A 56473-nucleotide genomic window follows, 5' to 3' on the forward strand; every position below is an offset into this window, starting at 1 on the left:
TGCACGGGCAGGTTGACGAAGATCATCTGCGGTTGTGGTGCGCTCATCGTTGCGGTGTCCTCTGCGGGTGATGGAAAGGAATCAGGGCTGCTTCATGCAGTTGACCATCCACGGCTTGCCGTAGCGATCGATCAGCATGCCCCAGCGATGGGCCCAGAACGTTTCGGCAATCGGCATCTGCACCTGGCCGCCTTCGGCCAGCGCGGCGAACACGCGCTCGGCTTCCTCGATGCTGTCGACGTCGACATTGATGGTGGTCGAACCGCCCTCGCCGCCGCCGGGGCCGTCGGCGGCCATCAGGATGGCGCCACCCATCTCCAGCTGGCTGTGCGCCACGTGGTCGAGGGTCTCCGCTGGCATCTCATTGCAGCCTGGCGAGCCATCGGACGGCGGCATGTCGCGGTACTTCATTTCCGAGGTGACCTGGCCACCGAGTGCCTTGGCATAGAACGCCATCGCATCGTGGGCCTGGCCGCTGAAGCCGAGGAAGGGAATCAGTTTCATGGCAATGCTCCGTAGGTTGGTAGCGCCGGGTCACACCCGGCGAGGGGTCACCGCAATCCAATCACTCTTCCAGCTTTTCCCGCAGACGCTGTTCCTGCTGCTGTAATTCGGGGGTGAAGGCTTCGCCGAAATCCTCGGCGGTGATCAGCGGGCGCAGTTCAAGGGTGCCGCCAGCGCCGAACGGGGCGCGGCTGGCCCACTCGGTGGCCTCGTCCAGCGAGCGCACGTTCCACAGCCAGAAGCCGGCGATCTGCTCGCTGGGCGGCCCGAAGGGTCCGGCCTGGACCTGCGGGGCGGCGGCGCCAAAATGAATGCGGCGGCCACGGGCGGTGGCGTGCAGGCCTTCACCGGCGAGCATGATGCCGGCGGCGACGAGCTGTTCGTTGTAGGCGCCCATGTCGGCCAGTTCCTGCTCGCTGGGCATGCGGCCGGCTTCGGAATCGGCGTTGGCTTTGACGATCACCATCACTTTCATGTCGGTCTCCCGTGGGCGGCGTTCTGCGTGCCCTTCATCGGGTACGACGAACCGGGGGGACGGGAATCGACAGGTCAGTTGAAAATTTTTTTCCTGCGCGGAGAGCGCGCCTGCGGCGGGCGATCGGCGAACGGCGGAGCCCCTCCGTGGTGGGTGTTGGGTTGCTCGATTACCGGGGTTGGCCGGGTGGGTAGACGGGTCGGGGGACGCCGTGAACCCATCCCTGGGGGCTTGGCCGCGGCATCCATGCCGCGGACACCCCCGCCCCGCCTACCCACCCGGCCTCTGACAGTTTCCCGCGTCCCCCCACCACGGAAGATCAAGAGAAAAGGCAAGAGCAGAAGCAACGGCCAAAGCAGCGCGCTGGCGGCCCCGGCTTTGCGAGCGAAGCGACCCGCTTGTTGCCTTTGCTGTTGATTTCCCGTGGTGGGCGCGCGGGAACGTGTCCGTGGCCGGGAGGGTGGGTTGGCTGGGGGCGTGAGCCGCATGGATGCGGCGACCGAGCCTCCATGGACGGATTCACGGCGTCCCCCAGCCAACCCACCCTCCCGGCCAAACCACATTGCCAAGGCTTTCGCCCCCCCACCACGGAGGGGCCCCGCCGTTCGCCGATCCCCCGCCGCAGGCGGCCTTTCGCGCTGCAACATGCCACCACGCAGACCTGCGCCATCATGGAACCCCCGCCTCCGCCCCACCAGGACCGTGCCATGCAGCAGTACCTGCTCATCATCTACATCGAACCTGCCCTGCTGCAGGCCCTGCCCAGCGAGGAATTCAACAGGCTGATGCGCGACTGCCTCGCCCATGCCGATCAACTGCAGGCCGAAGGCACCCTGCTCATCGCGCAGAAACTGCAGCCGGTCGACACCGCCCAGACCCTGCGCGTGCGCGATGGCCAGAGCCGCGTGCTCGATGGCCCCTTCGCCGAAACCCGCGAACTGCTGGCCGGCTTCAACCTCATCCGCGCGCGCGACCGCGACGACGCCATGCGCATCGCCCGCCAATTCCCCTGGGCCCGCTTCGGCAGCATCGAAGTGCGGCCGCTGGAAGACATGGACGCCGAGCGCGAACGCTGCGGCGCACCGGCGGCGGCTATGGCAGCAGCCGCACCCTGACATCGCGCTTGCCGATGCCTTCGTTGCCGCTGTAATCGCGCGCACTGCCACGAATGATGTACTCGCCCGGCGGCAGCGCCGCCGGCTGCCAGCGACCGGTTTCCATCAGGCCATCGCGCACGGTGTTGGTGGCCAGGTAGCGGAAGCGGGTCACCGCGCTGCCGTGCACGGTAATGCCGCTGTCCGGCGCATAGGCCACCTTCACCGCCTGTTTCTGTGGCGGCATGCGGTTGAACACGATGTTCCAGCGCGGCTGCTCGTAACCCTGCAGCGGTTGCCCGGCCGCGTCGAGGATCTGGTAGCCCACCTGGTACGGCCCCAACCGGCGGCGCGGCAGGTTGTTGTCCACCTGGTCCCAGGCCTCCACCACGATCTGCACGCCACGTCCCTGCCGGGCCAGCATCACCACGCCGTCGCTGCCGGCGGCCAGCGGCTGGTCGTTGTCATCCAGCAGGCCCACGTCGGTGATGCGCGGTGCGAAGTGGTCGGCATAGCCGGTGAAGCCCAGCGCCACCGCATTCGTCTCGAAGCCGCTGGTGCCCACCTGCAGGTGCACGTGCGCCTGGCTGTTGATGCTGCCCAGCCGGTCGCCAACATGGATGCGCGTGCCACGCCGCACACGGATGCGCTCCAGCGTGCCGTCCTCGCCGTACAGCGGCTGCCAGCGCGCGTCGAACGGCTCACCGGCAGGAGTACGGCCCACCCGCATGTGGATATAGTTCAACCGCCCCACCGCCAGCCCTTCGGCCTGGCCGCCCAGGCTCCACGCCGCAATCGGGCTGCTGATCTTGCCCTCGGCAATGGCCAGCACGCTCTGGCCCACGTCGCCACGCACGTCGAAGCCGCCGTGCAGGTGGTGGCGGCTCTCGCCGGTGAAGGTGCCACGCACTTCGCCCAGCGTGCCCACCACCTCGTGCCAACCCTGCTGCGGGGCCAATGGCCAGCGTCCGCCGGTATCAGGCAAGGCGGCATCCGCGGCGGGCCCCACCAGCGCCGGTGCCGGCAGCGCGCCCACCGCCAGCGGGCGCACGCGGTGCACGCGGTAGCCGGCGGCGTCGGCCACCAGCAGGCTGCCGTCGTCCTCCACGGCCAAGCCGCTGGGCCGGGCAAGGCGTGGCAGACGATCGTTGCCGAGCAGTGCGATCTGGTGGCCCTGCGGGGTCACCTGCACGATGCGCCCGCCGAAGTCGCCCACGTACAGCACGCCGTCGTGGGTCGTGGCCAGCGACAGTGGACCGTTGATGACGCCACCATTGCCGACCACGGTGCTCACCGTGCCATCGGCACCGACGCGACGCACCGCGTTGTTGAAGAAGTCGGCCACCAGCAGCGCACCGTGCGCGTCGAAGGCCAGCGCCACCGGTGTATCGAAGCGGGCCTCGCCGCCCACCGCATCGGCGAAGCCGGGACGGTCACCGCCGGCCAGCGTACGGACGTTGCCATCGGTGCCGATCACCCGGATGCGGTCGTTCCAGGTATCGGCCACCCATACCTGGCCCTGCGCATCCACCGCGATACCCATCGGCCCATCGAAGCGCGCCTGCGCCGCCGGGCCATCGGCAAAGCCCTGCGTGCCACCGGCCACGGTGGTCACCTGGCCATTGGTGCCGATGCGGCGGATCGCGTGGTTGCCGGTGTCGGCCACGTACAGGTTGCCCTGCGCGTCGGCGGCAATGCCCGAGGGCGTATTGAAGCGTGCCTGCAGGCCAGCCCCATCGGCCAGGCCCTCGCCCTGCCCCGCTACGGTTTCCACCCGGCCATCGGGCAGGCGGCGGCGGATGCGGTTGTTGTCACCGGCGTCGGTGAAATACACGCTGCCATCGGGCGCGCGCAACAACGCGTAGGGCTCGGCGAAGCGTGCCTGGGCCGAGGCACCGTCACGGTCGCCGGGGTGGCCATCACCGGCCAGCGGCTCGATCTGTGCCGTCCAGGCCAGCGGCGTAGGGAGCGGGCCAGCGGGCGCGGCCGGTGCCTGCGCGGGGTGTTGCCACCATGTCGCAGCGAGCGCGGCTGCCGTTGCCGCCACCACTGCACCCACTGCCACCCATTGCCGCCGTGCCATCGCTCGCATTCGCCCCAACCCGAAAGTGGCCACGACGATAGACGCTGGCCGCAGCGGCGTCGAGGGCGACACTTGTAACGGCCTCGCGATCAGGCTTCAATCAGCGCATTCCCAGCGCATTCCAAGGATGGTTGCCCGCATGGCTCTGCGTACCTCCGCTTCCCTGCTGCTGGCCGCAGCACTGTCTGCTCCCGCATGTGCCTTGCCGGCCGTCCACCGCACATCACCGCAGGACGGCGTCCCGGCCATCAACGCCGAACAACGCGATGCCGGGCTCGAAGAGAAAGTCGACCGCGCCGTCCAGCTGGCGCAGCAAGGCAACCTGCCGGAGGCTGCGCTGGCCTTCGATGCGGCCCTGGACGATCCACGCATGGCCTCGGCGCCGGCCGAGCTGCGGGCCCGCGTCCTGAGCACCGCCGCCTGGGCCGATGCCTCCCTGCGCCGGTTTCCGCGTGCCACCGAACGCGCCCAGCAGGCCATCGCGCTGGCACCTGACCAGGTACTGCCGCTGTTCACCCTGAGCGCGATCGAGGCAGCGCAGGGGCACGTCAAACCCGCTGCTGCGTTGATGGTGCGGGCCATCGGCAATGCCGTGGGGCCGATGCCGATCAATATCGAGCGGGTCAGCAAGATGCAGCGCAACCTCATCAAAGCGCCCACCGAGCGCCGTGAGTTCCTGCAGGCGTTGTTCGACAACCACTGGTTGGACGAAGGCGACGAACCGGTGGAGCTGTGGCTGACCCTGGCCGGTCTGCAGCACGACGCGGGTGACGGCGATGCAGTGCGCGCCACCATTGCGCGCATCAATGGGCCGATGGAACTGATCCAGCTGCGCAGCGACAAGCGCTTTGATGCCTACGTCGACCGCAGCAGCCCGCGCTTCGACCCGCGCCTCGCAGCGCAACGCCAGATGGATGACCTGCGCGTGCGTGCCTCGCTCAGCGACGGGAACGATTCAAGCCTCACCCTGCTCAGCGCCACCGCCCTCACGCTGGGCGACACCGCACAGGTGATGGCCATGACCGATGGCATTGCAGACGCCGCAGCAAAGGGCGGTCAACTCGAAGAGCCGGAGGGGAAGTGGGCAGGCTGGCTGCTGGCCAGCCGCGCCGTCGCCCAGCGGCGCATGGGCCAGTCCGACGCCGCCTTGCAGACCGCGCGCATGGCCGCACGGCTGGCCAAAGGCAGGCCGTACGCGGCGGTTCATCAGCTGAACGTGGGGCTGATGCTGTGCGCTCGCGGCCAGTACGAAGAGGCACGCGCCAGCATCGCATCCATGCCGGATCTGGTCGGCTACGGCGCCGCCCAGCAGCAGTACATCCGTTTCGTGGCTGCGCACCATGGCGGCGATGCGCCAGCGGCAGCGGACGCCCGGCAGCGGGTGGCCGCGCTGGGTGAAGACGCACACGAGATGCAGTACGAACTGCCGCTGGTCACAGGGCAGATGGACGACGCGGCCAGGGCGCTGATCGCGCAGCTGCGTTCGCCCGAACTTCGCGGCAGTACGCTGCTGGCCCTGCAGGAGATGCGCACGGTGCCGTCACTGCCCGCCACCGCCGCCGTGGATGCGCGCTGGCGCCAGTTGAAGGCGCGGCCGGATGTGCAGGCGGCCGTGGCCGAGCTGGGCCGCATCGAACGCTACGACCTGTTTGGCAGTGACAGCTCACGCTGACACATTCCTGGAGCCTCTTTACATGCCTGTCGCTTTCGCTCGTACGCTTGTCGTCGCCCTGTCGCTGTCGGTGATATCCGTGGCAGCTGCAGCCACCCTGCCTGCACAGAAGCTTTCCAGCGCCATGTCCGAGGCCACGCCCTCCCAGCAGCTGCGCATGGGCTGGACCGCTGCCGAACAGGGCGACTACCCGCGTGCGCGCGCACTGCTGGAGCGCCTGCGGGCCGACCCGCGCCTGGCCCGCAGCGGCAATGAGATGCAGGCCGGCACCTACGAACTCGAGGCCTGGCTGACGCTCGAAGAGAAGCGCACCGAAGATGCGTTGGGCCTGCTGTTGAAGGCACAGGCGCTCACCCCGGAACGGACCTACCCGCGCGACATGCGCGCGTTGTTCTACACACGCGCCGGTCGGCCGGCCGACGCAGCACGCGCCCTGTGCGAAGCGCTTGCGTGGGATGCCGGCAATGCCAGCGAACGCTTCCGGCCGGCACTGGTCAACCATCTGACGCAGGTACTGCGCGATGATGATGCAAGCCTCCAGCCCCTGCTGCAGGCCCTGTTCGATGCGCAGTGGACCGACGAAGGCCAGGACCCGCAGTACCGCTGGGCAAAGCTGGCCCAGCTGCAGGCAGACGCCGGCCAGAGCGATGCCCTGCAGCGTACCGTTGACCACATCGATCAGCCCATGCCGCTGCTGTTCCTGAGCTTCGACCGGCGCTTCAACGCCGCCATGGCTCGCCGCGCCACACCGATCACGGTGGATGATGCGCTCGCCCCGTACGTGGTGCTCCTGCGCGGCGACGTGCAGGCCCATCCCAACCAGCTGGCACGTATCAATGCGCTGCTGGGCGGCCTGCTGCAGGCCGGTGACAACACAGGGTTGCTGGACGCCAGCGCTGCATTTGCCGATGCCACCCCCGCCTTCTACGCGCACGACGATGAGGCGCTGATGCAGATGGCCTGGCTGCTCAACCTGCGCGCGGAGGCACAGCGCCGGCTCGGCCAGACCGATGCGGCGGTGGCCACCCTGCGCCACGCCATGACCTTCGGTACCGACGGGCACCCCGCCGTCAGCCAGCAGCTGAACCTGGCCCTGTGGCTGGCCGATGACCGGCAGCCCGCACAGGCCCTGGCCCTGATGGATGAACTGCATGACATCAGCGACTACGGCAGAAGCGTAGCCGACCTGGTACGGGTGGTGGCCTACCAGCAGCTGGGCGATACGGCAGGCGTCTCGCGCGCCACCGCCGCCATTGCCGGGCGAGGCAACAGTGATCGCGAGCCCTACATCCACGCGCTGCTGGCACAGGAGCGTCTGGATGAGGCCGCCACCGAGATCATCGCGCGCCTGCACGATCCGCAGACGCGCCAGCTCACCCTGCAGTTCGTGCAGGATTACGGCGATATCCCCAAGTGGCCGCTGGACGCCCAGCGCATGGCACGCAAGCAGCAGGTACTGCAGCGCGACGACGTGCGCGAGGCGATTGCCGCCGTCGGTACCCGCGGACGTTATGCACTCTATCCCTTTGAATGATCGCTATTTCGCCGGCACTTCGATGCCGGTGCCCATCGCCTCGCGATAGCGCGCGTACAGCGCCATCACCTTGTCCACGTAAGCCAGGGTTTCGGCATACGGCGGCACACCGCGGTAGCGGCTGACCGCACCGATACCGGCGTTGTAGGCGGCCGCCGCCAGCGGGCGGTCACCGTTGTAGCGGCGCAGCAGCGCGCGCATGTAGCGCGCGCCACCGTCGATGGACTGCTGTGGCGAGAACGGATCACGCACGCCGTACTCCAGCGCGGTGTCGGGCATCAGCTGCATCACCCCCTGCGCGCCCTTGCTTGATACCGCCAGCGCATCGAAATTGCTCTCGGCATGGGCGATCGCGCGCAGCCAGGCGTCATCCACGCCGGTGGCCTTGGCCGCCGCCTTGAACTGCCTGGCATGCTGGGCCAGCTGCGGCGTGCCGACCTTGCCCAGCCCTTCATGGGCGGGCTCCCCGGGCGGGGTGGCGACGGTGAACTTCAGGAACACCCGCGAGCCGGGCAGATTGCGGGTGGAATAGACCAGCACGCCGTCCTGCTCGCGTTCGTACAGCACACCGCTGAACACGCCCATGTTGCCCCACAGGTTGGGCGTCTGGATGGCGTTGTCGTCGATCTCCTTCGGCGTACAGCGGGAGCCCGGCTCCGGCGCGGTGGCCAGGCTGACCGTATTGCCCTGCACACAGCGGTAGACCGTACGGGCGCTGGCCAGGCCCGGCAGCAGCAACAGCGCAGCGATGACGGGGCGGAGGATCATGGCGGCCGGATGATCCGGCCGCGCCCGCTAAAACCGGGTGAATGGGCTGGTAGGCGACCCGGTAGAGTCGACCGTTGGTCGACTCTACCGGCGCCGGCTGCGCACCCAGTACCCCATGCCCAGCAGCACGAACCAGACCGGGCTGGCCACCAGCGCCTGGCGGGTGTCGGCCTGCAGGCTCAGCAGCACCAGCACCCCAGCGAAGAACACCAGGCAGGCCCAGCACATGGCCACGCCACCGGGCATCTTGAAGATCGACGCAGCGTGGCGCTCGGGGTAGCGGCGGCGGTAGACCATGTAGGCCACCAGGATCAGCGACCAGACGAAGATGAACAGCACCGTCGCCAGCGTCGTCACCAGGGTGAAGGCGGTCACCAGGTTGGGGATCAGGTAGATCAGCAGGGTGCCGCCCAGCAGGCACAGGCAGGAGAACAGCAGGCCGCGCGCCGGCACCGCCGCCCGCGACAGGCGCGACAGCCCGCGCGGCGCGTGGCCCTCTTCGGCCAGGCCGTACAGCATGCGGCTGGTGGAGAAGATGCCGCTGTTGGCCGAGGATGTGGCCGAGGTCAGCACCACGAAGTTGATCAGGCTGGCCGCGGCCGGGATGCCCGCCAGCACGAACAGCTGCACGAACGGGCTCTTGTCCGGCACCACCTGGCGCCACGGCGTCACCGCCATGATCGCCACCAGGGCCAGCACGTAGAAGATGATGATGCGCACCGGGATCGAATTGATCGCCTTGGGCAGGTTGCGCTCCGGGTCGGCGGTTTCAGCGGCGGTGGTGCCCACCAGCTCGATGCCGACGAAAGCGAACACCGCAATCTGGAAACCGGCGAAGAAGCCCACCAGGCCCATCGGGAACAGGCCGCCGTCATTCCACAGGTTGGACAGCGAAGCGGTATGGCCGCTGGGCGAGGTGAAGCCCCAGGCCACCAGGCCGGCACCGGTGATGATCAGCGCGCAGATGGCCACGATCTTGATCAGCGCGAACCAGAATTCCATTTCACCAAACAGCTTCACCGTCACCAGGTTCAGGCCCAGCAGCAGCATCACGCACAGCAGCGCCGGTATCCACGCCTGCAGCTCGGGGAACCAGAACTGCGCGTAGGCGGCGATGGCGATGACATCGGCGATGGCGGTGACGATCCAGCAGAACCAGTAGGTCCATCCGCAGAAGAACCCGGCCCAGGGCCCGAGCAGGTCGGTGGAAAAATCGATGAAGGATTTGTACTGCAGGTTGGACAGCAGCAGCTCGCCCATCGCGCGCATCACGAAGAACAGCATCGCGCCGATGATGAGGTAGACGAACAGGATGGACGGACCGGCCAGGCTGATGGTCTTGCCCGAGCCCATGAACAGGCCGGTACCGATGGCACCGCCGATGGCGATCAGTTGCAGGTGCCGGTTGGACAGGCTGCGGCGCAGGTGTTCGGGGGGCGTGGCGGGGTCGGTCATGGGCGCGGGAAGGGGCGGGTGAAGCCTCCGACGGTAGTCCTCTGCGACGCCAAGCGCCAGCGGCACAGCGGGTGGAGACGTCATTCCGTACCGCTTTCACCCCGATACGGCACCTCATGTGGCCCCACCCATTTCCCCCGGGGCCCGCAACATGCTCAGATAGCGCATCCGACCAAGGACCGGCCCGTCATGCGCAGCGCCCCGCCCCGCCCCCAGGAAGCCCGTCGATGAGCCGGCTGGGCGTCGTCATCGCCGCAACCCTGCTGGCCATCCTCGCCGCCGTCGTGCCGATCGCGGTGATGGTCTACGCCACCTGGGACCGCGCCGTCAGCCTGGAACAGAGCCGCCTGCGCGAAATCGCCGAACGCACCCTGCGCCGCGCCGACGTGTCCTACGACCAGTCACTGGCGGTGCTCAAGACCGCCGAGGCATCACGTCTGGCGCCCTGCAGCGCAGCGCACATCCGGCGCATGCAGAGCCTGGTGATGACCACGCCCTCGGTCGACCAGATGGGGTATTTCGAAGGCGGCAAGCTGCGCTGTACCTCCTGGGGAATGTTCGAGGGCGATGCCGACCAGCCTGCCCCGGACCATGTCACCAGCGATGGCGCCGGCATCAGCATCAATGTGCGCCCCAAGACGACCGATGGCAGCAAGGTCATCGCCGTCACCTATGGCGCGTACGACACGCTGGTGGACCCACGCCGCTTCGTCGATGTCATCGCCGACCCGAAGACCCGCCTGGCCCTGGCCAGCCCTGACGGCCGCCTGCTGTCCCAGCAGAGCGGTATCGAACCGGCCCTGCTGGCGCGGCTGCTGCGCCAGCCGGGCGAGGGCCTGGACAACAACACCCTGTACGCCACCGCCCGCAACAACGAATGGCTGGCGATCGCCACCGGGCCGCGCACCGCCCTGGCCGCGACCTTCCGCCAGCAGGCCTGGCTGTTCGTGCCCATCGGCCTGCTGCTGGCCGCCGCAGGTGCAGGCCTGGTGATCTGGCTGTCGCGGCGCCGGCTGTCGCTGCGTGGCGAGCTGGCCATCGCCATCCGCCGCCGCGAGCTGTACCTGCACTACCAGCCCATCATCGAACTGGAGACCGGCATCTGCGTCGGCGCCGAAGCCCTGGTGCGCTGGCAGCGCCCCGATGGCACCCAGGTGCGGCCGGACATCTTCGTGCCGCTGGCGGAAGAACATGGCCTGATCGCCGACCTGACCGATCTGGTCATCGAGAACGTCGTGGCCGACATGCGTGATCTGCTGGTGCAGGACCGCAGCGCGCATATCGCCATCAACCTCGATGCCGGGGACATCATCAGTGGCCGTGCGTTGAAGTCGATCACCCAGCGCATGGCCGGCAGCGGCATCCTGCCGCAGCAGATCTGGCTGGAAGCCACCGAACGTGGCTTCCTCGACGCCGACCGCGCACGCACCATGCTGGCCGCAGCGCGGCGCGCCGGCCACAGCATTGCCATCGATGATTTCGGCGTGGGGTATTCCAGCCTGCAGTACCTGGAGCAGCTGCCGCTGGATGCGCTGAAGATCGACAAGTCGTTCGTCGATGCCATCGGTACCGAAAGCGCGACCAGCCCGGTGACGCCACACATCATCGACATGGCCAAGGAACTGGGCCTGTGGGTGGTGGCCGAAGGCGTGGAGACCGAACCGCAGCTGGCCTACCTGCACAGCCAGCAGGTGCAGTTCGGCCAGGGCTGGCTGTTCTCACGCCCGCTGCCGCGCGATGAGTTCATCGCCTTCCACCGGCAGCGCCAGCAGCGCTACGGCGCCGCGCGGGAGGACATGCAGAACCCGCGCAGCGTGCCGGTCGAGCAGGCCCCGGCAGAAGAATGACCGCCAACGGCTGCGCCCCTCGGGGTGGGCCGTCCGCAATCCGCGGGTTGGCCGGCGGGTAGATCCACGCCATGCGTGGATGGCACGGCCAAGGTAGTGCCGGCCGCTGGCCGGCATCCACGCCCAACGCCGGCTACGCCCAGGCCTTCGGCCTGGCCCACAACCACGCCGCGCACACCGCCAGCAGCAGCAACGGCAACCACGCCAGCTGCCCCGCGCCTGCCGACTGCAGCACCAGGCCACCGGCCACGCCACCGGCGGCAATGGCCAGGTTCCAGCCCGTCACCAGCATCGACTGCGCCAGATCGGCCGCAGCACCTGCGCGCCGGGCCACCGCCGTCTGGAACAACGTCGGCACTGCGCCAAACGCCACGCCCCACAGCACGCTGGCCAGCAGCAGCACCTGCGGCACGCCCGGCCACAGCAGCAGGGCCACCACCGCCAGCACGAAGCCCACCACCGCAGCCCACACCAGCGTGCGCAGGTGACGATCCACGCCCCAGCCAGCAATGCCGATGCCCGCAATGGCGGCCACGCCAAACACCAGCAGCACACGGTCCAGCCAATGCTGTGCGCTTGCCACCATCGCCAGCGGCTCGATGTAGGTGTAGAGCACGTTGTGCGCCAGCACGTACAGCGCCATCACCAGCAGCGCGCTGCGCACCCCGGGCAGGCGCCAGACGCTTCGCAGCGGCGTGCGCTGGCCACCACCTGCTGCCGGCAGCGCAGGCACTGCCAGGCGTATCCATGCCAGCAGCAGCACCGCCAGCAGCGCCATCAGGCCGAACGCCCAGCGCCAGCCGATCTGCTGGCCCAGCAACGTGCCGGCGGGCACACCCAGCGACAACGCCAACGGCGAGCCCACCATCGCCAGCGCAATCGCCCGCCCCTGCAGTTCCGGTACCACCAGGCGCGCGGCATAACCGGCCACCAGCGACCACAGCAGGCCCGCACCTACGCCCGCCAGGAAGCGCACCACCAGCAGCAGCGTGTAGTTGCTGGTCAGCGCGGTCAGCGCATTGACCACCACGAATCCGGCAATCGCCGCCAGCAGCAGCGGTCTTCGCGGCAGCCGCTGGGTCAACGCGGTCATCGGCAACGCAGCCAGCACCGAACCCAGCGCGTACACGCTCACCAGCTGGCCCACCGCCGCATCGCCAACGCCCAGGCTCTGCCCCATCGGGCGCAGCACGCCGGCCGGCAGGGTTTCGGTCAGCAGGGTGATGAAGCTGCCGCCGGCCAGCGCCAGCAGGGCATTCCACGGCAGCCGCGTGGCCTCGCCCGCAGGCGAGGACGCATCGATGGCATGGCCGCTCACCGCGCCGCACCCAGATCGCGGTACACCGCATCGCGCAGGTCATCAACGAAGGCACCGTGCATGCCTTCGTACAGGGTGTTGGTCAAGGCGACCACGCTCAGTCCGCGCGCCGGGTCGACAAACCAGCTGTGCCCATAGGCACCGCCCCAGCGCCAGGTGCCCACCGCCTGCGGCGTACCCGACGCCGCCGCATCACGCAGCACCGCAAAGCCCAGGCCAAAACCCCAGCCCGGCGGATCGGGCGGCCCCTGCTCGCCCGCCTGCAGCAGTCCCATCTCTGCGGCCAGTGCAGGCGGCAGCAGCGCGGACGCCTGCACGTCGCGCAGCGCTTCGAGCACGGTCATCACCTCATCCGCCGTGCCGACCAGGCCAGCACCGGCCGACGCATAGCGGCGCGCATCGGTTGCGCGCGCCAGGCTGTATTCGATGCCCACGGTGCCATCGAAGGGCGCGACGATTCCACCTTCCTGCAGGCGGTGCGGCTGCGGCACATCGCTCACATAGGGCGTGGCCAGGCGCGCGCCCTGTGTTGTACTGAAGCCGGTATCACGCAGGCCCAGCGGCTGCGCCAGCAGCGCATCGAACAACTGCTGCAGCGTCTGACCGCTGGCCGCTTCGGCCACCGCGCCGGCCACATCCACGCCCAGCGAGTACAGCCACTGGCTGCCCGGCGCAAACAGCAGCGGTACCTGGCCGATGCGCTGCACGTTGTCCTGCAGGCTCACCGGGTTTGCATCCATGCCATCGCTCACACCGGCACGCGCATACGGCCCCTGCGCATCCGCTTCCAGGAAACGGTAGCCCAGGCCGCTGGTATGGCTCAGCAGCTGCCGCAGGCTGATCGGCGGCACGCTGCCATCGGCCAGTGCCGGGCGGAACGTCGGCAGCCAGCGCTGCACCGGCGTATCCAGATCCAGCACGCCGTCGGCCACCAGGCGCAGGATGACCGTGGTCAGCAGCGGCTTGCTCACCGAGGCCAGGCGGAACAGCTGGTCGCGCTGCATCGGCGTGCCTGCCTCGCGGTCGGCCAGGCCAGTGGCGCTGGCATGGCGCAGCACACCGTGTTCGCGCACCAGCACCACCGCGCCTACCAGGCGCTGCGGGTGCGCCTGCTGCAGCACATGGGCCACACCGGGCAGGGTGGGTGTGGATGCATCGAGGGAAAGAGCATTCATTGGGCAATCCTCGGGGGGAGGGCCGCCACCTTAGGCAGCCGGCGCCGGGGTAAAAAGCGGGGCCGCGCTCCGTGCTTCGTGGACACAGCGGTCCGCAATGGCCGCTCGCCACGGACTGCAGGGGCCGGCTGGCCGCAGCACCGGGGTGCACCGCAGTGTTGCAGCGGCCGTCTAGCCGGCCACGGCATCTGGCCCTACCCTGCGTTTTTCCCGTCGCCCTGCCCCATGTCCGTCCTCGACAACCTCGCCAACCTGCAGACCTTCGTGCATGCAGCCGATACCCGCAGCTTCGTCGAGACCGGCCGACTGCAGGGCATCTCCGCCTCGGCCGCCGGCAAGTGCGTGGCGCGGCTGGAACACGCGCTGGGCGTACGCCTGTTCCACCGCAGCACGCGCAGCATCACCCTTACCGCCGAGGGCCAGCTGTTGCTGGCGCGCTGCCGCCGCATCCTCGCCGAGCGCGATGCCGCCCACACCGAACTGGCCCAGCCGCATGCCGCCCCCAGCGGTACCCTGCGCATCAGCCTGCCGCTGGTGGGTGACCTGACCCTGCCACTGCTGGCCGATTTCATGGCCGCCTACCCGGACATCCGCCTCGATCTGGATTTCAGCGACCGCCTGGTCGATGTCATCGAAGAAGGTTTCGATGCCGTGCTGCGCGTGGGTGAACCCAGCGATTCGCGCATGAATGCCCGGCGCCTGGGCGTGTTCCCGCGGCGCATCGTCGCCTCACCGGCCTACCTGCAGCGGCGCGGCGTGCCCAAGGCACCGGCCGATCTGCTGCAGCACACCCTGCTGCACTACCGGTTCCCCAGCAGCGGCAAGCTGGAACCGTGGCCGATCCAGTGGCCGGACGAACAGGCCGCGCAGGAACTGCCGGTGCACATGGTCGCCAACACCATCGAAGCGCGGGTGGCACTGGCCCTGCGCGATATCGGCCTGGCCTTCGTGCCGGTGCATTCGGTACGCGATGCCATCGCCGATGGCCGCCTGGTCACCGTATTGGATGAGCACGTGCATTCCTGCGGCACCTTCCACCTGCTGTGGCCGTCCGGCCGCCACGTGCTGCCGAAGCTGCGGGTGTTCATCGACTTCATCGGCGCACGGCTGGATACCGTCCCGTAACCCAGTAGATCCACGCCATGCGTGGATGATGGGGCATCACCACCGCGTCCATTCATACACCAACGCTATAATCCCCCCCTCATTCCCCAAGAGGCCCGCGTCCAATGCGCCAGTGATGCCGCCGTCTTTCCACCAGACGGCCCGACTCTTCCCGCCCCTGTGCGCAGGGGAGAACCAGGCATCCCATGGAGGTCGCATGACCACGCATTCCCTCGCGCTCGATCGCGTGTCCTATCGGTTGGCCGATGGCCGATCGCTGTTTTCCGAACTGTCGTTTTCCTTTGAACCCGTGGCCACCGGCCTGGTCGGTGCCAACGGCGCCGGCAAGAGCGTGCTTGCGCGCCTGCTGGCCGGGCAGCTGACACCCGACAGCGGCCAGGTGCGCGGCAGCGGCCGGGTCTTCCTGCTGCCCACACCCGGCTACCCGCCACGCGGTACGGCAGGTGAGCTGGCCAGCGTCGGCGCTGAACTGGCCGCGCTCGCGCGCATCGAAGCCGGCAGCATCGACGAAGCGGATTTCGCCTGCCTTGGCGACCGCTGGGACCTGCGCGAGCGCCTGCAGCAGCAATGGCGTGCCCTGGGCCTGCTCGATGATCTGCAGCCCACGCAGCCGGCCGCGCACCTCAGCGGTGGCCAGGCCATGCGCGTTGCATTGTCCGGCGCATGGGCCAGCGGCGCCGATTGGCTCATCCTCGACGAACCCAGCAACCATCTGGATGCACGCAACCGCCAGCAGCTCTATCAGCAGCTGCAGCAATGGCCGGGTGGACTGCTGGTCATCAGCCACGACCGCGACTTGCTGGCCAACATGCAGCAGATCGTGGAACTGGATGCGCGCGGGCTGCATCGCTACGGCGGCCCGTGGCAGCACTACGCCGACGCACGCGCCGCCGAACGCGAGGCCGCAGCCCACCAGCTCGACCACGCCCGCGCGCAGCACCGGCAGCAGCAGCGCAGCGCGCGCGAACAGCACGAACGCCAGCAGCAGCGGCAGGCGCGCGGCAACCGCGATGCCAAGCAGGCCAACCAGGCGCCAATCCTGCTGGGCGGGCAGAAGCAGCGCGCGCAGGCCACCCAGGGCCGTGCGCAGCAGATCCAGGCCGAGCGCCTGCAGGCCAGCGCGCAGCAGCTGCGCAGTGCCGCTGCCGCCGTGCAGGCGGCACCCGAGCTTGCGCTGTTCGCCAGCGAAGGCGAGCGTGGCAGCGCGCGCCTGCTGCAGGCGCACGATCTGGTGCTGCCACACGGTTGCGACGCACCGCTGCAGCTGGATATCCGTCGCGGCCAGCGCATCGCGGTGGTGGGTGACAATGGCAGCGGCAAGTCCACCCTGCTGCGCGTACTGGCGTGCCAGCTGCAGGCGCGGGCGGGCGAGGTGCAACGACATGTGCCGCTGGCCCTGCTGGACCAGCAGCTGCTGGCGCTGGCCGGCGAGCGCAGCATCCTCGACACGGTGCAGGCGGCCAACCCCACAGCCGACCCGGCCGAGCTGCGCACGCGGCTGGCGCTGCTGGGCTTGGACGCACAGCGCATCCAGCGGCCCGCCAGCAGCCTGAGCGACGGCGAACGGGTGAAGGGCGCGCTGGCCAGCGTGCTCTATGCAAAGCCTGCACCGCAGCTGTTGCTGCTGGACGAGCCCGGCAACGCGCTGGACCTGAGTGCGCTGCAGGCACTGGAATCATTGCTGGGCGCGTGGGATGGCGGGCTGGTGATGGTGAGCCATGACACCCACGTGCTGCGCGCATTGCGGCCAACGCAGGTGCTGCAGGTGGGTGCCGACGGTTGGCAGTGGCGCGATTCACCCCCGGGGTGACCCCCCCATCCGCGCATGGCGTGGATCTACTGGTTGGGCCGCGTCATCGACGGGCGTGCAGTAGAGCCACGCCACGCGTGGATGCTTCTGCCCTCAGCGCTTCCACACCGGGAACGCCTGCGGCAACTGTTGCCACAACAACGGCCCCGCGCGCAGTTCACTGTCATTGAGCAGGCACGCATCCAACGTCGCACGTACCGCACGCTCATCCATGTGCACACCGATCACCACCAGCTCCTGCCGGCGGTCGCCCCACAGCGGGTGCCAGATCCGCGCCATCGCCGCATGCGCGTCCCCATCGGGAAATGCCTCCACCCCCGGCAGCGGCGCACTCCAGCACTCGGCCTGCTGCCGCGCCCAGCCCAGGTCGCTGTAGGGCAGCGGCGTCGGCGGCAGCAGCGGCGTCGTGTCCTCGTCGCCGGCACGCACGCGCTCGCGCGCCGCATACCAGAAGCCAGCCGCCTGGGTCCGCGTCGCGGCACCCACGCTGCTCAGTTCGCCCACCCAGTCCATGCGGTTGGCCAGCCAGAACCAGCCTTTGCTGCGTATCACCCCCGGCATGCCCTCCTGCAGCGCACGGGCGAAGCGCCCCGGGTGGAACGGCCGGCGCGAGCGGTAGACGAAACTGCCGATGCCGTATTCCTCGGTCTCCGGCGTGTGCTCGCCGCGCAGTTCCTTCACCCAGCCCGGTGCCTGCTGCGCACGGTCGAAATCGAAGCGGCCGGTATCCAGCAGCTCGCGCAGAGGTACATCGCCAAACGACGACAGCAGCAGCTTCGCATCGCGGTTCAGCCCACGCAGCACCGCCAGCGTGTCCTGCAGCACGTCCTCATCAGCCTGGTCGACCTTGCTCACCACAATCACGTCGGCAAATTCCACCTGCTCGCACAGCAGGTCGACCACACCACGGTCATCGTCCGGGCCGGCCTGCTGGCCACGATCGGCCAGGCGCAGGGTCGATCCGAAATCGGCCAGGAAGGCGCTGCCGTCAACCACGGTCACCATCGTGTCCAACCGCGCGATGTCACTCAGGCTGAAGCCCTGCTCATCGCGCACCGCGAAGGTCGCTGCCACCGGCATGGGTTCACCGATACCGGTCGATTCGATCAGCAGGTAGTCATAGCGCCCGGCGTCGGCCAGCCGGCGCACCTCCTGCAGCAGGTCCTCGCGCAGGGTGCAGCAGATGCAGCCGTTGCTGAACTCGACCAGCGTTTCCTCGGTGCGGCGCAACTCGGCACCACCGTCGCGCAGCAGCTGCGCATCGATGTTGACCTCGCTCATGTCATTGACGATGACCGCCACGCGCAGGCCGTCGCGGTTGCGCAGGATCTGGTTGAGCAGGGTGGTCTTACCGGCCCCGAGGAAGCCGGACAGCACAGTGACCGGCAGGCGGCGGTCGGCACGGGAAACAGGGTTCATGCGGGGCGAGAGGCTGCGGATGGAAATGTTACTATATAACATTGTTTGGACGCGCCGCAGCGTCGGAGTTGCCGACTGCAGAGCCGAGCCCATGCTCGGCTGCCCGCGCTATTTGCCGTAACGGCGCAGCAGCTCCACCAGCACTTCGGCCTCGGCGGCCCGCTGCTGCGGGTCCTCGGCCGCCACCACGTGTTCCTGCAGGTGCTCGTGCAGCAGCTCCATCAGCAGGCTGTGGGCGGCGCCGCGCACGGCCGCCACCTGCACCAGCACGTCCGCGCAATCGCCCGCCGCGCCCTCGGGGCGGTCCAGTGCCTGTTCCAATGCCGCCACCTGGCCGCCGATGCGGCGTACCCGGGTCAGCAGCTGTTTCCGGTTCTTGTGCACGTGTGCCATGGCCATATCGTATACCCTATGGGGGTATCATTCCACTCATGAATGCCCCCATGCACCTGGACGCCCTCGCCGCCTCCCGCCGCCACGACCACCGTTTCGACGATGGCAATCCGCTGGCCGAACGCAATACCCGCCGCGCCATGTGGCTCACCGTCAGCATGATGTTCATCGAGATCTTCGGTGGCTGGTGGTTCAACTCCATGGCGGTGCTGGCCGATGGCTGGCACATGAGCTCGCACGCCCTGGCGCTCGGCCTTTCGGTATTCGCCTATCGCTGCGCCCGGCGCTATGCGCACGATCCTCGCTTTGCCTTCGGCACCTGGAAAATCGAGATCCTGGCCGGCTACACCAGTGCCATCGCCCTGCTTGGCGTGGCCGCGCTGATGGCCGTGCAGTCGCTGCAGCGGCTGTGGGTGCCTGCGCCCATCCACTACGACGAAGCCATCCTCATCGCCGTGGTCGGCCTGGGCGTGAACCTGCTGTGCGCCTGGTGGCTGCACGACAGCCCGGGCCACGCCCACCACTCTCATGGTCATGCACACGCGCATGGCCATGACCATGACCACCACGACCACGATCATTCCCATGGCCACGACCTCAACCTGCGCTCGGCCTACATGCACGTGCTGGCCGACGCTGCCACCTCGGTGCTGGCCATCGTCGCCCTGCTGGGCGGCAAGCTGTGGGGCGCCGCCTGGCTGGACCCGGTGATGGGCCTGGTCGGTGCCGTGCTGGTGACGGTATGGGCGGTTGGCCTGCTGCGCGACAGCGGCCGCGTGCTGCTGGATGCGCAGATGGATGCGCCGGTAGTGGCCGAGGTTCGCGAAGTGATCGAACAGGGCCCATGGCCGGCGCGCCTGGCCGATCTGCACGTATGGCAGGTCGGCCGCGGCAAGTACGCGGTAGCCGCCAGCGTGGTCACCAGCGATGCTGCGCTGGATGCCGACCAGCTGCGCCAGGCCCTGGCCGTGCACGAGGAACTGGTGCACGTCACGCTGGAGATCCATCGCACGGCGTGAGGCGGCTGCTCCGGCTTTTGTAGCGTCGAGCCATGCTCGACTGCTCCTGATTTTCCGTAGAGCCAAAGCAGTCGAGCATGGCTCGACTCTACAGAAGCAGAGGCAGCCGGGCATGGGCTCGGCTCTACAGAAGCGGGCGCCTACAGCTTCAGCAGCATCCGCAGCAGGTACAGCTTCAGCGGCAGCGCACTCAGCACCGCGCCACAGATGCCCAGCCACGCGTAGCGCTCATCGCGCGCCCGCGCCGCCACCGCCAGGCCCAGCCCCACCACCGCCGAGGCCAGCACGCCCACGCTCATCCCGGCCGCCGGAGCGCCGCCACCGAACGCCAGCGCCGCCAACCAGCCCGTGCCCCACCCGGCCAGCAGCCCCAGCCAGCTTGCCAGCCCGCACCACGGTGCTTTGCCCTGCGCCATCCCGACTCCCCGGTCTTTGCCGAATTTCTGCACGGGCCACGCCCGCCTGCGCCCTACACTAGCCGCACCTGCCCCATCGGGACATCCCATGCACGCGCTGCGCCTGCTGTTGCCCGGTGTCCTCCTGCTGCTGGGCGGCTGTTCCGGCGGCCCCCAGCTGCCGTTCTCCTCCGATCCCCTGCAGGGCTGCTTCGCCACCGGCGCGCGCAAGCCCGCCGAGTTCCGCATCGACAAGGAAGGCGGCCAGTACTTCGTCGCTTTCGAACGCGACGGCCGTTGGCAGCGCGAGCCCACTGCACTTACCCAGGCCAGCCGCAGCGACATCACCCGCTACTTCCGCGACGATGCCGAGCAGATCGACAGCGCCCTCATCCGCAGCGCCGGTGGCTTCGGCCTGTTTCACACCAAGGCGGGCGCTTCGCTGAAGGCCAAGGCCGGCGACAGCGACTACATGGCCCTGCTGCTGATCGGCGCGGGGCCGGTGTATGCGGTGAAGTGCGAGTGATCTGCAACTTTTCTCATGGCATTTCGCGCTCAAGCGGTTGACGTTGTTCGTTTTGAGGACAACGCCATGCTGCTTTCCCTGCTGCTCACCGTAGCCTCTGGCGCCACCACCGGTGCCAGCGATGAGATCCGCCAGACCGAAGAGGGTCGCACGCTGGTGCTGCGCACCATCGACTGGGAAACCGGGGATGGCCAACGCACCCGGGTAACCGTGCACTGGCAGCTGCGGGACGACGGCAGCCTGCTCTATGACTACGCGGAACAGCCACCGGCCACGCAGGCTGTGCATCGCCGGGCCTGCGCCGTGGACGGCATGGTGCCCTCCCCGGGCATCGGCATTCTCAGCGGCGAAGGCGCCACCCATGGCTTCCACTGCAGCAGCTCGCCCTGAAACAGCCCCCTGCAGCCCTCACCACCGGTCGGGTACCATGCCCTCCCCCGCCCAGCCCCGGTACCCGCCGTGCCCCATTACACCGGCCCCCTGCTCACCCGCGACAGCGCCGACGCCCTGCGCCGCGCGCACGACAAGGGCGCTGCCGACTGGCAGGGCTCGCTCGACCTGGGCCGCAGCGAGGAAGCGGTCACTCTGGACGCCGAGGGCTTCCGCTTCCGCAGCCAGCACTACCCCTGGCCGGGCAAGCTGAAGGACCGCACGCTGTACTACTGGGACGGCGAGGACTTCGCTCCGATCTCCCGCTTCAGCGGCTCGCTCATCAAGCTGGTGCCCACCGAATGGGGCGCGCCCACCTTCGAGATCGATGGCATCAAGATGCTGCCAACCTCCAAGCTGTCGCCCTTCGAGGACGCGCGCCGCAAGGTCGAACTGGTCGCACCGGCCGGCAGGTCCATCCTCGATACCTGCGGCGGCCTCGGCTACTTCGCCGCCTGCGCGCTGGAAGCCGGTGTCGGCCAGATCCGTTCGTTCGAAAAGAATCCCGATGTGATGTGGCTGCGCACGCTCAACCCGTGGTCGCCCGATCCGGACTCGGCCGCCGCCGGTGGCCGCCTGCACTTCGGCCAGGGCGATGTCTCGCAGCAGATCGAACAGGTGGCCAGCAACAGCGTCGATGCCATCCTGCACGACCCGCCGCGCTTCGGTATTGCCGGCGAACTGTATTCGCAGGCGTTCTACGATCATCTGGCCCGCGTCATCCGCAAGGGCGGCCGCCTGTTCCACTACACCGGTGCACCGAACAAGCTGACCAGCGGCCGCCACGTGCCGCGCGAAGTGGCCAAGCGCCTGGAAAAGGCCGGCTTCAAGGCCGAGCTGGCGCTGGATGGCGTGCTGGCCATCAAGCGCTGACGCCCACGCGCTGGCCTCTATTCGCTGGCCCCTATTCGTAATCCACCTTGGCCAGCGTCTTCACCCACTGCGGCACCACCGGCTCGTTGCCGTAGTAGTCCTTCGGCTTCTTCTCGGCCATCGCCCAGCGGTGCAGCCAGCTGGGGCCGTAGCGTCCGTCATAGCCCTCGGTACCGCGCGCATACGCCGGGTCACGCACCGCTTCTTCCAGCGAAACGAAGCGATAGCCACGTCGCCTGGTGGCGGCTACCAGCTCGGCGAAGGTCGCTGCGTTCAGCTCGTTGGCATGCATCAGCCACACCTGCGGCAATGCGTAGCCCAGCAGCGCCTGCGATTGCTGCTCGTAGTAATCCAGCTTGTTCAGCATGTACGGCACATAGCCTTTCCGCAGCCGCGCCAGCGTCGCCTCACGCTCGGGTGAATCGGCCTGCTCGTTCATCACGTTGGCATAGGCGAACGCCCACACCCACTCGCCGTTGTCGACGGTCACCGGCGCGATGCGATACCCGTGCTCGGCGAAGAACGCGTCCATCACCGCGCGGTCCTGCGGCGTGCGGCCGGCGCGCAGGTACGGGTGGCGCATCCACTGCGGCACCTGGCCGCGCTCGGCCAGCAGCGGCTTCAGCACCTCCTCGCCGCGCAGGAAATCCTGCTGGAAGGCGGCCACGCCCTTGGCATTCAGATCCATATGCGACCAGGTGTGATTGCCCAGCTCATAGCCGGCATCGCGCCAGTCGCGCAGCATCTGCACGCGCGCCGGCTGCACCACGCCCGCCACTTCCAGCTTGTTGCCGTTGACGAAACCCACCACCGGCACGCCGGCCTGCTGCAGCTGCGCCATCAGCGCCTCATGGCGCGCCTGCAGGTCAGCAGGCACGATCTCATCCAGCCGTGCCCAGGGCAGGTCATCGATGGTCACCGCAATACGGCGGTCCACTTCACCGGCCTGCGCCACCAGCGAAAGCAGCAACAGCGGCACGGCACGCAGCAACGAACGCATCGGCAGATCCTTGTTCCGGCAGGAGCGAGCACTCTACCTGCGCCGCCAGGGCGCATCTACTCTGGCGCGTGCAACGGCAGCGAGCGCCACAGCCACACGCCGACCACCGTAGCGGCCAACAGCACACCACACAGCACGATGGCCAGCGCGTCAGCCGCCTGCGGTATCGGCAGGCCCGCGTCCACCAGAATCTGCGGCAGGCTGCGCTGCGCCGGCAGTGCCGCCGCTACGTCGCCCGGCATCGGTTCGGCCATGCATACCATCGGCAAGCCGTCCACCAGGCCAGCCCAGACCTGCTCATACAGGCGCAGCAGCTTTACCGCCAACGCCGTGGCCAGCAGCTGCAGACCCAGCAGCCCCCCTACGCTGCGCGATTGCCGGCCACGCCCCTGGTACAGCCAGTGCACGCTGACGGCCAGCGTCCCCAGCAACGATGACATCAACGCCATCACCACCACCCAGCACACCGGTTGCCAGTCATCCAGCGCACCGGCCCGGGCCAGCAGGTGCTCGGCCACCTGCATGCGTGCCACCGGATCGCCCCCGCCACACGCAAGCAACAAGGGCAGCTCGATCGGTTCAAGCAGCAGATGGACGCGATGGTGAAAGTAGCCCACCGCCAGCGCCACCGATGCCAGGGCCAGGCCGTGCAGCAACAGCAGCATCAAACCAGCGCCAAAAAAGCGCCTGAGGCGGGCGGTCCTGAGCGTCATGCATTCCTTCCCGGCAGAGGCCTTGCATGCTAGCCGCGCGGCCGCAGGCTGTCGGCAGGCAGATGCGACATCGGCACCGAAGTCGGCCATCATGTGCGTCCTGCACAGGAGGGATGCCGATGCTGGGGCTGTATCTGTTCGTTCGGTTGGCACTGCCGTTGCTGCTGGCTGCGCTGGTAGCGTGGCTCGCCGCGCGCTGGATCAATGCGCGCCTGGCTGCGCAGCCCGCGCTGAAGATTCCACTGCCCGCACACAGCCTGCTGGACAGGGCCGCCGCGCAGCACCGCTACCGCCGGCTGCGCCGGCGCAGGCCGAACCTGACCCACCTGCAGGTATCACCGCACGCGCCACGCAGCTGGCTGTGGGCAACAACGGCCGCCATCGTGGCCACCCTGGTGGCAAGCGTCGTGCTGATGCCCGAAGGCGCCCGGTTCCAGCAGATGGTGGAAAGCGTGATCGGCTACCCGGCAACCGTCATCGAGGTCACCCTGCCCGCAGGCCGTCACGATGCGCTGCTGCAGCAGTGGAGCCCGGTGCTGGTACAGACCGCGCGGCCCATCAGCCTGCGCTATCGGGTGGGCCGCACCGCGACGCCGCGGGAAACACACGCGGTCATGCCAGTCCATGTGCGCCGGTACGGCAACCACCTGCAGATCGCCACCGCGCAGCCGGTCGATGGCGCACGCCTGCGTGCGGCCCTGCAGGGCCTCGATGCCCGCGCAACCGAAGCCACTGTCATTACCCAGACCCGCATCGCGCCCTGGCGCGAAGCGGGCTGGCGGGCATGGGCACCGCACGCGGCCGAGTAGCGCCTCAGCCGCGCGGCAGCTTCGCCGCCCACATGTTGTCCACCAGGTTCGGGTAACGGCGCCCGTTTTCTTCGGCGCGCTGCCGTGCAGCCGCCTTCTGCGCATCCGACAGCGGCTGCGTCTTCTGCCCCTTCGGGTTGGGCTTCTTCCACGGGGGCGTGCGTACGGTAGCCATGGCGGCAGTATGCCTGTGCGGGGGGTTACTGCTTCAGGAAATTCAGCAGCGCCAGATTGAAGTCATCAGCGTGGCTGGTGTTGCAGCCGTGCGGCGCACCTTTCAGCATCACCACCTCGCTGCCGGCCACCGCGCGATGGGTGCGCTCGCCCGAGCCCTCGAACGGCACGATGGCATCACCATCGCCGTGCAGCACCAGGGTCGGCACGCTGATCTTCTTCAGGTCATTGCGGAAATCGGTGGTGGCAAAGGCCTTCATGCAGCCCAGCGCGGCGGTCTGGTCAGACTGGTGGCAAAGCGCAATGGCCGCCTGCCGCTGGTCCTCGGTCACCATCAGCTTGCCGTTGGCACTGAAGAAATCGCGGGTGAAGCCATCGAAGAACGCCTCGCGGTCCCTCTCCAGGCCAGCGCGCATCTCATCGGCCTTGTCCTGGGTGAGCGGGCCTTCGGGGTTATCCAGGCTTTGCAGCAGGTAGGGTGGCACGGCGGCGGCGAACACCACGCTGTGCAGGCGCCCCTCACCATGGTTGGCCACGTAGCGCGCCACCTCGCCGCCACCCATCGAGAAACCGACCAGGGTGACGTCTTTCAGATCGCGCGCTTCGATCACTGCGGCCAGATCGGCGGCCAGCGTGTCGTAGTCATAGCCGGAAGCAGGCTTTTCCGAACGCCCGAACCCGCGTCGGTCGTAGCTGATGACGCGGTAGCCGGCATCGCGCAGGATCGGTACCTGCGCTTTCCACGCCTCGGCCGATAGCGGCCAGCCGTGGATGAGGATGACCGGACGACCGGTACCGCCGGTGTCTTCAACGTGCAGACGGATGGAAGGGGCAGTCATGGCAGCTCCCGTTGGGAAGGAACCACCTATCCTGCGCAGGCCCACCGATAGCCGCCGTGAGGGAATCAGCGGCGGCCGTGACACCGCGTACACGCGACCGGCCGCAGCCCGCCTGATCAACGGCAATGCCCACGCTATGTTCTGCCCGGCGCTATAGGGCTATCCGATGCCCATCCCCTGCACCCGTCCGTCCTGCGCCTGCTGTTCCACCTGGCGGGCGGCAGTCTGCTGCTGTGCCTCCTGGTTCATCTGCTGGTAGCGCTGCATCGACACCTCCACCGGCGTCGCCACGGCGCGGTCAGTCGTCATGGTGGCCAAGGCGAACGGTGGACTGCTCAAATCGCCCTTCACCAGAAACACCGTATGCCCGGCCGGCTGATGGCCGGTGGCGGCGCTCAACACCACCTGGTCCACCCGGGACGGGTCGTTCTCCTTCGCCAGCACCAGCAGGCTGGCGGTCATTCTGTCGCTCACCGCATCCGGCGCCCGCCCATGCTGCGCGTCCAGCGCAGCAACGCCCGCGCGTATCTGTTGATGGAGTGCGTAGTCGGCACCCCCAGGCTGCAGAGGATCAGCCCGTAGAGCACCGGGCTGCTGCGCCGTCCCCGCAGCGAGCGCACGCACCTCCTGCCACGCCGCCCCCAGCTCCTCGGTGGTAGCGCCATCGAAGTTACGGAAACGTTCCGCATTGAGTTGCGCCACGCCGTGGTTGATCTGCGAGAGAAGTGGGTCGTTGCTGTGGCTGGCCCGATATTCACCGTTGCGCTCGTACATGCCTTCTGCGTCACTCAGAATGCGTTGCTGAAGACTTTGCTCGGGCATCGGGTTGGTTTTCTTGCGATTGAGCTCGCTGCCCGGGAATGGCGGTTCGATGCTGTCCACGCCATGGATGTTGCGCAGCGGTCGGTAGCCATCTTTGCCCTGGCCCTTTCCCCCCAAGGGAATGCGGGCATCGGGAAGCAGTTGACCAATGCCCCCTCCCAGCATGTTCAGGTCGATGCTCTTTTTCCGCTCGATGCCCGCGTGGTTCAGGGCTTCCCAGGTGAAGTCCACGCAGTTGTTGCGGACGTCCTTGTATTGCAGATCAAAGCCGAATTTTTCCGGGTGTGAGCCGAACGCCTCAAGCTTCCTGTACTGCTCCTCACTGATCTCGAGCGTGCGGCTATAGCGAGGGTCCTTGTATTCGCTCGCATCGGTCTTCATGACCTCCCCCGGTCCATTCATGCTGCCATGCTCGGAAGGCGCGAATCCAAAACTCCGCGTAGTGTTGCCTGGCCCATGGAGCACGTAGAACATGTGCCCGGGCGCGGAGGTCTGCGGGACCCATTTGCAACTTTCTGCACACCTTTTTCGTCCACCAACGGCGTACCAGGTGCAGCAATGACAATTGCTACGGTGTAGCGCGGCTTATCCATAAGAACTCTCCTTCAATTCCTTCCAGCTGTGGGAAAACTACTTCCCAGAGAGAGGATCAGCGTGTATCCGCAGCTGCGTGGGGTAATGCTGCAGCACCGGCTCCGGTTGTACCGTACCCACATCCAGACGGTAGCGAGCGTCCGTTTCCAACGGAAGCGTGACTATGCCGAATCTGTATCGCGTGGCATTCATCGATATCTGCGACGCGTAGCGCCAGTCGGCCGATGAATGCCATTCGGGAAGCGTCGCCCCATTGCTCCGTGCCATGGCCTGGTATCGGTCAGAAGTCGCCACGTCCTGCCAAGCACCTGCCACCCAGCGCTGGAGGGACACTTCGAAGGGAATATGAACACCGTCCATGTCCGGCTCACTTGCAGATTGCGATCCATGTCGCTGCACCTCAAGCTCCAGCGCATAGGTTCGCCCCGGATGGAAGTTGCGGACACTCGTCTCGAATTCGAACCGTACCGTTTGGGCGGATGCGGCAATGTCGATGGGTTTGACCATATCCAGCGGCTCCGGCGCATCCGGAAGACGCTCGCTGCAGGCCCCCAGGCCACCGAGCAGCATGATGAACAGGCCGGTGCGCAGCCAGCGGTGATTACCCCACATTGTGATGACCCTTGGGCTCCCAACGGGCTTCAAACGTAGCGGTCGGTTGGGGTCACTGCAACCGGGCAAAGAAAAAGGCAGGGCCTGTGCCCTGCCTTTTCGCGCGGAACGCCGCCGAGCATGGCTCGGCGCTACCAAGCCAAAAGCGTCATCGCTTTACAGCTGGATGCGGGCCACGCTCTCTTCGGCGCCCTTGGCATCCTTTTCGCCGTTCTTGATGCTCACGAACAACACGTTGTTCTTCGCATCCAGTGCCAGGCTGTTCGGGTGCGTCGGCACCGCATAGCTGGCCACCTTCTTGTAGCTGGCGCTGTCATAGGCGGTCACGGTGCCGGCTTCGCGGTTGGTCACATACAGGCGCTTGCGCGGTGCATCCAGCAGGATGCCCAGCGGGCCGGCATCGGTGGGGATGCTCGCCAGTTCCTTGCCGGTGCTGCGGTCGAGCACCAGCACGCGCTGGCCCGGGTGCTTGCTGGTGAAGCCCTCGCTGCTCTTGGTCATGTAGTTGCGGATCATCTCCGAACCCTGGTCGGTCACGAACAGGCGCTTGCCGTCCGGGTCCAGCGCGATGTTCATCGGCTGCTCGGCGGCGATCTTGTGCTGGGCCACCACCTTCTTCGCATCGGTGCCCACCACCACCAGGTCGGCCAGCAGGTTGCTGGTGTAGACGCGCTTGTTGGCCGCATCCAGCGCCAGGCCCGGCGCCTTGGCCTTGCCCAGGCCCGGAATGGTGTCGATCAGCTTCAGCGTGGTGGTGTCCACCACGAACAGCACGCTGCCTTCGCCGGAATGACCGGTGACGTACAGGCGGTTGGCGGCGCTGTCGACCACCAGCTCGCGCAGGTCATGGGTGTAGGCAGCCTTGCCGTCCTTGCCCACTTTCTTTTCCATCAGCTGCACGGTGCCGATGGCCTTGTTCTGCGCGGTGTCGACCACGGTCACCGAGGTGTCCACGGTGTTGCCCACGTACAGGCGGTTGTGGGCATCGTCCAGCACCACGCCGAAGCCCTTGCGCTCCAGCGGGATGCGGGTTTCCACCGCCAGGGTGGTCGGGTTCAGGCGCAGCACCTGGGACGGGCCGGCGTTGTCACCGAAGCCACCGGACGAGGCCACGAACACGGCGTTCTGGGTGGGGCTGTAGGCCAGCTCGTACAGGCCCTGCGCGATGGCCTGGCACTGCACGGCCGTGCTGGCGGCGGTTGCCGCGGTCGCGTTATCGGCAAACGCCGCCGGGGCACCGACGCTGAGCGAGATGGCAACGGCCAGGGCGGCCGAACGGAAAAGGGAAAGACGGGTCATGCGAGCATCCTTGAAAGGGCACGGGAGGGTGTCCTGGCTCGCTGGGCCGTACTGCGACGGCCCGCCCTGCATCTGTCTGCGCGGGGTGGGCTGGCTGGGTAGCGGGGGCATGGTAGCAGGTGGGGGCCGTGCCGTCCGCCCACAGGTGCGTGGCGGCTGCCCGTACCGCCGCTGACATCCCCATCACCGGCGTTCACACCGTTGGAATCGCGCTCTGCGCAGGATCGAAAGCCCCCACCCAGACGCCAGCGGCGGCCGCCATGGCCGCGCCATCTGATCCTGATGCAGCAACTCGCCCACGATTTCTGGAACCTGCGCGGCACCTTCAAGGTGGCCGGCCTGCTCAACCTGGGTACGCAGCTGTCAGTCGTACGCCGCAGCAATGGCCGCTTTCTCGTGCTGGACAGCTACACCCCCAGCGAGACCCAGCGCCAGGCCCTGTTGGGCCTTACCGCCGGGGGCACGCTGGTGGATGCCATCATCAACGTGCACCCGTTCCATACCCTGCACTGCGAGCCCCTGCACCAGCTGCTGCCCGCTGCACGCCTCATCGGCACCCGCCGTCACCAGCAGCGCGCGCCGCACCTGCCGTGGGACCCGCACGTCATCGAAGACGAAGCCACCCAGGCCGACTTTGCCGATGACCTGGATTTCTCGCTTCCCGCCGGCCTCGATCTGGTGCCACACAATGAAAGCGTGCACGCCAGCTCGGTGCTGGTCCGCCACCGCCGCAGCGGCATCGTCCATGTCGATGACACCCTCAACGTGTTGGCCGCACCCGGGGCACTGGGCAAATGGCTGCCGCAATCGCGCTTGAAGTTCCACCCCACGCTGCCGCGTGCGCTGCAGCCGCGCGCCGGTGCCGCCGATGCGTTTGACCGCTGGGCACGCGCATTGGCCGAGCGCTGGGCGGGCACCCCGTTTGTCTGCGCCGCTCACTCGGCCGTGCGCGAGCTGCCCACCAACGGCTGGCGCGACGAAATGCTCAAGGCCCTCAACAGCCTGCAGGGCGCGCTGCACCGCCATCGCCGCCGCTACGGCTGACGCGCCGCTTCCCACACTCTCCCCTCCCCAGAACAAGGTGTACCTGACCATGACCCAGCAATCGCTCACGACCATCAACCCGCTTACCGAACAGGTGCTGGACTCCTATGCCTACATGTCCGACGCCCAGGCAGCAGCTACCGTGAAGGCCAGCCATGAAGCCTTCCTGCAGTGGCGCCTGCGCAGCCTGGAAGAACGCGCCGCGGTGGTGGCCGCCATTGCGCGAAAGCTGGAAGAAAAGAAGGAAGCCTTTGCGCAGCTGATGACCAACGAAGTGGGCAAGCTGATCGCTGACAGCCGCAGCGAAGTGGATCTGTGCGTGGCCATCTGCAAGTACACCGCCGAGCAGGGCCCGAAGGTACTGGCCGACGAAGAGCGCCCCTCCGCCAGTGGCACCGGCATCGTCACCCACCAGCCCATCGGCGTGGTGTACGGCATCCAGCCGTGGAACTTCCCGGCCTACCAGGCCGTGCGTTATTCCATTGCCAGCCTCATGGCCGGCAACGGCGTGCTGCTCAAGCATGCCGAAAGCTGCACCGGCAGTGGCCTGTTCCTGCGCGACCTGTACGAGGACGCCGGGCTGCCCAAGGGCCTGTTTGGCGTGCTGCTCATCAGCCATGACCAGTCCGATGCCATCATCGATCACGACCTGGTGCGCGCGGTCACCCTCACCGGCAGCGAAAAGGCCGGGCGCACCGTCGCCGAGAAAGCCGGCAAGGCGCTGAAGAAGACCATGCTCGAACTCGGCTCCAACGATGCCTATCTGGTGCTGGACGATGCCGACCTGGACCTTGCGGTCAAGACCTGCGTGAAGGGCCGCCTGTTCAACAATGGCCAGACCTGCGTCAACGCCAAGCGCTTCATCGTGACCGAAAAGAACTACGACGCCTTCGTGGACGCCTACGCCAAGCAGTTCGCGCAGATCCGCATGGGCGACCCCAACGATTCAAGCACCCAGCTGGGCCCGATGGTATCCAAGGCACAGCGTGACACCCTGCACGACCAGGTCAGCAAGAGCGTTGCCCAGGGCGCGCGGTTGGTGGTGGGTGGCGAAGTGCCGGACAAGACCGGCTGGTTCTACCCGGCCACGGTGCTGGCCGATGTTGCGCCGGGCCAGGTCGCCTACGAAGACGAGCTGTTCGGCCCCGCCGCAGCCATCATCAAAGCCAAGGACGATGATGACGCCATGCGCATCGCCAACGACAGCCGCTACGGCCTGGGTGGCGGCATCTTCAGCCGCGATGTGAAGCGCGCCCGTGAACTGGCCACCACCTACTTCGACACCGGCATGGTGTGCATCAACGGCTTCAACGTGGCCGGCCCCACCCTGCCCTTCGGCGGCGTGAAGGCTTCCGGCTACGGGCGTGAGCACGGCCCCGAGGGCCTGAAGGAATTCGTCAACATCAAGTCGATCACGCTGCCGGCGGCCCCATGAGTACGCCCCTGCACTGCGATGTAGCCGTCATCGGTGCCGGCACGGCGGGCCTGGCGGCAGAGCGAGCTGCACGCCGCAACGGCGCCTCCACTCTGCTCATCGACCCGCACTTCAACGGCACCACGTGTGCCAATGTCGGCTGCATGCCATCCAAGCTGTTGATCGCCGCTGCGAAGCAGGCCGAGCGCATACGCCGCTCAGATCTGTTCGGCATCCGGGTGGATGGCCTGCAGGTGGATGGCGCAGCGGTGATGCAGCGCGTGCGCGATGAACGCGACCGGTTTGCCGCCCTCACCCGCCAGCAGATCAAAGCACTCGACCCGGCCACGCGCGTGACAGGCCGCGCGCGGTTTGCCGGGCCGACCACGCTGGAACTGGATGACGGCCCACGCATCGAAGCACGCGCCATCGTCATTGCCACCGGTTCATCGCCTGCCCTGCCGCCACCGTTCAAAGCACTGGGCGACCGGGTGCTGACCAACGAAAGCCTGTTTGAACTCAAGCAGCTTCCCACGCGCGTGGCCGTGGTGGGCACCGGTTCGCTGGGGCTGGAATTTGCCCAGGCCCTGGCCCGGCTGGGCGTGCAGGTCACCCTGCTGGGCAAGGAAACAACGCTGGCCAAGATCCGGTGCCCGCGTGTGCACCGCGCCCTGTTGGCCATGCTGAAGCGCGACATGAAGGTTCATCTGGGCGTGGACGTACACCCCGAACGGAATGCCGACGGCGTGCGCGTGCGCTGGAGCAGTAAGCAGGGCGCCGATGGCAGCGCACAGGTGGATTACGTGGTGGCCGCGCTGGGGCGGCCACCCAATCTGGAAGGGCTGGGGCTGGGGCTGGGCAAGGCAAAGCTGAAGCTGGACAAGCACGGCGTACCCTGCCACGACCGCCAGACCATGCGCTGCGGCGACAGCGCCATATTTCTGGCCGGCGACGCCGCCGCCGATCTGCCCCTGCTGCACGAAGCTTCCAGCGATGGCGCCATTGCCGGGCGCAATGCGACCGCCCTGCCTGCGGAAATCACGGTGAAGCGCCACGTACCACTCAGCATCACCTTCACCGACCCACCGGTTGCCAGCATCGGCCAGTCTGAAGATGAGGCGGCGGTGACGGGCACCGCCGATTTTGACGACCAGGGCCGCGCACGCGTGGAAGGTGTCAATGAAGGCACCCTGACCTTGTACGCAGCAGCCCCCGAGGGAACGCTGATTGGCGCCGACCTGGTGGTGCCCGCAGGCGAGCACCTGGCGCACCTGCTGGCCTGGGCGGTGGAAACCGGCTGCACCGCGAGCCGGCTGTTGGAGCTGCCGTTCTACCACCCCACCATGGAAGAAGGCTTGAAGCAGGCCCTACGCAGCATCTGCGCGGCAACGCCGATTGCGCTGCCGGCGGACCATGATGCGGGGGCGCCTTCCGGGGGGTGAAGCGCTTCGCCACATCATCGCCAGTGGCCACGCTGCGTTCTGCCCGGCGCCATGGGGCTATTCCCTGCCCATCCCCTGCACCCGTCCGTCCTGCGCCTGCTGTTCCACCTGCCGCGCAGCACTCTGCTGCTGCGCCTCCTGGTTCATCTGCTGGTAGCGCTGCATCGACACCTCCACCGGCGTCGCCACGGCGCGGTCGGTGGTCATGGTGGCCAGGGTGAACGGAGGACTACTCAGATCGCCCTTTATCAGAAACACCGTGTGTCCGGCCGGCTGATGGCCGGTAGCGGCGCTCAGCACCACCTGGTCCACGCGGGACAGGTCGTTCTCCTTCGCCAGCACCAGCAGGCTGGCGGTCATTCTGTCGCTCACCGCATCCGCCGCCCGCCCATGCTGCGCGTCCAGCGCAGCAACACCCGCGCGTATCTGTTGATGGAGTGCGTAGTCGGCACCCCCAGGCTGCAGAGGATCAGCCCGCTGAGCACCGGGCTGCAGGGCCGTCCCCGCAGCGAGCGCACGCACCTCCTGCCACGCCGCCCGCAGTTCCTCGGTGGTTGTCGTCGCCACCGGGCGGGCAACACCATCGGCATCCACCTGGTAGTGGGTAATAGCGCGCGACTCGCCCGCGTTGCCTTCGGTCGGCGGTGCAAGCTGCTGCATCGTCGGACCAGTGATGCCGTGCTGCGCGCGCGTACGCGCCGTGGCCAGCTCGATGGCCTCCATCCATTGCGGCGAAGGCGTGATGCCCGCAGCCGCGTAGGTGTGGCGCACCTCGTTCTGGTTCATTTCTGCATGGGTAGGCGCCGGGCGCGCCTCCAGCGCAGCAATGGCCTGGTCGAGCACATCAATCGATGGCTGCTGGATCGTACGCGTCGCCTCCAGCTCCAAGGCCATGTTGCCCTGTGCCGCCCGGCCCTCGTGCGACCAGTTTCCGGCACCGTCGCGCTGGTAGCGCACGTTGTCCGAACCAAGAATGGCATCCGGCCGGGCACGCGCCGCTTCCACCGCATCGGGCACCACCGGCACGAAATCGCTCGCGCGGGTCGCGGCGCGGTTTTCCAGGTAGCTCGCTGCAATCGCCGCCTTGCCATGGGCGATGTTGTCCGCAATGCGCTGCACGGCCTGCTGGTTCAGTTCCACAGCGCGCTCTGGCGTGGCGATCTGCGTTTCATAGAGACCGCGGTCGTTCGCTCCGGTCACCCCCGTCTTGACCTGCCGGGTCCACTGTTCGGTCTGCGGGTCACGCTGCCAGTTCGGGTTGCCAAACCCACTGCTTTCATGCGCAGCCGCAGGCAGGCTGAACGGATTCTGCGGTGCGGGCGCATCCTTCAGTGCAAGCTCCACCGCTTTGACGCTCGCCTTGGCGCCCAGCTCGCGTGCCGTTTCATAGTTGGCGCCGACACTGTGTTCGGTAGTCTCCCCCACGCCAGCAGACGAATCCTGCATCTTTGCCTGGCGCTGCCAGTTGAGCCCATTGAATTTCCACTGCGCGCCGGCAGCTTCCTGGTGATACACCGCGCGGTTGTCGAGCAGGTCGGCCCCCTTGTCGAAGGCCTTGCTCATGAACAACGCATCGGCGGCGACCACTGCCGCTGGCACGAAGCTGGACGTACCGATGACCGACGCGGTGGCCATGCCGCCAAGCCAGCCACCGCCACTGCGTGCCAGTGCGTGGTTGAATTCGGATTGTGCGGCCGTGCCGTTGCCCTGCTGCAGGTGCTCGGAGATGCGGCGCGTGGTGAGGATGGCATCTGCGCCGGAGGCGAGCAGGCCACCGGAACGGACCAGTTGGCTGGCGGAGGCTTCGCCTATGAGGAGGTCCATGGTTGCGAAGCCTTGGGCTCGCGGGACACGCAGTGGCTTTGCTGCTTCGACCCCCAGAGAATTTTCCACAATCGCGATACCGCGCGGCGTCATGGTCAGACGTCCGCTCTGATAGGCGTTCGAGATCGCCTGAGAGAGGCCCTGCCTCTGCAGCTCACCGTCTCCTCCACGCGTTAGCGGGTTGGAAATAGTCTGAGCGTGCTGAACGGTGGTGACGACACGCTGCTCTTGGTGCGTGACAGCAGCCCAACCATTGTCGAGCGGTGTAAAGCCCTTCAGCTGCTGAAGTTGCGGTGCATGAATCTGGCCGTATGCCGCCTCATTGAAGAAGAAGCTCTGAACCTGTGGCCGAATGTCATTGGACTTGAGACCGTGAGGGGCATTTGTGTACAGGTCACCATTGATCAGACCAACTCGAACGTTGTCCCGCAGCGCCTCAACCCGGCCGGTGATCCGCTGCAACGCCAACGGATCCCCGTTGAGGGCGTTTGCCCCGTCAGGGGTCTGCTCCAAACGCCTCAAGCGTTGCTGCAGGCCAATCTGATAGTCCGCAATCGGGCCGCCGCTGTGCGGCGTGACACCTAGTGTCTGGGCGAAGGCGGGATCGGCCGGCAGCAAGATTCGGTTTTCGGGTGCATGAATATCAAAGTGCCCTGAATCGGCCAGCGCCTTGAGCAGAGGACTACGCTCCAAAGTGCGCTGTTCAATGGCATGGTGATCCTGAAAAATCGGTCCATTGCGAGGCATCTGTCAGGGTTCCTTCCTGCTGTTCGGCTTCTCGCCAGCTAGATATCCGAGGCATCAATGAACCACAGGCCATCAGCATCGCTGTCAACGGCCATGCCAGCCGCAGCAACTGCTTCCCGGAAGGCCAGATCGCAGAACACAGTTCCGGTGTAGGGAGTCCTGAACACATGGGCTGCCCCCAGCTTGCCACGAGCAAACGTGACGCTGGCACCCCCACTCAGGTCGTAGAACTTTCCATTGATGAATTCTTCAGACGTATCTATCAGCAGAGTAGATGCGTCTTCATCAAGCGCGTCCACTACCGAAACAACAGTGCAGAGATAGCGCGCCTCGCCCTTGATCCCGTCTTCTATCAGGTAATCAACCTCTGTAAAGGCGAAGGCACTGGAATCGATAGACGTCATGACGTCATGGAGCCGCTTCGAAACCAGCCAGTATCCGCTGAATCCCGGCTCCAGATCCTTCGGAGGCGGGCCGTCGCTCGGGTCAAACGTCAAGCGAGGGACCTCTCGCAATGGCGGAATCCCTCCCTCTTCAGGCAGCAAAATCAGTCGGGGCGGTGAAAGGAGACGGTCAAGGTTAGTGAAGGCGACGCCACAGCGTGGACCGCTGACTGTACCTGCTTCGAGGATGAAGAATTCCCCGCGGCGGGGTACCTTTTCTGAAGTCGATTCCATGCTCTTTTCCGATCAATCCAGCCAAGGGTTTTGGAAGAAGAGCTTACCCCTCCTTCCACCTCGATCAAGCTACCAGCTCGCTATATGGGTTCTTGATCACAACTCTGATCTACGCTTACTGCGACGGACCTGCCCTCAAGCGCCTGCCGTGGAAAAACTCGACGCGCATCCTGGCTAAATCATGCCAACGCAAACTACCTGACGCTGTACATGGATGCTCTTTGCCATCTCTCATCTGCGGCGACATCATAGAACCAAAGGCCGTTTGACCGCTTGACCGCTCTGCGAAAAGATCGTGGCATCGATGATCAGCTGCAGGTCAAACAGCCCATCGTTGTCTTCATTGGCCGTCATGGCGCTCCCTCGCTGTGGGTGTGATGCTTCCGTTGCCGTAAGTTCTACGCTGGTCCGCGGTGGCGGGCAATCAGAATCCTGTGAATTTCCTCACGGGTTTGGAGTTCCGTCCCAGCCCTGCTGAGCCTGTTTGCCACCAACTACCTGCTGGGCTGCTATGCCGATCTGAAACGCGCGACGCGGCGTACGCGGAGCAGTTGGGAGGGCCATCGGTAGATTCTGTGCCATCCAGACACCTTCTGCAATCAATGGAGTTGGCCCATTCAACATTCCCGGAATAGAATTCATCCCGGCTCGCTTAGGCAAACATCTTCCAAGGCTGCCCGGGGTGGAAGTTAGGATCTACCCTCCTAAGAGGTGACATCATGAAAGACGCACTTTGTTATGCCCTGTCCTGCGCGGCTGTTTCAATTTTCATGTCCGTGGCTATTCCAGGATTTATCTGGGACATCTATCAATTCGATTCTGCGGGCGGATTCTCATGGCTGTACTCCGCAGGGCTTATCTGCTTCGGGTTGCTGTTGAAGCCTCATCATGGAAAGACTGTGTTGAGCTGTGCGAGCAAGGGCTTGATTGTGGGCACATTGGCAGGAATCCTGGCGCAAGTAGTTGTCGCGCTCGCTGAGCATGAAAGATTCTCTGCCCTCAACGCTTCCCTGGTAGGGCAGTTGCTGCTATCGATATTTCTGATGAGCATCCTTTTCGTAACACCTTTATGGGGCGGGGTCGCGAGTGGACTGACGTTCTATGTCGTGAGCCGAAGGTCGAATGCAGAGCCATCTTGAGAGCCCCTCACGCCACAGCCCATAGTGCCGAAGGCGCGCGCGTGCGTTGGAGCGGCAACGACACAGCCGATGGCAGCACACAGGTGGATTACGTGGGGGCCGCGCTGGGGCGGCCACCCAATCTGTTTCGGTCCTACCCACCCGCACAACGTGCAACGCCCGGTTAGTGAATCTTCGCGCCAATCGAAGTGGCTAGATCAGATTTCTTGCCACCGCCCCGCCCTTTACCAGGCACCAATCCAGGTACAGCTCACTCAACTGATCGCCATCAATCAGGACAATGGTGTTTTCATAGTTCGCCTGTTTACTCGCTTCTTTTTGTGTGGCGGTGGATATGGTTCCAGCAGTCACTACGGCCCCCAGTTTGGCAGAGTGCTTATCCATGCCCCTAAGCAGTTCATCCACCACATCGGGCTGCAGTTCGCGTTCTGTCGAGGTGTAGTGCTTCACTTGAACAACAAGCTTCATCTCGAACATGCCTGCCAGCGGATGAAGCGTTGCCACGATGTCATCACCTTCATCCAATGATCGCGCGGTAATGGATGCACTGGCGCCCATGCTGGCAATGACGATCTGTACGAACTTCTCGAACTTGTAGGGGTCGATCCTTCCGCTGCGAAGCTGCTTGAGTATTCCGGCCAGGATCTCCTTTCGGACATCCAGCTCGAAGGCAGGCACCTGCCCTGGCTCAAGGCTTCCTGCCAGGCTGAGCGCATCGTGGATCTCTTCTACAAGATCGCTGGCATCGGCCGTTGTGCCATACACCTTCATCCGCGACTGCAGCGCTGCCTTCGCGAGCTGACGTTCGATGGGCCGGCCGGCATTGAGCCACTCAACGTCGCGTCTGTAACCAACATCGCCCTGCCCTACTTCCAGAGCCTGGCCTGCTACCCGTGCAACGTAGAACTGCTTGTTGGGGGCGGGTACGACGAGCAGATCATCGATCGCCATCTGGTGAATGAACCTGAAAAGGTGGCCCGCAGCAGCACCCGCTTTCCGACGATTCGGTTCGGACGGAAAGTAGCTCTCATGAACGATGTCCCGAAATGCTTCCCAGTCATTTGTTCTGGCCAGCCCGGTTGCATCAGGCCACCCAATCAGTGCGAATCCATTCCCTACACATTCCGGCAGATCACGGTCGCTGGCCGCCGCGATTCTGAGTACATAAGCTTTGGTCACGTGCTGCATTCCCTGGCTGATGAGAAAGTCGATTGAAGCATATGTGCCGAGGTTGGCGGCGCTCTGTCGAGGCTTCCATTGCCCTTGGCAGGAAGCCCAGGGGAGGCCCCGCTGGGCCTGCGGTGGCTGCCGCACCGTCAAGCACATGACGCTTTCGGCCTGTTTTCTTCGGATGCGCGCTCAAAGTGCTGTCGCTTTTGGATCTGCAATTCCTCGTAAAGCGCGCATTTGCAGGCGTGTTCGGGCCGTTGCTTAACACCGCCCGAAACCATTGCACCGCAAAGCATTCGCGCTGCGCCGCGCGTGCAACAATGCCGTAAGCGTCAACACTTGCAGCCTTGCAGGGCTGCGGTTTCTTGGCATCTCGCTTTCGTGCGAGTACACCTTTGCAGGCCACCTGACACGAGGTGGCGCGGGCGTCGAAAACCCGAGCGAAAGTCAATGTGTTTGCGCTTGTCAGCCGGCGTCACCTCTGTGTGGCGCCGGCTGGCAATCCGTTCGCGTTCCATGGCGGGCGGTGCGTGGGGACCTTCGGGTCCGCCGGATTGACTATCGCCCGGTTTTCGAGCCACGCACCGTCCGCCACCTCTATGGGTGGCTCTGCTGTTTTCCTGCACGGAGCACTGCCATGAGCGCAACGAAAATCCCCGGTTTGAACATCCCGCACGATCCGGCCAATGGCGATCACGAGGACGAGCACGCGCCCGATCCCAACGGGTTTGTCGCCACCCTGCAGCGGATCGGCGCGGGTGCCGCGTCCGATGGGCAGCCCTGGCCCGAGCGCAACCTCGGCCCCGGCCGCCGCCTGCAGATGGCCGACGCCGATTGCGCACTCATCGGCTTGCGATCGGTTGCGGAAATCGCCCTGGCCTGCGAGTGCACGCGGCAGAACGGCGGGCCGCAGGAACACCTGGGCGAGCGGCAGATGGAGGGGCTGCTGCAGGCGGTGTTGTCGCTGACGTTGATGGCGACCGAACGGGTGCAGGGGCAGCGGTAGGTTGGTGCACGCGATGAGGAGCGTAATGGCGTACCGGTGGGTCTGCGCAGCGTTGGTGGCCGTGGGGACGGCCACCGCCTGCGTGCGCGCGCCATCAGACCGCGAGGATGACTACGTCGCTGACCTGTTCAAGGACGTGCACCGCCTGCGCACGGTGGAAGGCCGCACCTATACGACGCAGCCGGTGGAGGCGAGCGTGGGGCCCCATCGTTTCCAGTTTCCGGCCAATCTGTACTTCAACCAGATCGGGCCGTTTGCGGGTGGCGGGGTGGTGCTGACGGTGATGTGGCCGGCGCTGCGGGCTGCGCCGCCGGGGAATTACCCGTTGCGGTCGGAGGAGGATGGGTACCGGGAGGTGTCGATTGAGCTGCGGTATTTGGGGAGTGGGCGCGCTGCTGATTATCTGGCGCCGGATCTGACCGGGCGTGTTGCGCTGCCGACGCGTTGGGGGCTGACGCCGTATGCGGTGGATCGGGAGCGTGTGGGGCGGGATGTGCTGGAGACGGCGCCGGATTGGTATGTGGTGCGGGATGGGGATGGGCGGGTGACGACGTTCATCAGCTGTGACCCGTGGGAGTACACGGTTGATGGGGTGATGTTGGAGGGTGGGAGGCTGGTGCGAGGGAGTGGGGATCGGGTGGCGATGTGTTGGCATTCCGCGTTGGATGCGGAGCACTGGACAGGTATGGAGATGCGCTACGCGCGGGTCTTGCTGATGGATTGGCAGCGTATGGAGGCGACCAGTCGCGAGCTGTTACGTGGGCATCGGACTGTTCGTTAACCGGATGCAAAGGTCGCCACTCATGGCGAACGGGTTCACATTGCAGAGCAGACCGCCGCACTGCTGCGCTTGCCATGGGGGTCTTGAAAATTTTCTGGTCGCAGGATCTGCGATGGGAGTCTGAAACGATCCCGTCACTCGCGTCGCAAAGAGCCCGAAGGGTCGCACCGGCCCAGTCCTACGCCGCCCCGAGGTGAATTCCGATTGCCCCACTTCTCCCACGGGAAGAAATTGGACATACTGTCCCCCGAATTCCCGGAGCACCCATGAACGCGTACGAACTGATCGACCTCTCCCTCCAGCGCTTCAGCCCCAAGGAGGTCGCCCAGGCACTGGGAGTTGATCCGAAGACGGTCCGTCGCTGGCAGCTGCGTGAGACCGAGCCCAAGCCTTACATTGCAGACGCCATTCGCCAGCGCCTGCTGCCCTTTGGCGAGCCGCCTTCGGGCGAGGGCAAGTTCCGGTTTATAGACCTGTTCGCTGGCATCGGCGGCATCCGTACGGCCTTCGAGAAGCAGGGAGGCCGGTGCGTATTCACGAGCGAGTGGGACCCTTACGCGGTCAAGACCTACAAGGCCAACTTCCACGACGGTCCCGATCACGTCTTCGCGTCGGACATCACCAAGGTCCATGAGAGCGACGTGCCGGATCACGACGTGCTGCTGGCAGGCTTTCCGTGCCAGCCGTTCTCGATCGCGGGTGTGTCCAAGAAGAACTCCCTCGGCCGTCCGCACGGCTTCTCGGACAAAACCCAAGGCACGCTGTTCTTTGACGTGGCACGCATCATCGATGCCAAACGTCCTCGCGCTTTCCTGCTGGAGAACGTGAAGAACCTGATGAGCCACGACAAGGGTCGAACCTTCTCGACCATCATGGACGTTCTGAAGAACGAGCTGGGCTACCACGTGCATGCCAAGGTCATCAACGGCAAGCACTTCGGGCCCCAGCACCGCGAGCGCATCATCATCGTGGGCTTCCGCGAAGAGACCGCCTTTACCTGGGACGATCTGCAGCTTCCTGACTTCGGCATCTCGCCCCGTATGCGCTCGGTCCTGCACAAGCAGGATGGCAGCGAGGGCGAGGACCAGCCCTATATTGGTGGCACAAAGGGCAAGGTACTGGACAAGTACACGCTCTCGGACAAGCTGTGGGAGTACCTGCAGAACTATGCCGCCAAGCACCGCGACAAGGGTAATGGCTTCGGCTTCGGCCTGGTGACCCCCGAAAGTACCTGCCGTACGCTGTCTGCGCGCTATTACAAGGACGGCTCGGAAATTCTCATCTCTCAGGGTGCGAAGAAGAATCCCCGCAGACTGACGCCCCGCGAATGTGCGCGCCTGATGGGGTTCGATGACAATTTCCGGATCCCGGTTTCGGACACCCGCGCCTACAAGCAGTTCGGCAACTCCGTGGTCGTCCCGGTGATCGGAGAGGTGGCACGCATCATGGTGCCCCATCTGGTCCAGGAAGCCGCTTCTGAGCCGACCAAGCCGGCGAAGAAGAAGGCCAAGGCCTGACCTTGGCAGACAGCCTCACGCCGGAACAGCGATCCGCGCAGATGTCGCGGATCCGCGGTTCGAATACCAAGCTGGAGGTCCTTGTTCGCAAGGGCCTTCATGCCCGGGGGCTGAGGTATCGGCTGGGTGGTGCAAAGCTGCCCGGCAGGCCGGATATCGTGCTACCGAAGTATCGGACTGTAGTGTTCGTGCATGGGTGCTTCTGGCATGGCCATAATTGCCCGCTGTACCGACTGCCGAAGACGCGCCCGGAGTTCTGGGCAGATAAGATTGGCAAGAACAGAGCCCGGGATCTGCGCGTTACCGCCGAGCTTGAAGCCATGGGCTGGCGGGTACTGACCGTATGGGAATGCTCACTACGCGGCAAGACAGCCATTGAGCAGGCTTCATTTCTGGATCACTTGGCCGAGACCCTACGTCAAACAGCGCATTGAGGAAGAACTAACGTGGAGATGGATTTTCTGGAGCAGAGTTCAGACCAGTGGTCGCTGATGGAGTCTTTTGTCAGTCGCAGCGGCAAGCTCTTTCTGAAAAAGCTCTCGCGCAATGATGCATCGTGGGCAAATGAGGGTGGCGGCCATCAGTATGGCTTCTATGTGCCCCGCGCCGTACGCGAGTCAGACTTCTTTCCCAAGCTTCATGCCCGGGAAGACATCCCGCATATCTTGGAAGCTGACTGCCCATCATTCTGGCCCCAGACCGGGGAGGTCAGGAGCGACTCAGGAATCAAGTACTACAGCAATAAGGGCTCTGAATGCCATTTCACTAGGATTCCCGCAGAGCTTTTTTCTGGCCTCAACCCCGCATCATGGCTGCTTGGCGGGACGCTTGAAGAGCCCGAAGGGGATGCGCATCACTGGTTCATGGTGATCGACTCAGCTTCTGCGGAAGCGGAAATGCTTGAAAGTCGCCTCGACATCCAAGCGAACTTCCACTTCGAGCTTCTCGATCCATCGAAGTTCAAGCGCGCCTCAGCCATCGAGTCCGATGAGGCTGCGGAGCTGATCAGCGAGATCGATGCCGCGATCAGAGCTGGCACGATCGAGACGCTCGTTGCAAAGTACTCGAAACTCCCTGATCCGCTTGCGCTTGCCGATGAGGCACGGTTGGACTTCCTTAGACCCCTAAGGTGCAAGACGTTCAATCCATGGGATATCAAGAAGCCTGGTGACGCGCTCATGCGCGTGAGTAGGGACATCGAGTTCTCAATCTACCGCCGACATGAGCTTCGTATGAGGGCAGTAGAAGTCGCCAGAGTTCTAGCCCAGCATGACCGGTCTGCGACTGCGGCTGTACGTGGGTTCGCGGCCTTGAATTCAATATTTCTATCTGCGAGCCAACAGCGGAAGAGCCGCGCTGGAAAGTCGTTTGAGGCCCACTTGGCCGCCATGTTGAAGGCCGGCGGAGTCAGGTTCGAGGCGCAGGCAATTCTCGGCCAGCGACGCCCGGACTTCGTCCTTCCTGACCAAGCAACGGTGGCCTTGGACACGCAACGGCGATACGAAGACGCAGCCATTCTTTCGGCCAAGACGACTCTACGCGAGCGATGGAAGCAGATCACCCACGAACGCTTCAACTGCGCAATCTTCCTGGCTACAGTGGATGACCGGGTTTCGAAGGAAGCACTTGCAGATCTACAGAAGGCAGAGATCACGCTGGTGGTTCCGGAGTCGTTGAAGATGAAGACCAATGAGTCCCTCTATTACCACGACAAGAACGTGATTTCCTTCCGCGATTTCTTTGACGAAGAACTGGCTCACAAGCGGCCGACACTGCTTCTTTCCGTTTGAAACCTGGCACCATCTAACCTTCAAAAGCTCTTCCAGCGGCAAGACTTCCAGCCACCAACCTAGGGAGAGATGGGGACATCCCCAACCCTGTCCCAGCGAAGCACAAGTTTGTTGTTCCCCAGCTGCTTGCTACAGCGCGGATGGCCGTGGCGAGAACCGCCCCTCCCGCTTCCTGCGGTATAGAGCCGGTGCTTACTTAGAGTTTAAGCAGCCTCCACGACCAAGGCGGCAACAGGCTTGGGGTAGACCAAACCACAAGTAAATGGCTCCGATTCCATCCAACGTGATCTTCAATTCCTACTAGGGCCTCGGGCTGTCGTTAGGGGTCTGAGAGCGTATCTCAGCGGATCAGGCCATCGCAGCGCTCCGTAGAGCGGGAACACCTGCCTTCCGCGTCAATATCTTGGCGCCACGCATCTATAGACTGCGATGTTGATAGGCATTACTTTGGATCTGGCGGCATCCAGACTTACCCAACAGATCAGCCTACTCATCAATACATGGCAAGGTAGCCAGATGGAACAATTCAATACGTTGAAAGAAGTGGTAAATCGCCTCGCTGGACTGGGCGCGACTAGATTCTTCTTTAAACTCTTGCAAGAGAACGACAATAGCAAACAGCAGATTTATATTGCTGACAGGCCTGCATCGCTGAGCTTCCTCGAGGCGGAATGGGCGATTGATGCGGAGTCTTCCACCCCCAAAGCGAACATTGACTTCAGATGGGTTAGTCCAACCGAGGATGAGTCCGCACCGCACGCCAAACTCATCTTCTATCCCAGCTATCCCGAGGTTCGACTTTCGGGACTTCTCCTTGACTCCCCTCTTGCACCGAGAGCTTACATGCAACCGGTGCCAAAATCAGAAAGGCAGGGGCAAGGACAGGACGGGCGAGTTCTGATCATTGGAACTTCCCCAAATGGAACGATCTTCGCTCACTTGGCGACTCAGGATTCCAACCCATCCACTGAGGCAATTGCTTTAAGAAGCGACGCGACAATAACTGAACTTCTATGGATTGACGGCACGCTTGCCGGCTTGGTTCCGCAGGATAGCAGTTCGCAAGGATACGACTCCGAATTCGGTGTCGAAGTCGAGGTTCCCGAGGACGAGACCGAGGATAGCTACAGCGATGATGACCTATTTAGCATCTCGTCTTGGGGCGCCGACCTCAGCTTTCGGGAGTTGATCGCACGATATGACGAGGACGAGCTTGTCAAGCCTGAGCTACAACGTCATTACGTCTGGGATAAGGCTGAAGCATCTAGGTTTGTCGATTCGATCCTTCTTGGCCTGCCTGTTCCCAGCATATTTCTTGCAAAGACAAAAGATGAGAAATTACTGATCATCGACGGCTATCAACGCCTAATGACAGTCCGCGACTTTACAAAAGGTATTTTTTCGAAGGACAGCTCAGTTTTTAAACTTTCTCGAACTGATCGAATTCATGAGAGATGGCGTGGGAAAGCATTCGTTGAACTGAGTACAGACGAACAGCGAAAGGTTAGAAACACCACAATCCACGCGATTATCTTCATGCAGCAACAGGCAAGGGAGGGGGACACCAGTCTGTTTCAAGTTTTCGAAAGAATCAACTCAAGCGGACGGACGCTACTTCCTCAAGAGATAAGAAACTGTGTTTACCAAGGAAAGTTCAACTCCTTGCTAATTGAGCTAAACGGGATTTCTGAATGGCGAGAGCTTTGGGGCTCCATTAATCGCGATGACCGGATGAGAGACATCGAGTTCATACTTCGATTCTTTGCGCTGTCGTCTGATGAAATACTTTCGTCAGACAAGGCCCCACCCCGGATATCTTTAAAGAAACACCTCAACCAGTTCATGGATAGGGAGTTTGGTGAGATGCAGTGCTCTCAGCTTCGACGCGAATTTACGGAGACCGTAAAATTCATTCACAAGAACTTGGGAAAAACCGCGTTTCACAATATCTCTCTGTCCGGCGCGTCGAAAACTGTTGCGACATTCAGTCCAACAGTGTTCGATTCGATCATGATATCGACACGCCTCGCAATTAGACAGGGTCGGCATACAAAGGCCAAGGACCTTCAGAGCAAGAGGATCGCGAAACTACAAGATCCTGCTTATCAGAAATTGCTGTACCAAGAGACGATGCGGATTCCCAATATCAGACAGCGAATCAACGAAATGCTTGATGCTCTCTACTGAGGGAATTCAGCGTGAATAATGTCAACGCCAAGGATACGCTGGACAAATGTCTGGTGGAGCTCGAGAACATCGACCGCCTATTGGATAGCCTAGGGGACGAGGCAAAACCCGCGCCGTATTTGAAGAAATATTCCGTTATAAGGGCCTCCGGCAGCATCGAAAGTTCCTTTAAAACGATTATTGCAGACAAAGTAGACGATGGCAGTCACGTACAGCTCAAGAACTTCATTAAACGCAAAGTTAGAAATTCATCAAGCAACCCAAGGTATGACGTAATTGTCGGAATGCTTTCAGAGTTTGATGATAGATGGAAGGCTCGCTTTATAGAGCAGCTCGCCCTAGCCGATAAGCCTCGACTTGTAGAAGCGCTAAAGCGCTTGGTAGAGGCGAGAAATAGCTTCGCTCACGGTGGAGACCCGGATCTTGGAATTGCAGAAACACTAGCTTGTTTCAGGGACGGGATGCAGGTTATGCAGATCTTGGACGAAGCGGTACACGGCACCTACGATGATGAAGGCGGAGAGCAGGTTGGCGATGAGTAGATTAATTAAGAATTTACCAGCAATGCCTAATACTTCTTCAAGGCGAATTTACTGCTTCTGTCGATTCTCTGCCCGTTAGTTGCGCATCTACCAAGAAGGGGCGGCCAATTGGCCGCCCCTTCTTTTAGCAAAACTTCTTTTCAATCAAACCCCAACAGGGTTAGCCTTCTCCGGATCAATCTTGTACTGCTTGATCGCCCGGGCCACATCCTTCCCGGTCATCTTCCCATCCTTGGCCAGCGCCGCAATCGCGGCATGCGCGATGTAGTACCGGTCAACCTCGAAGAAGCGACGCAGGTTCGCACGGGTATCCGAACGGCCAAACCCATCCGTACCCAGCACCGTGTAAGACATCGGCACGAACGCGCGGATCTGGTCCGCATACGCACGCACGTAGTCGGTGGCGGCAATCGCCGGGCCCTGGCGGCCTTCCAGCAGCTCGGTCACGTAGGCCTTGCGCTGTTCGCCTTCCGGGTGGAAGCGGTTGGCACGTTCGGCGTCAAAGCCATCGCGGCGCAGCTCGTTGAAGCTCGGGCAGGACCAGATGTCGGCGGTCACGCCGAAGTCCTTGTCCAGCAGCTCGGCGGCGGCAATCACTTCACGCAGGATGGTGCCCGAACCCAGCAGCTGCACGCGCAGGTCGCCCTTCTTCGGCTTGCCGGCGTCGGTCAGCAGGTACATGCCCTTCACGATGCCTTCGGCTGCACCTTCCGGCATTTCCGGGTGGGTGTAGTTCTCGTTCATCAGGGTCAGGTAGTAGTACTCGTCTACCTGGTCTTCCATCATGGCCTTGGTGCCGTGCTGCAGGATCACCGTCACTTCGAAGCCGAAGGTCGGGTCGTAGCTGCGCACGTTCGGAATGCCGCCAGCCACCAGGTGGCTGAAGCCATCTTCGTGCTGCAGGCCTTCACCATTCAGCGTGGTGCGGCCGGCGGTGCCACCCAGCAGGAAGCCGCGGGTACGCATGTCGGCGGCCTGCCAGGCAATGTCGCCCACGCGCTGGAAGCCGAACATGCTGTAGTAGATGTAGAACGGCAGCATCGGCACGTTGCTCACCGAATAGCTGGTACCAGCGGCCATCCACGAGCTGATGGCGCCCGGCTCGCTGATGCCCTGCTGCAGCACCTGGCCGCTCTGGTCTTCGCGGTAGAACATCAGCTGGTCGGCGTCCACCGGCTTGTACTTCTGGCCGAACGGCGCGTAGATGCCGATCTGGCGGAACAGGCCTTCCATGCCGAAGGTACGGGCTTCGTCGGCCACGATCGGCACGATGTGCGGGCCCAGTTCCTTGTCGCGCAGGGTGATGTTCAGGCTCTGCACGAAGGCCATGGTGGTGGAATAGCTGCGCTCGCCGCTGCTCTTCAGCAGGCGCTCGTAGGTTTCCAGCTTCGGTGCATTGAAGCTCTTGTCGGCCTTGCGGCGGCGCTGCGGCAGGTAGCCACCCAGGGCGCTGCGGCGCTCCTGCAGGTACTGAACTTCCGGCGAATCCGGGCCCGGGTGGTAGAACGGCACCTGGCCATCGGCCAGCTGCGCGTCGGTCACCGGAATGTTGAAACGGTCGCGGAAGTGGCGCACCGCTTCGTCGTCCAGCTTCTTGGTCTGGTGGGTCGGGTTCAGTGCCTCACCGGCGCTGCCCATGCCGTAACCCTTCACGGTCTTGGCCAGGATGACGGTCGGCATGCCCTTGGTGTTCACAGCCTGGTGGTAGGCGGCGTACACCTTGTGCGGGTCGTGGCCACCACGGTTCAGGCGCCAGATGTCGTCGTCGGAAAGACCGGCCACCATGGCGGCGGTTTCCGGGTACTTGCCGAAGAAATGCTCGCGGGTATACGCGCCGCCGAAGGCCTTGCAGTTCTGGTATTCGCCGTCGACGGTTTCCATCATCAGCTTCTTCAGGACGCCATTGGTGTCCTTGGCCAGCAGGGCATCCCAGTAACCGCCCCACAGCAGCTTGATGACATTCCAGCCGCCGCCACGGAACACGCCTTCCAGTTCCTGGATGATCTTGCCGTTGCCGCGCACCGGGCCGTCCAGGCGCTGCAGGTTGCAGTTCACCACGAAGATCAGGTTGTCCAGGCCTTCACGGCCGGCCAGCGCGATGGCACCCAGGGTTTCCGGCTCGTCGCTCTCGCCGTCGCCGATGAAGCACCACACCTTGCGGTCGCTCTTTTCGATCAGGCCACGGTTTTCCAGGTAGCGCATGAACTGCGCCTGGTAGATGGCGGCCAGCGGGCCCAGGCCCATCGACACGGTGGGGGTCTGCCAGAAGTCCGGCATCAGCCACGGGTGCGGGTAGGACGACAGGCCACCGCCGTCCACTTCCATGCGGAACTTGTCCAGCTGTTCTTCATTGATGCGGCCTTCCAGGAAGGCGCGCGAGTAGATGCCCGGGGCGCTGTGGCCCTGGATGAACAGCAGGTCGCCCGGGTGGCTGTCGCTGGGGGCGCGCCAGAAGTGGTTGAAGCCCACGTCGTACAGGGTGGCGCCGGAGGCGAAGGAGGCGATGTGGCCGCCCAGGTCGCCCGGCTTGCGGTTGGCACGCACGACGGTGGCCATCGCGTTCCAACGGATGATCGAGCGGATGCGCCATTCCAGTTCCGCGTTGCCCGGGCTCTTGGCCTCGAACTGCGGCTCGATGGTGTTGACGTATTCGGTAGTGGGAGAGAACGGCAGGTACGCACCCGAACGACGGGTCAGTTCCACCATGCCTTCCAGCAGCTGATGCGCGCGCTCAGGGCCCTCGACATCAATGACGGCCTTCAACGACTCGATCCACTCCTGGGTTTCCACAGGATTGGTGTCGTTGTTCAGCACTTCGTTCAACCAGTTCATTAGCGCTCCCAATTACCGCACGCACGCGCGCGACTGTTGTATAGATATCTAGACCGCAAAGTGTAGCGCACCAAGGGCTTGCGTCGTTTGGCTACGCTGCCGTATGGATGCACACAGCCCATGTCCGCACAGGCTGTCCCGAGCCAGCGGGCGCGGGGACAAGTGGGCTTAACCCTCTGTTTTTTCCGCCGTATGGCCCCGCTGGGGTTGTCGCTTCCGGGCTGCTGCGTCCACATGCAGGACGCAGTGTTACCACCGCGCATGACCGCCGTGCGGCAGCCCGCAGGCCTGCAGGCCTTGCCTGACGGTGGCCGGATGAACGTCTGACAACCCGTCGCATATGGCTCTGGACCGTGCCGCGCCCGCCCCGCACCGTGGCCGCGAGCAGGCCCCTTCCCGCGCATCGGCGCGCCGTCTGCCCGCCCCGGCCAACGGGGCACCCCTGCGGTTGCTGTTGCGTGGCCTGGCACGGATGCCGGGCCACGCAATGGTGGCCTGCAGCGCGCGCACGACCTGCCTTGAACCCTTGCCCTGCTTGGCCTTGTGGCCCGTTTCGCACATCGGTATGGCCGAAACCGTACTTGTCCGGTGCGGCTTATCGATATATCGTTTACCCACTCGTTACCGATATATCGATATGAGCCGAACCTCTACTGCCAGGGCGAGCAAGGAAGACGCGCCCACCATCCCCCGCCGCAATGGCCAGCCGCGCGTGCTGAGCCGGGGCGACCTGCGCCTGCTGGTGCTGGCGCTGATCGGCGAACAGCCACGCCACGGCTATGAGCTGATCCAGCACATCAGTGGCTTGTTCATGCAGGCCTACACGCCCAGCGCCGGCACGATGTACCCGCTGCTGGCCAGCTTCGAGCAGGCCGGCTGGGTGGCTTCGGAAGAAGAAGACGGCCGCCGGGTGTTCCGCATCACCGCGGCCGGCGAGTTCGAGCTGAAGGTACAGCGCACCCAGGTGCGGCTGGCCCAGCGCCGCGCCTTCGACCGCGCCCGCGAGATCACCAAGGCCTCGCTGCCGCCGCCGCTGGCCACCGCCCTGCGCGAGTTCAAGCAGGCGCTGGTGCGCCACCACGGCCGCTGGAGCGAGGGCGAGGCCGAAGCGGTGGCCGAGCAGCTGTCGCGCGCCTCGGCCCTGCTGAACGGTGCGCTGGCCGATGCGCCCTACCGCGTTACCCCCACCGAGCCGGACCCGGAGTGAGATCGGTCCGGTCGTTTCCCCCTTCCACGCGCGCGATGCCGCGCGCTTGCCTGCACAGGTACTGCAATGACCCAACATGAAAATTCGCGCCTGCGCCTGGATGTGCGCTTCCGCCACCTGACCGTGCTGCGCACCGAGACCATCACCCCGCACATGCGCCGGGTGGTGCTGGGCGGCGCCGATCTGGCCGGTTTCGATTCGCCCGGCCCGGATGACCACATCAAGCTGTTCTTCCCCAACAGCAGCGGCGAAATGGTGCTGCCGGTGATGACCGCCGAAGGCCCGCGCTACCCCGAGGGCAAGGAGCATTCGGTGGCGCGCGATTACACCCCGCGCTGGTGGGACCACGCGGCCGGCGAGCTGGCCATCGATTTCGTACTGCACGACCAGGGCATTGCCGGGCCGTGGGCCGAACGCGCGCAGCCGGGCGACACCCTGTCCATCGGCGGCCCGCGCGGCTCGTTCGTGGTGGCCGACGATTACGACGCCTACGTGCTGATTGGCGATGAAACCGCGCTGCCGGCCATCGCCCGCTGGCTGGACGTGCTGCCCGATGGCGCCGAAGTGCAGGCGTACATCGAAGTAAGCGACGAGGCCGAGCGCCAGGACCTGCCGCAGTACGAGAACGTGCGCATCCACTGGCTGGAGCGTAACGGCTTCCCGGCTGCCAGCAGCACGCTGCTGGAAGACATGTTCACCGACTTCGAAGCGCCCGAGGGTGACACGTTCTACTGGATCGCCACCGAATCGCGCCGCGCGCGCATGATGCGCAAGTTCATCGAAGGCCACCTGGGCGTGCCGCGCGACTGGATCCGCTCGACGGGCTACTGGAAGGCGCACCCGGACGAAGCCGACGGCGATTGATGGCCGCCGTTCTGTAGAGTCGAGCCATGCTCGACTGCTGTTCCACGGAGTCGAGCACGGCTCGACTCTACAGAAACGCATTGCCACGTTCTCTGCCACAATCGCGCTCCTTCCCCGCACCTGTGAGGCCCTCCATGGGCAAACTGACCCTGGCCGGCATCGACAAACTGCGCACCCGTTTCGCCGATGACGCAGCCTGCGATACCGCCCTGGCCGCCTTCGCCGACCCGGCCGCCGCACGCGCACCGCTGCGCGAGCTGCTGGAGGCCGAACACCGCTTCCTGCAGGCCGAATTTGAAGTAGCGCAGGTGGCCGATGTACTGCGCCGCGACCAGAAGTACGCGCCGGTGGGGCGCCCTTCCGTGCATATCGTGCAGCTGCGCAAGCAGCAGGCCGCGACCAAGCAGGCCGCGCTGATCGCCCGCAACGTAGTGGCGCAGGCCGCACAGACCTTCGTGCGCGTGAGCGGCCTGGCGGTGAAAGCCAAGCAGAGCCCGAGCGAAGCATGCGCCGCGTGGTTGATCGCGCAGCGTTGAGCGCGCGTGCCCCGGTAGTGGCCAACCTTGGTTGGCCTGTGGGGTGATTCTGTGCCAACCAAGGTTGGCACCTACCAGAGCACCGCCCGGCCTACCCGGTAGTGGCCAACCTTGGTTGGCCTGCGGGGTGATTCTGTGCCAACCAAGGTTGGCACCTACCAAGAGCGTTCCACGCACCCAAAAAAGAAGGCCCGCTTTTCAGCGGGCCTTCTGCCTTCTCACGACGAGTGAGCGGGTTACATCAAGCGGCCGGCTTTTCGCCGGTGGCTTCGGTGGTGATGCGGATGTTCACTTCATCGCTGACGTTCGGGGCGTAGGCGCCGACGCCGAAATCGCTGCGCTTCAGGGTGGTGGTTGCATCGAAGCCGGCAGCCGGAACCTTGGCCATCGGGTGCTCGCCACCGCCGTTGACGGTGACGTCCAGGGTCACCGGCTTGGTGATGCCCTTGATGGTCAGGTCGCCGGTGACGGTCAGCTTGTTGGTGCCGGCCGCTTCAACCTTGGTGCTCTTGAAGGTGGCATCGGCAAACTTGGCGGCGTCGAAGAAATCGGCGCTCTTCAGGTGTTCGTCGAACTTGGCGGTGAAGCTGTTCAGGCCGCTCAGCGGCAGCTTCACTTCCACGGTGGACTTGGTCACGTCGGCGGCGTCGTACACCAGGGTGCCTTCCACGTTGCCGAAGTGCGCGCTCGGGTGCGAGAAGCCGAAGTGGCTCCACTGGGCCAGCACGTCGGTGTGGCTCGGGTCGAGCTTGTAGGTGCCCGAGGCGATCTGGATGGCTTCAGCAGCCGGGGCGGCAGCGGCGGCATCAGCGGCCGGGGTGGCAGCCTGCTCGGTGGTGGCCGGGGCAGCGGCATCGGCAGCCGGGGCAGCGGTGTCGGCCGGCTTGGAGCAGGCGGCAATGGCCAGGGTCAGGGCCAGCGGCAGCAGCAGTTTACGGGTGGCGCTCATCTGAGGAACTCTCCGGAATCGTAGGGTGGGTGCAACAGGGGCCGCCAAGGTGACGGCCCGAAACCGATACAGCGACTTACGCGATGCGCGCCGCTTCGTCGAACGACAGGCGCGGCAGACGGGGGAACAGGCCCGAGGGGTCACCGTACCCCAGGTTGACCAGGAAATTCGACTTGATGGTGGTGCCGGCGAAGAAGGCTTCGTCGACCTTGGCATTGTCGAAGCCGGACATCGGGCCGGCATCCAGGCCCAGCGCGCGCGCGGCCAGGATGAGGTAGGCGCCCTGCAGGCTGCCATTGCGGAACGCGCCTTCGTGGCGGCCTTCACGCGGGCCGTCGAACCAGGCCTTGGCATCGGTGTGCGGGAACAGGTACGGCAGCTTTTCGTGGAAATCCTGGTCGAAGGCGACGATGACGGTGACCGGTGCGGCCAGGGTCTTGTCGTGGTTGCCTTCGGACAGCGCCGGGGCCAGCTTGGCCTTGGCTTCGGCCGACTTTACGAACACGAAACGCGCCGGGCTGCCGTTGGCGGCGGTCGGGCCCCACTTCACCAGTTCGTACAGCGCATGCAGCTGGGCGTCTTCCACCGGCTTGTCGAGGAAGGCGTTCTGGGTACGGGCCGTGCGGAACAACTGGTCCAGGGCAGCAGCGTCGAGCGCGTGGGACATCGGTGGATCTCCAGGGCAACGAAGGGAAGTGAGTGCCCGCGACAGGCGCAGGGCGAAACGACGATCAGGAGTGTAGAGTGTCGCGACTGTTGCAACACCCAGCAGGGCTGAAACGAATTAATGCCAATGGTGAAACGATCGAGCGCGCCGTGGACGGTGACTGACGGCCGTGCCGGCAATGTCCGCCAGGCGGTCGCGCTGGCCTCGGCGCTACGCCAGGGCACCCACCGCCCGCTGGTCCTGCAGCCCCGTGCGCCCTGGCGCTGGCTCGCGCCGCGGCGCCTGCCCGGTGATGTGAACGGCTACGGCCCCGACTTCGCCGCGCTGGCCGCACAGGCCCCTGCGCTGGCGATCGGCTGTGGCCGCCAGGCCGCCGGTGCGCTGCGCGTGCTGCGTGCACGGGGCAGCCGCACGGTGCAGATCCTCGACCCGAGGTTGCCATCCCGCCATTGGGATCTGCTGGTGGTGCCCGAACACGATGCCCTGCGTGGCAGCAACGTCCTCACGCTGATCGGCAGCCTGAACCCGGTGGATGATGACTGGCTGGCGCTGGGCCGCGCGGCGTTTGCCGACTTCGGTGCCCTGCCCGGCCCGCGCACCGCGCTGCTGGTGGGCGGGCCGACGCCGCTGGCACCGTGGGACGAGGCGGCGATGGTGGCGGTGTTCACGGCGCTGGCCGCGCAGATCCGCAGCGAAGGCGGCAGCCTGCTGGCCACCACCTCGCGACGCACGCCGCCGGCCCTGGCCGAGAGGCTGCGCGCGACCTTCGCCGATCTACCGCATGTGATCTGGGGCGATGGCGGCGATGGTGTGAACCCCTATGCCGGCCTGCTGGGCTGGGCCCACCGGGTGGTGGTCTCGCCCGATTCGGTGAACCTGCTCTCAGAGGCCAGCGCCACGCGCCTGCCGGTGATGGTGGCCCTGGCCGACACCGCGCAGGGGCGGCTGGCCCGCTTCCAGCGCCAGCTGCACGAACGCGGCCGGCTGCAGACGCGCTGGCTGGATTGGCAGCACGACGGCATTGCGCCGCTGCGCGAAACCGCGCGGGTGGCGGCGGAAGTGCACGCGCGCCTGACCCTGGGGTAGCGCCGGCCCGCTCCCGCCGCATTTCCAGCCACCAGGCTGAACCGACGTTTTTGGAGTTGCGCGTGCCCGGGCGGATAATGGGGGATTCCCTCTTTGCCCTTGGCTGGCCATGTCCGTGCGCCCTGACCCTGTGTTTGCCCCGCTGACCCCGCGCGCGCTCGTGCTGGCAGTGCTGGCCATGGGCGCGGTGGTGCTGCTGTCCAACGTGCTGGTGCAGTACCCCATCAACGACTGGCTGACCTGGGGTGCCTTCAGCTACCCGGTGGCGTTCCTGGTGAGCAACCTGATCAACCGTCGATTCGGCCCGGGCCCGGCCCGCCGCGTGGCGTGGATCGGTTTCCTGGTGGCGGTGGTGCTGTCGGTATGGGTGGCGACCCCGCGCATCGCCATTGCCTCGTGCTCGGCCTTCATCGTGGCCCAGCTGCTGGACATCACCGTGTTCGACCGCCTGCGCCGTGGCAGCTGGTGGCGTGCACCGATGGTGGCCACCACCTGCAGCGCGACGGTGGACACGACCATCTTCTGGTCGATCGCCTTTGCCGGCTCCAGCCTGCCGTGGATGAGTTGGGCGGCAGGCGACCTGGCAGTGAAGCTGGCCATCGGCGTATGCCTGCTGGCCCCGTTCCGCGTGTTGTTGTGGAAGATGGCGCCGCTGGCCCGGTAGGTGCCATGCCAACCAAGGTTGGCACCTACCAAAGCAGGTCTCCGCCCGGCCATTGCCCTGGCGGGATTGTGCCAACCAAGGTTGGCACCTACCAAAGCGGGTCACCGCCCGGATAGTGCTCTGGTAGGTGTCAACCTTGGTTGACACGCTCCTGCTCTGCCAATCAACGCCGGTCAGGCAAACGGCAACTCGGCTGCCACGCACGCGGCACTGATCGCCGCACACGCGTCTTCAATCGCCGGGGTGGTCGGTGCCAGCCGCGGGCGGCGGTCCAGCGTGCAGGCCAGGCCGATATCCAGCAGCGTGGCATGTGCGCCATGCAGCGCCTGCGCGGTGGCCACCGGCAGGAAACCGGCAGCCGCCAACGCGTCGATCAAGGACGGCGTATCACGCGGTTCCAGCAGCGCCGGCACCTGCGCACTGCGTGCCAGCACGCCGGTCTGCAGCAGGAACTCCAGATCGACCACGCCGCCCGCGCCCTGCTTCAGGTCCAGCCGCGCGGCGTCGCTGCGGTCCAGTTCGGTGCGCATGCGCCCACGCATCTTCAGCACATCGGCATACAGCGTGCCGGGGTCGCGTGCGCGTCCCAGGGTCTGCGCACGCACCTGTTCGAAATCGGCCAGCAGGCTGGCATCACCGGCCACGCCGCGCGCGCGCACCAGGGCCTGGTGTTCCCAGGTCCAGGCGCGTTCGCGCTGGTATTCGGTGTAGCTGGCCAGCGAGGACACCAGCGAGCCCTTGCCGCCATCCGGGCGCAGGCGCACATCGATGTCGTACAGGCGGCCAGCGGCGGTGACTGCACCGAGCAGTGCCATCACTTTCTGCGCCAGGCGCGCGTACCAGCGGCCCGGTTCCAGCGGGCGGGCGCCATCGCTGGCGTCCACGCCGGCCGGATGGTCGTGCAGGAACACCAGGTCCAGATCCGAGCCGAAGCCCAGTTCCAGCCCGCCCAGGCTGCCGTAGCCGATGATGGCGAAGCGCCCGCCCGGCACGCTGCCGTGCGCGGCCTGCATGTCCGCCTCGGCCAGCGTCAGTACGGTGATGACCACGGCCTGGGCCAGCTCGGCCAGCTGGCGGGTGCTGTCCACCGCGCCCTGGCGGCCATCGAGCGTGGCCATCGCCATGCGGAAGCTGAGGGCAAGGCGCGTTTCATTGAGCCAGCGCAGCTGCGATTCGGGATCTTCCACCGGCAGCACCTGCTGGCATTCGGCCAGCATGCCGGCGAAGTCGGGCATCGGCCCGGACACGCGTACATCCAGCAGTTCGTCCAGCAGCAGCGGGTAGGCGGCCAGGCGTTCGGCCAGCAGTGCGCTGCGCGCCAGCACATCCACCAGGCGCGCCAGTGCACTGGGCTGTTCGTCCAGCAGCGCCAGGTAACTGGTTCGGCGCAGCACCGCCTGCAGCAAACCGAGCACACGCTTGAGCGCGGCATCGGGCTGCGGCGAGCGCGTGGCCGCGTGCAGCAGCGCCGGCAGCACGCGGTCCAGGCGCGCGCGCGCGGCATCGGACAGCGACTTCACGCCGGTGCCCTGGGCGAAATCACGCAGCGACTGGTCGGCGCCGCTGGCATCGAGGAAACCGGCTTCGGCCAGCAGTTCGGCATTGCTGCCTT

At 65.4% G+C, this 56473-nt stretch carries 52 protein-coding genes (2 of these 52 only partly in view); 27 read left to right on the plus strand and 25 right to left on the minus strand.

Annotation, left to right across the window (positions count from 1 at the left end):
* The 3 genes from VER16_RS09850 to VER16_RS09860 form a co-directional block, all read right to left on the minus strand.
* Positions 1 to 47: the 5' end (the start) of a VOC family protein gene (locus tag VER16_RS09850; RefSeq protein ID WP_324807650.1), read on the minus strand. It extends 364 nt beyond the left edge of the window; 47 of the gene's 411 nt are visible here — the first part of the coding sequence; the start codon lies at positions 45 to 47; its stop codon lies beyond the left edge, outside the window.
* 34 nt (positions 48 to 81) lie between these two features.
* On the minus strand, positions 82 to 504 hold the full coding sequence (locus VER16_RS09855) for a VOC family protein (RefSeq protein WP_324807652.1): 423 nt from the start codon (positions 502 to 504) through the stop codon (positions 82 to 84).
* A 61-nt stretch (positions 505 to 565) separates the two neighbouring features.
* Entirely contained in the window at positions 566 to 979 is a 414-nt protein-coding gene (locus VER16_RS09860) for a YciI family protein (protein ID WP_324807654.1), read from the minus strand.
* 707 nt (positions 980 to 1686) lie between these two features.
* Here VER16_RS09860 and VER16_RS09865 point away from each other — a divergent pair.
* Complete coding sequence (locus VER16_RS09865; protein ID WP_324807657.1) at positions 1687 to 2094, plus strand: YciI family protein; 408 nt, start codon at positions 1687 to 1689, stop codon at positions 2092 to 2094.
* Here VER16_RS09865 and VER16_RS09870 read toward each other — a convergent pair.
* Positions 2072 to 4156, minus strand: a complete 2085-nt coding sequence (locus tag VER16_RS09870) for a gluconolaconase (RefSeq protein WP_324807834.1) — start codon at positions 4154 to 4156, stop codon at positions 2072 to 2074. The two genes, VER16_RS09865 and VER16_RS09870, sit on opposite strands and share 23 nt — an antisense overlap.
* A gap of 139 nt (positions 4157 to 4295) precedes the next feature.
* Here VER16_RS09870 and VER16_RS09875 point away from each other — a divergent pair, with 139 nt between their 5' ends.
* Together VER16_RS09875 and VER16_RS09880 are read left to right on the plus strand one after the other, a co-directional pair.
* Positions 4296 to 5828: a hypothetical protein gene (locus tag VER16_RS09875; protein ID WP_324807658.1), complete on the plus strand. Its 1533-nt coding sequence runs from the start codon at positions 4296 to 4298 to the stop codon at positions 5826 to 5828.
* A 22-nt stretch (positions 5829 to 5850) separates the two neighbouring features.
* Positions 5851 to 7362: a hypothetical protein gene (locus tag VER16_RS09880; RefSeq protein WP_324807659.1), complete on the plus strand. Its 1512-nt coding sequence runs from the start codon at positions 5851 to 5853 to the stop codon at positions 7360 to 7362.
* A gap of 3 nt (positions 7363 to 7365) precedes the next feature.
* Here the strand turns inward: VER16_RS09880 and VER16_RS09885 are convergent, their stop codons facing one another.
* Together VER16_RS09885 and cycA are read right to left on the minus strand one after the other, a co-directional pair.
* Positions 7366 to 8130 (minus strand): lytic transglycosylase domain-containing protein, encoded by a 765-nt coding sequence (locus VER16_RS09885; RefSeq protein ID WP_324807661.1) that lies wholly within the window; start codon positions 8128 to 8130, stop codon positions 7366 to 7368.
* Between the two features lie 84 nt (positions 8131 to 8214).
* A complete protein-coding gene (gene cycA, locus VER16_RS09890; protein ID WP_324807663.1) occupies positions 8215 to 9585 on the minus strand; it encodes a D-serine/D-alanine/glycine transporter in 1371 nt (456 codons plus the stop codon).
* A 227-nt stretch (positions 9586 to 9812) separates the two neighbouring features.
* Between cycA and VER16_RS09895 the strand changes: the two genes are divergently transcribed.
* Complete coding sequence (locus VER16_RS09895) at positions 9813 to 11432, plus strand: EAL domain-containing protein (protein WP_324807665.1); 1620 nt, start codon at positions 9813 to 9815, stop codon at positions 11430 to 11432.
* A 133-nt stretch (positions 11433 to 11565) separates the two neighbouring features.
* On the opposite strand, the gene VER16_RS09900 is transcribed toward VER16_RS09895, so the two are convergent.
* Both VER16_RS09900 and VER16_RS09905 read right to left on the minus strand, forming a co-directional pair.
* A complete protein-coding gene (locus tag VER16_RS09900) occupies positions 11566 to 12750 on the minus strand; it encodes an MFS transporter (protein ID WP_324807667.1) in 1185 nt (394 codons plus the stop codon).
* Positions 12747 to 13925, minus strand: coding sequence for a serine hydrolase domain-containing protein (locus VER16_RS09905; RefSeq protein WP_324807669.1), 1179 nt, complete (start codon positions 13923 to 13925; stop codon positions 12747 to 12749). The genes VER16_RS09900 and VER16_RS09905 overlap by 4 nt, the downstream gene beginning before the upstream one ends.
* A 225-nt stretch (positions 13926 to 14150) precedes the next feature.
* Here VER16_RS09905 and VER16_RS09910 point away from each other — a divergent pair, with 225 nt between their 5' ends.
* Together VER16_RS09910 and VER16_RS09915 are read left to right on the plus strand one after the other, a co-directional pair.
* The gene (locus VER16_RS09910) at positions 14151 to 15050 is read left to right on the plus strand and encodes a LysR family transcriptional regulator (protein ID WP_324807670.1); all 900 of its coding nucleotides are present in this window, start codon (positions 14151 to 14153) and stop codon (positions 15048 to 15050) included.
* 196 nt (positions 15051 to 15246) lie between these two features.
* Positions 15247 to 16860, plus strand: coding sequence for an ATP-binding cassette domain-containing protein (locus VER16_RS09915; protein WP_324807672.1), 1614 nt, complete (start codon positions 15247 to 15249; stop codon positions 16858 to 16860).
* A gap of 93 nt (positions 16861 to 16953) precedes the next feature.
* Here VER16_RS09915 and VER16_RS09920 read toward each other — a convergent pair whose 3' ends face one another.
* Both VER16_RS09920 and VER16_RS09925 read right to left on the minus strand, forming a co-directional pair.
* Positions 16954 to 18279 carry a GTP-binding protein gene (locus VER16_RS09920; RefSeq protein WP_324807674.1) on the minus strand — a complete coding sequence of 442 codons (1326 nt, stop codon included), beginning with the start codon at positions 18277 to 18279 and terminating at the stop codon, positions 16954 to 16956.
* A 108-nt stretch (positions 18280 to 18387) separates the two neighbouring features.
* The gene (locus tag VER16_RS09925; protein WP_079220449.1) at positions 18388 to 18672 is read right to left on the minus strand and encodes a metal-sensing transcriptional repressor; all 285 of its coding nucleotides are present in this window, start codon (positions 18670 to 18672) and stop codon (positions 18388 to 18390) included.
* 50 nt (positions 18673 to 18722) lie between these two features.
* On the opposite strand from VER16_RS09925, the gene dmeF reads away from it, so the two are divergent.
* A complete protein-coding gene (dmeF, locus tag VER16_RS09930) occupies positions 18723 to 19691 on the plus strand; it encodes a CDF family Co(II)/Ni(II) efflux transporter DmeF (protein WP_324807677.1) in 969 nt (322 codons plus the stop codon).
* A gap of 140 nt (positions 19692 to 19831) precedes the next feature.
* Here the strand turns inward: dmeF and VER16_RS09935 are convergent, their stop codons facing one another.
* On the minus strand, positions 19832 to 20107 hold the full coding sequence (locus tag VER16_RS09935) for a hypothetical protein (RefSeq protein WP_324807679.1): 276 nt from the start codon (positions 20105 to 20107) through the stop codon (positions 19832 to 19834).
* An 88-nt stretch (positions 20108 to 20195) separates the two neighbouring features.
* Here VER16_RS09935 and VER16_RS09940 point away from each other — a divergent pair, with 88 nt between their 5' ends.
* From VER16_RS09940 to VER16_RS09950, 3 genes are all read left to right on the plus strand, one after another.
* Entirely contained in the window at positions 20196 to 20612 is a 417-nt protein-coding gene (locus VER16_RS09940) for a hypothetical protein (protein ID WP_324807680.1), read from the plus strand.
* A gap of 66 nt (positions 20613 to 20678) precedes the next feature.
* Positions 20679 to 21002, plus strand: coding sequence for a hypothetical protein (locus tag VER16_RS09945; RefSeq protein WP_324807682.1), 324 nt, complete (start codon positions 20679 to 20681; stop codon positions 21000 to 21002).
* Between the two features lie 69 nt (positions 21003 to 21071).
* Positions 21072 to 21914 carry a class I SAM-dependent methyltransferase gene (locus VER16_RS09950; RefSeq protein ID WP_324807683.1) on the plus strand — a complete coding sequence of 281 codons (843 nt, stop codon included), beginning with the start codon at positions 21072 to 21074 and terminating at the stop codon, positions 21912 to 21914.
* A gap of 31 nt (positions 21915 to 21945) precedes the next feature.
* On the opposite strand, the gene VER16_RS09955 is transcribed toward VER16_RS09950, so the two are convergent.
* Positions 21946 to 22914, minus strand: coding sequence for a polysaccharide deacetylase family protein (locus VER16_RS09955; protein ID WP_324807684.1), 969 nt, complete (start codon positions 22912 to 22914; stop codon positions 21946 to 21948).
* A 56-nt stretch (positions 22915 to 22970) separates the two neighbouring features.
* Complete coding sequence (locus VER16_RS09960; RefSeq protein WP_324807686.1) at positions 22971 to 23579, minus strand: hypothetical protein; 609 nt, start codon at positions 23577 to 23579, stop codon at positions 22971 to 22973.
* A gap of 167 nt (positions 23580 to 23746) precedes the next feature.
* Between VER16_RS09960 and VER16_RS09965 the strand changes: the two genes are divergently transcribed.
* Entirely contained in the window at positions 23747 to 24436 is a 690-nt protein-coding gene (locus tag VER16_RS09965; protein WP_324807689.1) for a hypothetical protein, read from the plus strand.
* Positions 24437 to 24440: 4 nt separating this feature from the next.
* Here the strand turns inward: VER16_RS09965 and VER16_RS09970 are convergent, their stop codons facing one another.
* The 5 genes from VER16_RS09970 to VER16_RS09990 form a co-directional block, all read right to left on the minus strand.
* Positions 24441 to 24611, minus strand: a complete 171-nt coding sequence (locus VER16_RS09970) for a hypothetical protein (RefSeq protein ID WP_324807691.1) — start codon at positions 24609 to 24611, stop codon at positions 24441 to 24443.
* 25 nt (positions 24612 to 24636) lie between these two features.
* Complete coding sequence (locus VER16_RS09975) at positions 24637 to 25449, minus strand: alpha/beta hydrolase (RefSeq protein ID WP_324807692.1); 813 nt, start codon at positions 25447 to 25449, stop codon at positions 24637 to 24639.
* Between the two features lie 159 nt (positions 25450 to 25608).
* Positions 25609 to 26652, minus strand: coding sequence for an XVIPCD domain-containing protein (locus VER16_RS09980; RefSeq protein ID WP_324807694.1), 1044 nt, complete (start codon positions 26650 to 26652; stop codon positions 25609 to 25611).
* Between the two features lie 249 nt (positions 26653 to 26901).
* Positions 26902 to 27477 (minus strand): hypothetical protein, encoded by a 576-nt coding sequence (locus tag VER16_RS09985; protein ID WP_324807695.1) that lies wholly within the window; start codon positions 27475 to 27477, stop codon positions 26902 to 26904.
* A 156-nt stretch (positions 27478 to 27633) separates the two neighbouring features.
* Positions 27634 to 28776: a YncE family protein gene (locus VER16_RS09990; protein ID WP_324807697.1), complete on the minus strand. Its 1143-nt coding sequence runs from the start codon at positions 28774 to 28776 to the stop codon at positions 27634 to 27636.
* A 282-nt stretch (positions 28777 to 29058) separates the two neighbouring features.
* Here VER16_RS09990 and VER16_RS09995 point away from each other — a divergent pair, with 282 nt between their 5' ends.
* Genes VER16_RS09995 through VER16_RS10005 form a run of 3 tightly spaced genes read left to right on the plus strand, consistent with a single transcriptional unit; the run spans position 29059 to position 32676 of the window.
* Positions 29059 to 29820 carry a hypothetical protein gene (locus VER16_RS09995; RefSeq protein WP_324807699.1) on the plus strand — a complete coding sequence of 254 codons (762 nt, stop codon included), beginning with the start codon at positions 29059 to 29061 and terminating at the stop codon, positions 29818 to 29820.
* A gap of 49 nt (positions 29821 to 29869) precedes the next feature.
* Entirely contained in the window at positions 29870 to 31255 is a 1386-nt protein-coding gene (locus VER16_RS10000) for an NAD-dependent succinate-semialdehyde dehydrogenase (protein ID WP_324807700.1), read from the plus strand.
* Positions 31252 to 32676: a dihydrolipoyl dehydrogenase gene (locus tag VER16_RS10005; RefSeq protein ID WP_324807701.1), complete on the plus strand. Its 1425-nt coding sequence runs from the start codon at positions 31252 to 31254 to the stop codon at positions 32674 to 32676. The genes VER16_RS10000 and VER16_RS10005 overlap by 4 nt, the downstream gene beginning before the upstream one ends.
* Before the next feature lie 57 nt (positions 32677 to 32733).
* Here the strand turns inward: VER16_RS10005 and VER16_RS10010 are convergent, their stop codons facing one another.
* Together VER16_RS10010 and VER16_RS10015 are read right to left on the minus strand one after the other, a co-directional pair.
* Positions 32734 to 35247, minus strand: coding sequence for an XVIPCD domain-containing protein (locus VER16_RS10010; RefSeq protein WP_324807702.1), 2514 nt, complete (start codon positions 35245 to 35247; stop codon positions 32734 to 32736).
* A gap of 38 nt (positions 35248 to 35285) precedes the next feature.
* Entirely contained in the window at positions 35286 to 35924 is a 639-nt protein-coding gene (locus VER16_RS10015; RefSeq protein ID WP_324807703.1) for an imm11 family protein, read from the minus strand.
* A gap of 719 nt (positions 35925 to 36643) precedes the next feature.
* On the opposite strand from VER16_RS10015, the gene VER16_RS10020 reads away from it, so the two are divergent.
* A complete protein-coding gene (locus VER16_RS10020; protein WP_324807705.1) occupies positions 36644 to 37063 on the plus strand; it encodes a hypothetical protein in 420 nt (139 codons plus the stop codon).
* Positions 37064 to 37255: 192 nt separating this feature from the next.
* On the opposite strand, the gene VER16_RS10025 is transcribed toward VER16_RS10020, so the two are convergent.
* Entirely contained in the window at positions 37256 to 38242 is a 987-nt protein-coding gene (locus VER16_RS10025; protein WP_324807707.1) for a restriction endonuclease, read from the minus strand.
* A 628-nt stretch (positions 38243 to 38870) separates the two neighbouring features.
* On the opposite strand from VER16_RS10025, the gene VER16_RS10030 reads away from it, so the two are divergent.
* The 7 genes from VER16_RS10030 (at position 38871) to VER16_RS10060 (ending at position 46056) form a co-directional block, all read left to right on the plus strand.
* Complete coding sequence (locus VER16_RS10030; RefSeq protein ID WP_324807709.1) at positions 38871 to 39239, plus strand: hypothetical protein; 369 nt, start codon at positions 38871 to 38873, stop codon at positions 39237 to 39239.
* 25 nt (positions 39240 to 39264) lie between these two features.
* Positions 39265 to 40020: a hypothetical protein gene (locus tag VER16_RS10035; protein WP_324807711.1), complete on the plus strand. Its 756-nt coding sequence runs from the start codon at positions 39265 to 39267 to the stop codon at positions 40018 to 40020.
* Between the two features lie 266 nt (positions 40021 to 40286).
* Positions 40287 to 41537, plus strand: coding sequence for a DNA (cytosine-5-)-methyltransferase (gene dcm, locus VER16_RS10040; protein ID WP_324807713.1), 1251 nt, complete (start codon positions 40287 to 40289; stop codon positions 41535 to 41537).
* A 2-nt stretch (positions 41538 to 41539) separates the two neighbouring features.
* Positions 41540 to 41971, plus strand: coding sequence for a very short patch repair endonuclease (locus VER16_RS10045; RefSeq protein WP_324807715.1), 432 nt, complete (start codon positions 41540 to 41542; stop codon positions 41969 to 41971).
* Positions 41972 to 41989: 18 nt separating this feature from the next.
* A complete protein-coding gene (locus VER16_RS10050; protein ID WP_324807836.1) occupies positions 41990 to 43327 on the plus strand; it encodes a type II restriction endonuclease in 1338 nt (445 codons plus the stop codon).
* Between the two features lie 429 nt (positions 43328 to 43756).
* Positions 43757 to 45514, plus strand: a complete 1758-nt coding sequence (locus VER16_RS10055; RefSeq protein WP_324807717.1) for a DUF262 domain-containing protein — start codon at positions 43757 to 43759, stop codon at positions 45512 to 45514.
* A gap of 11 nt (positions 45515 to 45525) precedes the next feature.
* Entirely contained in the window at positions 45526 to 46056 is a 531-nt protein-coding gene (locus VER16_RS10060) for a HEPN domain-containing protein (RefSeq protein WP_324807718.1), read from the plus strand.
* 144 nt (positions 46057 to 46200) lie between these two features.
* Here VER16_RS10060 and aceE read toward each other — a convergent pair whose 3' ends face one another.
* Positions 46201 to 48888, minus strand: a complete 2688-nt coding sequence (aceE, locus tag VER16_RS10065) for a pyruvate dehydrogenase (acetyl-transferring), homodimeric type (RefSeq protein ID WP_324807720.1) — start codon at positions 48886 to 48888, stop codon at positions 46201 to 46203.
* A gap of 637 nt (positions 48889 to 49525) precedes the next feature.
* Here aceE and VER16_RS10070 point away from each other — a divergent pair.
* From VER16_RS10070 to VER16_RS10080, 3 genes are all read left to right on the plus strand, one after another.
* Complete coding sequence (locus VER16_RS10070; protein WP_324807722.1) at positions 49526 to 50095, plus strand: PadR family transcriptional regulator; 570 nt, start codon at positions 49526 to 49528, stop codon at positions 50093 to 50095.
* Between the two features lie 66 nt (positions 50096 to 50161).
* Complete coding sequence (locus VER16_RS10075; protein ID WP_324807724.1) at positions 50162 to 50959, plus strand: siderophore-interacting protein; 798 nt, start codon at positions 50162 to 50164, stop codon at positions 50957 to 50959.
* Positions 50960 to 51093: 134 nt separating this feature from the next.
* Positions 51094 to 51495, plus strand: a complete 402-nt coding sequence (locus VER16_RS10080) for a hypothetical protein (protein ID WP_324807726.1) — start codon at positions 51094 to 51096, stop codon at positions 51493 to 51495.
* 241 nt (positions 51496 to 51736) lie between these two features.
* Here VER16_RS10080 and VER16_RS10085 read toward each other — a convergent pair whose 3' ends face one another.
* A complete protein-coding gene (locus VER16_RS10085; RefSeq protein ID WP_324807728.1) occupies positions 51737 to 52444 on the minus strand; it encodes a YceI family protein in 708 nt (235 codons plus the stop codon).
* 76 nt (positions 52445 to 52520) lie between these two features.
* Positions 52521 to 53111, minus strand: a complete 591-nt coding sequence (locus VER16_RS10090; RefSeq protein ID WP_324807730.1) for a malonic semialdehyde reductase — start codon at positions 53109 to 53111, stop codon at positions 52521 to 52523.
* Positions 53112 to 53237: 126 nt separating this feature from the next.
* On the opposite strand from VER16_RS10090, the gene VER16_RS10095 reads away from it, so the two are divergent.
* Entirely contained in the window at positions 53238 to 54197 is a 960-nt protein-coding gene (locus VER16_RS10095) for a mitochondrial fission ELM1 family protein (RefSeq protein WP_324807732.1), read from the plus strand.
* 109 nt (positions 54198 to 54306) lie between these two features.
* Positions 54307 to 54861: a queuosine precursor transporter gene (locus tag VER16_RS10100; protein WP_324807734.1), complete on the plus strand. Its 555-nt coding sequence runs from the start codon at positions 54307 to 54309 to the stop codon at positions 54859 to 54861.
* Between the two features lie 173 nt (positions 54862 to 55034).
* Here the strand turns inward: VER16_RS10100 and glnE are convergent, their stop codons facing one another.
* A protein-coding gene (glnE, locus tag VER16_RS10105) for a bifunctional [glutamate--ammonia ligase]-adenylyl-L-tyrosine phosphorylase/[glutamate--ammonia-ligase] adenylyltransferase (RefSeq protein ID WP_324807736.1) crosses the window boundary here: on the minus strand, positions 55035 to 56473 show its 3' portion. It continues 1357 nt past the right edge of the window; the window shows 1439 of its 2796 coding nt (coding positions 1358-2796); its start codon lies off the right edge, out of view; it ends in the stop codon at positions 55035 to 55037.

It is taken from the genome of Stenotrophomonas sp. (assembly GCF_035634915.1).
Lineage (GTDB): Bacteria > Pseudomonadota > Gammaproteobacteria > Xanthomonadales > Xanthomonadaceae > Stenotrophomonas.

Coding starts and splice junctions, on each gene's coding strand:
- VER16_RS09855 (WP_324807652.1), bottom strand. CDS start 504: ATGAAACTGATTCCCTTCCTCGGCTTCAGCGGCCAGGCCCACGATGCG.
- VER16_RS09860 (WP_324807654.1), bottom strand. CDS start 979: ATGAAAGTGATGGTGATCGTCAAAGCCAACGCCGATTCCGAAGCCGGC.
- VER16_RS09865 (WP_324807657.1), top strand. CDS start 1,687: ATGCAGCAGTACCTGCTCATCATCTACATCGAACCTGCCCTGCTGCAG.
- VER16_RS09870 (WP_324807834.1), bottom strand. CDS start 4,156: ATGGCACGGCGGCAATGGGTGGCAGTGGGTGCAGTGGTGGCGGCAACG.
- VER16_RS09875 (WP_324807658.1), top strand. CDS start 4,296: ATGGCTCTGCGTACCTCCGCTTCCCTGCTGCTGGCCGCAGCACTGTCT.
- VER16_RS09880 (WP_324807659.1), top strand. CDS start 5,851: ATGCCTGTCGCTTTCGCTCGTACGCTTGTCGTCGCCCTGTCGCTGTCG.
- VER16_RS09885 (WP_324807661.1), bottom strand. CDS start 8,130: ATGATCCTCCGCCCCGTCATCGCTGCGCTGTTGCTGCTGCCGGGCCTG.
- cycA (WP_324807663.1), bottom strand. CDS start 9,585: ATGACCGACCCCGCCACGCCCCCCGAACACCTGCGCCGCAGCCTGTCC.
- VER16_RS09895 (WP_324807665.1), top strand. CDS start 9,813: ATGAGCCGGCTGGGCGTCGTCATCGCCGCAACCCTGCTGGCCATCCTC.
- VER16_RS09905 (WP_324807669.1), bottom strand. CDS start 13,925: ATGAATGCTCTTTCCCTCGATGCATCCACACCCACCCTGCCCGGTGTG.
- VER16_RS09910 (WP_324807670.1), top strand. CDS start 14,151: ATGTCCGTCCTCGACAACCTCGCCAACCTGCAGACCTTCGTGCATGCA.
- VER16_RS09915 (WP_324807672.1), top strand. CDS start 15,247: ATGACCACGCATTCCCTCGCGCTCGATCGCGTGTCCTATCGGTTGGCC.
- VER16_RS09920 (WP_324807674.1), bottom strand. CDS start 18,279: ATGAACCCTGTTTCCCGTGCCGACCGCCGCCTGCCGGTCACTGTGCTG.
- VER16_RS09925 (WP_079220449.1), bottom strand. CDS start 18,672: ATGGCACACGTGCACAAGAACCGGAAACAGCTGCTGACCCGGGTACGC.
- dmeF (WP_324807677.1), top strand. CDS start 18,723: ATGCACCTGGACGCCCTCGCCGCCTCCCGCCGCCACGACCACCGTTTC.
- VER16_RS09935 (WP_324807679.1), bottom strand. CDS start 20,107: ATGGCGCAGGGCAAAGCACCGTGGTGCGGGCTGGCAAGCTGGCTGGGG.
- VER16_RS09940 (WP_324807680.1), top strand. CDS start 20,196: ATGCACGCGCTGCGCCTGCTGTTGCCCGGTGTCCTCCTGCTGCTGGGC.
- VER16_RS09945 (WP_324807682.1), top strand. CDS start 20,679: ATGCTGCTTTCCCTGCTGCTCACCGTAGCCTCTGGCGCCACCACCGGT.
- VER16_RS09955 (WP_324807684.1), bottom strand. CDS start 22,914: ATGCGTTCGTTGCTGCGTGCCGTGCCGCTGTTGCTGCTTTCGCTGGTG.
- VER16_RS09960 (WP_324807686.1), bottom strand. CDS start 23,579: ATGCTGCTGTTGCTGCACGGCCTGGCCCTGGCATCGGTGGCGCTGGCG.
- VER16_RS09965 (WP_324807689.1), top strand. CDS start 23,747: ATGCTGGGGCTGTATCTGTTCGTTCGGTTGGCACTGCCGTTGCTGCTG.
- VER16_RS09970 (WP_324807691.1), bottom strand. CDS start 24,611: ATGGCTACCGTACGCACGCCCCCGTGGAAGAAGCCCAACCCGAAGGGG.
- VER16_RS09975 (WP_324807692.1), bottom strand. CDS start 25,449: ATGACTGCCCCTTCCATCCGTCTGCACGTTGAAGACACCGGCGGTACC.
- VER16_RS09980 (WP_324807694.1), bottom strand. CDS start 26,652: ATGAAGACCGATGCGAGCGAATACAAGGACCCTCGCTATAGCCGCACG.
- VER16_RS09985 (WP_324807695.1), bottom strand. CDS start 27,477: ATGTGGGGTAATCACCGCTGGCTGCGCACCGGCCTGTTCATCATGCTG.
- VER16_RS09990 (WP_324807697.1), bottom strand. CDS start 28,776: ATGACCCGTCTTTCCCTTTTCCGTTCGGCCGCCCTGGCCGTTGCCATC.
- VER16_RS09995 (WP_324807699.1), top strand. CDS start 29,059: ATGCAGCAACTCGCCCACGATTTCTGGAACCTGCGCGGCACCTTCAAG.
- VER16_RS10000 (WP_324807700.1), top strand. CDS start 29,870: ATGACCCAGCAATCGCTCACGACCATCAACCCGCTTACCGAACAGGTG.
- VER16_RS10005 (WP_324807701.1), top strand. CDS start 31,252: ATGAGTACGCCCCTGCACTGCGATGTAGCCGTCATCGGTGCCGGCACG.
- VER16_RS10010 (WP_324807702.1), bottom strand. CDS start 35,247: ATGCCTCGCAATGGACCGATTTTTCAGGATCACCATGCCATTGAACAG.
- VER16_RS10015 (WP_324807703.1), bottom strand. CDS start 35,924: ATGGAATCGACTTCAGAAAAGGTACCCCGCCGCGGGGAATTCTTCATC.
- VER16_RS10020 (WP_324807705.1), top strand. CDS start 36,644: ATGAAAGACGCACTTTGTTATGCCCTGTCCTGCGCGGCTGTTTCAATT.
- VER16_RS10030 (WP_324807709.1), top strand. CDS start 38,871: ATGAGCGCAACGAAAATCCCCGGTTTGAACATCCCGCACGATCCGGCC.
- VER16_RS10035 (WP_324807711.1), top strand. CDS start 39,265: ATGGCGTACCGGTGGGTCTGCGCAGCGTTGGTGGCCGTGGGGACGGCC.
- dcm (WP_324807713.1), top strand. CDS start 40,287: ATGAACGCGTACGAACTGATCGACCTCTCCCTCCAGCGCTTCAGCCCC.
- VER16_RS10050 (WP_324807836.1), top strand. CDS start 41,990: ATGGATTTTCTGGAGCAGAGTTCAGACCAGTGGTCGCTGATGGAGTCT.
- VER16_RS10055 (WP_324807717.1), top strand. CDS start 43,757: ATGTTGATAGGCATTACTTTGGATCTGGCGGCATCCAGACTTACCCAA.
- aceE (WP_324807720.1), bottom strand. CDS start 48,888: ATGAACTGGTTGAACGAAGTGCTGAACAACGACACCAATCCTGTGGAA.
- VER16_RS10070 (WP_324807722.1), top strand. CDS start 49,526: ATGAGCCGAACCTCTACTGCCAGGGCGAGCAAGGAAGACGCGCCCACC.
- VER16_RS10075 (WP_324807724.1), top strand. CDS start 50,162: ATGACCCAACATGAAAATTCGCGCCTGCGCCTGGATGTGCGCTTCCGC.
- VER16_RS10080 (WP_324807726.1), top strand. CDS start 51,094: ATGGGCAAACTGACCCTGGCCGGCATCGACAAACTGCGCACCCGTTTC.
- VER16_RS10085 (WP_324807728.1), bottom strand. CDS start 52,444: ATGAGCGCCACCCGTAAACTGCTGCTGCCGCTGGCCCTGACCCTGGCC.
- VER16_RS10090 (WP_324807730.1), bottom strand. CDS start 53,111: ATGTCCCACGCGCTCGACGCTGCTGCCCTGGACCAGTTGTTCCGCACG.
- VER16_RS10095 (WP_324807732.1), top strand. CDS start 53,238: ATGGTGAAACGATCGAGCGCGCCGTGGACGGTGACTGACGGCCGTGCC.
- VER16_RS10100 (WP_324807734.1), top strand. CDS start 54,307: ATGTCCGTGCGCCCTGACCCTGTGTTTGCCCCGCTGACCCCGCGCGCG.